The 56,450-nt window shown below is 60.2% G+C and carries 52 protein-coding genes and 1 pseudogene (2 of these 53 cut by a window edge); 31 read left to right on the top strand and 22 right to left on the bottom strand.

The window, feature by feature from the left end; translation table 11 throughout:
- On the top strand, positions 1–169 hold the final stretch of the coding sequence (locus tag ASC90_RS25295) for a glycosyltransferase family 2 protein (RefSeq protein ID WP_056546732.1). Its footprint begins 641 nt before the window's first position; 169 of the gene's 810 nt are visible here — the last part of the coding sequence; the start codon falls outside the window, past its left edge; the stop codon is at positions 167–169.
- 17 nt (positions 170–186) lie between these two features.
- Positions 187–1,209, top strand: coding sequence for a glycosyltransferase (locus ASC90_RS25290; protein ID WP_056546729.1), 1,023 nt, complete (start codon positions 187–189; stop codon positions 1,207–1,209).
- Between the two features lie 6 nt (positions 1,210–1,215).
- On the opposite strand, the gene ASC90_RS25285 is transcribed toward ASC90_RS25290, so the two are convergent.
- Together ASC90_RS25285 and greA are read right to left on the bottom strand one after the other, a co-directional pair.
- Complete coding sequence (locus ASC90_RS25285) at positions 1,216–2,265, bottom strand: glycosyltransferase family 4 protein (protein ID WP_056547243.1); 1,050 nt, start codon at positions 2,263–2,265, stop codon at positions 1,216–1,218.
- A gap of 30 nt (positions 2,266–2,295) precedes the next feature.
- Positions 2,296–2,772 (bottom strand): transcription elongation factor GreA, encoded by a 477-nt coding sequence (gene greA, locus ASC90_RS25280; RefSeq protein WP_056546725.1) that lies wholly within the window; start codon positions 2,770–2,772, stop codon positions 2,296–2,298.
- A 247-nt stretch (positions 2,773–3,019) separates the two neighbouring features.
- Between greA and ASC90_RS25275 the strand changes: the two genes are divergently transcribed.
- Positions 3,020–4,252, top strand: coding sequence for a putative DNA modification/repair radical SAM protein (locus ASC90_RS25275; RefSeq protein WP_056546722.1), 1,233 nt, complete (start codon positions 3,020–3,022; stop codon positions 4,250–4,252).
- Entirely contained in the window at positions 4,252–5,703 is a 1,452-nt protein-coding gene (locus ASC90_RS25270) for a UdgX family uracil-DNA binding protein (protein WP_056546720.1), read from the top strand. Before ASC90_RS25275 ends, ASC90_RS25270 begins: the two co-directional genes overlap by 1 nt.
- Before the next feature lie 93 nt (positions 5,704–5,796).
- Here ASC90_RS25270 and carB read toward each other — a convergent pair whose 3' ends face one another.
- Together carB and ASC90_RS25260 are read right to left on the bottom strand one after the other, a co-directional pair.
- A complete protein-coding gene (gene carB / locus ASC90_RS25265; protein WP_056546718.1) occupies positions 5,797–9,285 on the bottom strand; it encodes a carbamoyl-phosphate synthase large subunit in 3,489 nt (1,162 codons plus the stop codon).
- Between the two features lie 169 nt (positions 9,286–9,454).
- The gene (locus ASC90_RS25260; protein WP_056546715.1) at positions 9,455–10,483 is read right to left on the bottom strand and encodes a zinc-dependent alcohol dehydrogenase family protein; all 1,029 of its coding nucleotides are present in this window, start codon (positions 10,481–10,483) and stop codon (positions 9,455–9,457) included.
- A 201-nt stretch (positions 10,484–10,684) separates the two neighbouring features.
- On the opposite strand from ASC90_RS25260, the gene ASC90_RS25255 reads away from it, so the two are divergent.
- The gene (locus ASC90_RS25255) at positions 10,685–11,602 is read left to right on the top strand and encodes a neutral zinc metallopeptidase (RefSeq protein WP_056546712.1); all 918 of its coding nucleotides are present in this window, start codon (positions 10,685–10,687) and stop codon (positions 11,600–11,602) included.
- Positions 11,603–11,641: 39 nt separating this feature from the next.
- Here the strand turns inward: ASC90_RS25255 and ASC90_RS25250 are convergent, their stop codons facing one another.
- The gene (locus ASC90_RS25250; RefSeq protein WP_056546709.1) at positions 11,642–12,637 is read right to left on the bottom strand and encodes an aldo/keto reductase; all 996 of its coding nucleotides are present in this window, start codon (positions 12,635–12,637) and stop codon (positions 11,642–11,644) included.
- Positions 12,638–12,746: 109 nt separating this feature from the next.
- Between ASC90_RS25250 and ASC90_RS25245 the strand changes: the two are divergent.
- The 3 genes and pseudogenes from ASC90_RS25245 to ASC90_RS25235 all read left to right on the top strand — a co-directional run bounded on the left by ASC90_RS25245 (position 12,747) and on the right by ASC90_RS25235 (position 16,602).
- Positions 12,747–13,653, top strand: a pseudogene (locus ASC90_RS25245) (LysR family transcriptional regulator).
- A gap of 156 nt (positions 13,654–13,809) precedes the next feature.
- Positions 13,810–15,057, top strand: coding sequence for a TCR/Tet family MFS transporter (locus ASC90_RS25240; protein ID WP_056546706.1), 1,248 nt, complete (start codon positions 13,810–13,812; stop codon positions 15,055–15,057).
- Positions 15,058–15,198: 141 nt separating this feature from the next.
- Positions 15,199–16,602, top strand: coding sequence for an MATE family efflux transporter (locus ASC90_RS25235; protein ID WP_056546704.1), 1,404 nt, complete (start codon positions 15,199–15,201; stop codon positions 16,600–16,602).
- Positions 16,603–16,629: 27 nt separating this feature from the next.
- Here ASC90_RS25235 and ASC90_RS30170 read toward each other — a convergent pair whose 3' ends face one another.
- Positions 16,630–16,923 carry a hypothetical protein gene (locus ASC90_RS30170; protein WP_056546700.1) on the bottom strand — a complete coding sequence of 98 codons (294 nt, stop codon included), beginning with the start codon at positions 16,921–16,923 and terminating at the stop codon, positions 16,630–16,632.
- 146 nt (positions 16,924–17,069) lie between these two features.
- Positions 17,070–18,275 carry a glutamine-hydrolyzing carbamoyl-phosphate synthase small subunit gene (gene carA, locus ASC90_RS25225; protein WP_056547239.1) on the bottom strand — a complete coding sequence of 402 codons (1,206 nt, stop codon included), beginning with the start codon at positions 18,273–18,275 and terminating at the stop codon, positions 17,070–17,072.
- A gap of 272 nt (positions 18,276–18,547) precedes the next feature.
- On the opposite strand from carA, the gene ASC90_RS25220 reads away from it, so the two are divergent.
- On the top strand, positions 18,548–19,000 hold the full coding sequence (locus ASC90_RS25220) for a GatB/YqeY domain-containing protein (RefSeq protein ID WP_056547236.1): 453 nt from the start codon (positions 18,548–18,550) through the stop codon (positions 18,998–19,000).
- On the opposite strand, the gene ASC90_RS25215 is transcribed toward ASC90_RS25220, so the two are convergent.
- Complete coding sequence (locus ASC90_RS25215) at positions 19,001–19,879, bottom strand: hypothetical protein (protein ID WP_056546698.1); 879 nt, start codon at positions 19,877–19,879, stop codon at positions 19,001–19,003.
- 667 nt (positions 19,880–20,546) lie between these two features.
- Here ASC90_RS25215 and dnaG point away from each other — a divergent pair.
- The 10 genes from dnaG to ASC90_RS25175 all read left to right on the top strand — a co-directional run bounded on the left by dnaG (position 20,547) and on the right by ASC90_RS25175 (position 32,458).
- Positions 20,547–22,532, top strand: a complete 1,986-nt coding sequence (gene dnaG / locus ASC90_RS25210) for a DNA primase (RefSeq protein WP_056546695.1) — start codon at positions 20,547–20,549, stop codon at positions 22,530–22,532.
- Entirely contained in the window at positions 22,532–24,388 is a 1,857-nt protein-coding gene (gene recQ, locus ASC90_RS25205; RefSeq protein WP_056546692.1) for a DNA helicase RecQ, read from the top strand. Before dnaG ends, recQ begins: the two co-directional genes overlap by 1 nt.
- 9 nt (positions 24,389–24,397) lie before the next feature.
- Entirely contained in the window at positions 24,398–24,649 is a 252-nt protein-coding gene (locus ASC90_RS30165) for a hypothetical protein (RefSeq protein ID WP_244480450.1), read from the top strand.
- 278 nt (positions 24,650–24,927) lie between these two features.
- A complete protein-coding gene (locus ASC90_RS25200; protein ID WP_056546688.1) occupies positions 24,928–26,115 on the top strand; it encodes a glycine C-acetyltransferase in 1,188 nt (395 codons plus the stop codon).
- A gap of 21 nt (positions 26,116–26,136) precedes the next feature.
- On the top strand, positions 26,137–27,171 hold the full coding sequence (gene tdh / locus ASC90_RS25195) for an L-threonine 3-dehydrogenase (RefSeq protein WP_056546685.1): 1,035 nt from the start codon (positions 26,137–26,139) through the stop codon (positions 27,169–27,171).
- 433 nt (positions 27,172–27,604) lie between these two features.
- Positions 27,605–29,659 (top strand): RNA polymerase sigma factor RpoD, encoded by a 2,055-nt coding sequence (gene rpoD, locus ASC90_RS25190; RefSeq protein WP_056546682.1) that lies wholly within the window; start codon positions 27,605–27,607, stop codon positions 29,657–29,659.
- Positions 29,660–29,875: 216 nt separating this feature from the next.
- Positions 29,876–30,169, top strand: coding sequence for a GYD domain-containing protein (locus ASC90_RS25185; protein ID WP_056546679.1), 294 nt, complete (start codon positions 29,876–29,878; stop codon positions 30,167–30,169).
- Positions 30,170–30,461: 292 nt separating this feature from the next.
- On the top strand, positions 30,462–31,646 hold the full coding sequence (locus tag ASC90_RS25180) for a DUF930 domain-containing protein (RefSeq protein ID WP_056546675.1): 1,185 nt from the start codon (positions 30,462–30,464) through the stop codon (positions 31,644–31,646).
- Between the two features lie 185 nt (positions 31,647–31,831).
- A complete protein-coding gene (locus ASC90_RS29500) occupies positions 31,832–31,993 on the top strand; it encodes a hypothetical protein (protein WP_200950950.1) in 162 nt (53 codons plus the stop codon).
- A gap of 84 nt (positions 31,994–32,077) precedes the next feature.
- Positions 32,078–32,458, top strand: a complete 381-nt coding sequence (locus ASC90_RS25175) for a DUF427 domain-containing protein (protein ID WP_056546671.1) — start codon at positions 32,078–32,080, stop codon at positions 32,456–32,458.
- Here the strand turns inward: ASC90_RS25175 and ASC90_RS25170 are convergent.
- Together ASC90_RS25170 and ASC90_RS25165 are read right to left on the bottom strand one after the other, a co-directional pair.
- Positions 32,455–32,838 (bottom strand): GNAT family N-acetyltransferase, encoded by a 384-nt coding sequence (locus ASC90_RS25170; RefSeq protein ID WP_056546668.1) that lies wholly within the window; start codon positions 32,836–32,838, stop codon positions 32,455–32,457. The two genes, ASC90_RS25175 and ASC90_RS25170, sit on opposite strands and share 4 nt — an antisense overlap.
- A gap of 259 nt (positions 32,839–33,097) precedes the next feature.
- On the bottom strand, positions 33,098–34,102 hold the full coding sequence (locus ASC90_RS25165) for a porin (protein ID WP_056547233.1): 1,005 nt from the start codon (positions 34,100–34,102) through the stop codon (positions 33,098–33,100).
- A 525-nt stretch (positions 34,103–34,627) separates the two neighbouring features.
- Here ASC90_RS25165 and ASC90_RS25160 point away from each other — a divergent pair.
- The 5 genes from ASC90_RS25160 (at position 34,628) to ASC90_RS25140 (ending at position 37,526) form a co-directional block, all read left to right on the top strand.
- Entirely contained in the window at positions 34,628–35,554 is a 927-nt protein-coding gene (locus ASC90_RS25160) for a LysR substrate-binding domain-containing protein (protein WP_056547230.1), read from the top strand.
- A 189-nt stretch (positions 35,555–35,743) separates the two neighbouring features.
- Entirely contained in the window at positions 35,744–36,097 is a 354-nt protein-coding gene (locus ASC90_RS25155; RefSeq protein WP_056546665.1) for a DUF1428 family protein, read from the top strand.
- 81 nt (positions 36,098–36,178) lie between these two features.
- Positions 36,179–36,601 (top strand): secondary thiamine-phosphate synthase enzyme YjbQ, encoded by a 423-nt coding sequence (locus tag ASC90_RS25150; protein WP_056546660.1) that lies wholly within the window; start codon positions 36,179–36,181, stop codon positions 36,599–36,601.
- A gap of 104 nt (positions 36,602–36,705) precedes the next feature.
- Positions 36,706–37,011 (top strand): hypothetical protein, encoded by a 306-nt coding sequence (locus ASC90_RS25145; protein WP_056546657.1) that lies wholly within the window; start codon positions 36,706–36,708, stop codon positions 37,009–37,011.
- Positions 37,012–37,175: 164 nt separating this feature from the next.
- Positions 37,176–37,526 (top strand): hypothetical protein, encoded by a 351-nt coding sequence (locus ASC90_RS25140; protein WP_056546654.1) that lies wholly within the window; start codon positions 37,176–37,178, stop codon positions 37,524–37,526.
- An 88-nt stretch (positions 37,527–37,614) separates the two neighbouring features.
- Here ASC90_RS25140 and ASC90_RS25135 read toward each other — a convergent pair whose 3' ends face one another.
- The 3 genes from ASC90_RS25135 to ASC90_RS25125 form a co-directional block, all read right to left on the bottom strand.
- On the bottom strand, positions 37,615–38,562 hold the full coding sequence (locus ASC90_RS25135; protein ID WP_056546650.1) for a DMT family transporter: 948 nt from the start codon (positions 38,560–38,562) through the stop codon (positions 37,615–37,617).
- A 107-nt stretch (positions 38,563–38,669) separates the two neighbouring features.
- Positions 38,670–39,152 carry an NUDIX domain-containing protein gene (locus ASC90_RS25130; protein WP_056546646.1) on the bottom strand — a complete coding sequence of 161 codons (483 nt, stop codon included), beginning with the start codon at positions 39,150–39,152 and terminating at the stop codon, positions 38,670–38,672.
- A 52-nt stretch (positions 39,153–39,204) separates the two neighbouring features.
- A complete protein-coding gene (locus tag ASC90_RS25125) occupies positions 39,205–39,462 on the bottom strand; it encodes a hypothetical protein (protein WP_056546644.1) in 258 nt (85 codons plus the stop codon).
- 386 nt (positions 39,463–39,848) lie between these two features.
- On the opposite strand from ASC90_RS25125, the gene ASC90_RS25120 reads away from it, so the two are divergent.
- Complete coding sequence (locus ASC90_RS25120; protein WP_056547227.1) at positions 39,849–40,337, top strand: GAF domain-containing protein; 489 nt, start codon at positions 39,849–39,851, stop codon at positions 40,335–40,337.
- A gap of 109 nt (positions 40,338–40,446) precedes the next feature.
- Here the strand turns inward: ASC90_RS25120 and cydX are convergent, their stop codons facing one another.
- The 7 genes from cydX to hemN form a co-directional block, all read right to left on the bottom strand.
- On the bottom strand, positions 40,447–40,557 hold the full coding sequence (gene cydX / locus ASC90_RS25115; protein WP_056546642.1) for a cytochrome bd-I oxidase subunit CydX: 111 nt from the start codon (positions 40,555–40,557) through the stop codon (positions 40,447–40,449).
- 12 nt (positions 40,558–40,569) lie between these two features.
- Positions 40,570–41,724 (bottom strand): cytochrome d ubiquinol oxidase subunit II, encoded by a 1,155-nt coding sequence (gene cydB / locus ASC90_RS25110; RefSeq protein WP_056546639.1) that lies wholly within the window; start codon positions 41,722–41,724, stop codon positions 40,570–40,572.
- Between the two features lie 5 nt (positions 41,725–41,729).
- Entirely contained in the window at positions 41,730–43,310 is a 1,581-nt protein-coding gene (locus tag ASC90_RS25105; RefSeq protein ID WP_056546636.1) for a cytochrome ubiquinol oxidase subunit I, read from the bottom strand.
- 76 nt (positions 43,311–43,386) lie between these two features.
- Complete coding sequence (cydC, locus tag ASC90_RS25100) at positions 43,387–45,078, bottom strand: thiol reductant ABC exporter subunit CydC (protein ID WP_056546633.1); 1,692 nt, start codon at positions 45,076–45,078, stop codon at positions 43,387–43,389.
- Entirely contained in the window at positions 45,075–46,766 is a 1,692-nt protein-coding gene (gene cydD, locus ASC90_RS25095) for a thiol reductant ABC exporter subunit CydD (protein WP_056546630.1), read from the bottom strand. Before cydD ends, cydC begins: the two co-directional genes overlap by 4 nt.
- 4 nt (positions 46,767–46,770) lie before the next feature.
- Complete coding sequence (locus ASC90_RS25090; RefSeq protein ID WP_056546627.1) at positions 46,771–47,349, bottom strand: GbsR/MarR family transcriptional regulator; 579 nt, start codon at positions 47,347–47,349, stop codon at positions 46,771–46,773.
- Positions 47,350–47,496: 147 nt separating this feature from the next.
- A complete protein-coding gene (gene hemN, locus ASC90_RS25085; protein WP_056546624.1) occupies positions 47,497–48,843 on the bottom strand; it encodes an oxygen-independent coproporphyrinogen III oxidase in 1,347 nt (448 codons plus the stop codon).
- A gap of 116 nt (positions 48,844–48,959) precedes the next feature.
- Here hemN and ASC90_RS25080 point away from each other — a divergent pair, with 116 nt between their 5' ends.
- Together ASC90_RS25080 and ASC90_RS25075 are read left to right on the top strand one after the other, a co-directional pair.
- Positions 48,960–49,676, top strand: a complete 717-nt coding sequence (locus tag ASC90_RS25080; protein ID WP_056546621.1) for a Crp/Fnr family transcriptional regulator — start codon at positions 48,960–48,962, stop codon at positions 49,674–49,676.
- Between the two features lie 100 nt (positions 49,677–49,776).
- Positions 49,777–50,940 carry an aminotransferase gene (locus tag ASC90_RS25075; protein ID WP_056547223.1) on the top strand — a complete coding sequence of 388 codons (1,164 nt, stop codon included), beginning with the start codon at positions 49,777–49,779 and terminating at the stop codon, positions 50,938–50,940.
- 63 nt (positions 50,941–51,003) lie between these two features.
- Here the strand turns inward: ASC90_RS25075 and ASC90_RS25070 are convergent, their stop codons facing one another.
- Both ASC90_RS25070 and ASC90_RS25065 read right to left on the bottom strand, forming a co-directional pair.
- Complete coding sequence (locus ASC90_RS25070) at positions 51,004–52,110, bottom strand: Gfo/Idh/MocA family oxidoreductase (RefSeq protein ID WP_056546618.1); 1,107 nt, start codon at positions 52,108–52,110, stop codon at positions 51,004–51,006.
- An 11-nt stretch (positions 52,111–52,121) separates the two neighbouring features.
- Positions 52,122–52,907, bottom strand: coding sequence for a ThuA domain-containing protein (locus tag ASC90_RS25065; protein ID WP_056546615.1), 786 nt, complete (start codon positions 52,905–52,907; stop codon positions 52,122–52,124).
- Between the two features lie 297 nt (positions 52,908–53,204).
- Here ASC90_RS25065 and ASC90_RS29550 point away from each other — a divergent pair, with 297 nt between their 5' ends.
- From ASC90_RS29550 to ligD, 4 genes are all read left to right on the top strand, one after another.
- Positions 53,205–53,354: a hypothetical protein gene (locus tag ASC90_RS29550; protein ID WP_156393133.1), complete on the top strand. Its 150-nt coding sequence runs from the start codon at positions 53,205–53,207 to the stop codon at positions 53,352–53,354.
- A gap of 518 nt (positions 53,355–53,872) precedes the next feature.
- Positions 53,873–54,142: a hypothetical protein gene (locus ASC90_RS25060; protein ID WP_056546613.1), complete on the top strand. Its 270-nt coding sequence runs from the start codon at positions 53,873–53,875 to the stop codon at positions 54,140–54,142.
- Positions 54,143–54,154: 12 nt separating this feature from the next.
- On the top strand, positions 54,155–54,991 hold the full coding sequence (locus ASC90_RS25055; protein ID WP_056546610.1) for a Ku protein: 837 nt from the start codon (positions 54,155–54,157) through the stop codon (positions 54,989–54,991).
- Between the two features lie 2 nt (positions 54,992–54,993).
- Positions 54,994–56,450, top strand: partial view of a DNA ligase D gene (gene ligD / locus ASC90_RS25050; RefSeq protein WP_056546607.1) — the 5' portion only. Its footprint extends 1,057 nt past the window's final position; 1,457 of the gene's 2,514 nt are visible here — the first part of the coding sequence; it begins with the start codon at positions 54,994–54,996; the stop codon falls past the right edge of the window.

The raw sequence follows: 56,450 nt of genomic DNA, 5'->3' as shown, positions 1-56,450 counted from the left end.
GCTCTATTTCATGCGGCTGTATTTCCATCACAGTCTATGGCGTTGCGGGCCGTCAGGCTTTATCGAGGCGATGACCGGTGCTGTCTATGCCTTCCTTACCCAGGCCAAGATCTATCAGCGCCACGCGTTAAAACAGCGTCCGAACGTCGACGACGCGCAGAACAGATAGGTCCGGCGGGCTCAAACATGAAAGTCATGCATTATCATTTCGGCAAGGATGGCGGTGCTGAGCGGTTCTTTGTTCACCTCGTCAATGCCCTGGGGCGGCGCGGAATCGAGCAGACGGCCGTGATCCGGCCAAACCGGCTTTGGCGCAAAGACATAGAGAACTCGACGCGGATCATCGAGAGCGACTTCCGGAATCTCTCACCCGATCGGATTCTCTTGCCGTTGAGGGTGAAGCACATGGCTCGGGTACAGAAGCCAAACGCGCTATTTTCCTGGGCAACGCGTGCGAGCCGTCTGATGCCGAACTACAAAGGTTGCGTCAAGATCTCGCGCCTCGGCGACTATCCGACCAACCTCAGCTATTTCAGGAATACCGATATCCTGGTCTGCAATACACCCGGCATCGGCGAACATGTGCGTAGGATCGGCTGGACGCGCGGCGTCGAAGTGATATCGAACTTCACCAATACGGAACGTGTCGCACCTGTCGATCGCGCCTTGCTCGACACACCGGAGAACGCGCCGGTCGTGATGTCGATGGGGCGATTTGTGCCGCGCAAGCAGTTTGCACTGCTGACTGCAGCGGTCGCCAAGCTGCCTGGTGTGTACCTCTGGCTCGCGGGCGACGGCGAGGAAAGGGAGAATGTCGAAAAGGCTGCGGCGGATCTCGGCGTCACCAACCGTGTTCGCTTTCTCGGCTGGCAGAAGGATACCCGGCCCTATGTGGCGGCAGCCGACGTTTTCGTCATGCCTTCCAATCACGAGCCATTGGGCAACGTAATCCTGGAGGCCTGGGCGCAGGGAAAACCGGTCGTCTCCAGCCGGTCGGAAGGGCCGACCTGGTTTATGCGCGAGGGCGAAAACGGGCTCTTTGCCGAGATCGGCGATACGGACAGCTTTTCGAATGCGATCGAGCGTTTGATCAACGATCCGGTGCTTGCGGCGAAGGTTGCGGCCGGTGGCCATGAAACGCTGATGGGTCAGTTTTCGGAGGATGCCATCGCAAGCGCCTATATCGAACTCTTCAAGCGAAAACCTTAGCTTCTGTCACAGCGATCGGTAGATTGCGCCGAGCCGCTGTGCTTCACCTTCAATGCTGAAGTTGTCGACCGCGTGGGCGCGCGCGCTGGCAGAAGCTTGGCGGCGCCTCGCGTGGTCGTCCATGAACGCAGCACAGGCCTCGATCATCGCGTCGAGATTGTCGCGAGGAATGATGACGCCGGTCTCGTTTTCGCCTGTCACCAGCAGTTCCGGAAACGCGCCGACGTCGGTGGCAACGACAGGTACGGCCGTCGCCATGGCTTCGAGCGGCGTCAGCCCGAAGCCTTCCCAACGTTGCGGTGCGACGAAGAGATCGAGGGCCTGGTACCAGTCGTTGATATTGGTATGCTCGCCGACGAAGAGGATCCGATCCGCTAGGCCGGCGGCCGCGATGCGCCCTTTCAAGCCGCTTTCGAAATCGAGATGCTGCGAGGTGGCGCGACCGGCGACGATAGCGATCCACTCCGACCGGGCCGGCAACAAGCGGATCATGCTGTCGACGAAGAGATCGGTGCCCTTCTGATGGCGAACACGGCCAAAGCAACCCGCGATCTTCTTCGTTAGATCGAGGTTTCGGGCCTGTTTCGCGGCTGCCATGTCGGCGGGTGGCGCAAAGCGCCGGGTGTCGATGCCATGCAGAGCGACGCTGTTTGGGACTTCGAGATAGTCGGCCGTCTTGCCGCTGGTTGCGATCACGGCATCCATCTTCGAAATCAGCCATTTCGTCCAGCCGGTGTGGCGGCGTTGTGAGGCTGATGTGAAGACGATCCTCAGCGGCATACGCAGCACATCGCGCATGACGATAGCCGGCAGCATTTCGATATTGCGGCGCGCATGCCAGATACGGAACGGCTTGGTGCGCGGCGGATGCCACAGCTTTCGGAGGTCGCGAAGCCGGATGTGCGGCAATGTGTCGGGCAACCCCGGGCCAAGCGCCGCGACCTTCTGGCCAAGGCTGCGCTGAACCGGGATCAGTTGAATGATGGTGGAGGTGACGCCGGAAAGCCGCTTCTTGAAGTTCGGCGCAATGATCTCGACGTCACGAATGTCGATGATGGCCTTTTGGCCGTTATCTGCCACAGGCTATCAACCCCAGGAGATGGACAGAACTTCGTAGGCCTTGGCGCCGCCGGGCGCGTTGACTTCGATCGAATCGCCGACTTCCTTGCCGATCAGGGCGCGGGCGATCGGCGAGGAAATCGAAATGCGGCCGGCCTTCACGTCGGCTTCCTGATCGCCGACGATCTGGTAAGTCTTCTCTTCCTCGGTATCCTCGTCAACCAGCTTAACCCTGGCGCCGAACTTGATCTTGGCACCGGACATCTTGGAAAGGTCGATAACTTCGGCGCGCGCCGTCAGGTCTTCAAGCTCGCCGATGCGGCCCTCGTTGTGACTCTGTGCTTCCTTGGCAGCATGATACTCGGCGTTTTCCGACAGGTCGCCATGGGCGCGCGCTTCGGCAATTGCCTCGATGATGCGCGGGCGCTCTTCCTGCTGACGCCAGCGCAGTTCTTCCTGCAGCTTGACGAAACCACCCTGTGTCATCGGTACCTTATCAACCATTTTTTTGTCCTTCACTCCCCGCGCGCCCGCCTAGCGGCAGACACAAAAGAAAACAGGTCCCGAAGGCAAGCTCCGGAACCGTGCAACATCATTGATTTGCGTTATAGCAGATCGAGGCTGCGGATTTCCAGATAATTCGAATGCGGCGGCGTGCAAAGCTTTTTCGGTTTCCCGTAAAATTTGAAATGCCTGCGTCTCGTTCTCCATATATTGCTTTCTATTTTCAGAACATATAGTGAACATAAGGATGAAGAAGTCTTTAGAAGAGCGATTGGCCATTCTCTCTGATGCGGCCAAGTATGACGCCTCCTGCGCCTCGAGCGGTACGACCAAGCGCGATTCCGCAGTCAGCGGCGGTTTGGGATCGACGGAAGGCTCGGGTATCTGCCATGCTTATGCACCGGATGGTCGGTGCATCTCGCTGCTGAAAATCCTGCTCACCAATTTCTGCATCTACGACTGTGCCTATTGCATCAACCGGTCGTCCAGCAATGTCGAACGGGCGCGTTTCACCCCTGACGAAGTTATCTGGTTGACGCTCGAGTTCTATCGCCGAAACTATATCGAGGGCCTGTTCCTCTCCTCGGGAATTATCCGCTCCTCGGACCACACGATGGAGGAGATGGTGCGCATCGTTCGCGAACTTCGGTCCACGCATAATTTCCGGGGCTATATCCATCTGAAGTCCATTCCGGAGGCGTCGCCGCATCTGATCGAGGAGGCGGGGCTCTATGCCGACCGGCTTTCGCTCAATATCGAACTGCCGACCGATCGTGGTATTGCCGAACTGGCACCGGAGAAGAAGCCGGCCAGTATTCGGCGGTCGATGGGCGAGCTGAGACTGATGATTGAGGCGGCTGCCGACCCGACGCTGAAGACCAAGCGTCGCAAGCGCTTCGTGCCGGGCGGGCAGAGCACGCAGATGATCGTCGGTGCCGATGGTGCCAATGACGCAACGATCCTTGGCAGCAGCGCGCAGCTTTATGGCAGTTATTGCCTGAAGCGCGTCTACTACTCCGCCTTCAGCCCGATCCCGGATTCGTCGAAGAACCTGCCGCTGATCAAGCCGCCTCTGATGCGCGAGCATCGGCTCTATCAGGCCGACTGGCTTTATCGCTTCTATGGTTTCGGCATCGACGAGATCACTTCGTCGCAGGCGGGCGGCATGCTCGATCTCAATCTCGATCCGAAACTCGCCTGGGCGCTAGGTAATCGCAATGGCTTCCCCGTCGATATCAACCGGGCGCCGCGCGAGACGTTGCTGCGCGTTCCTGGGCTGGGGACCAAGACGGTAAAATCGATCCTATCGGCCCGCCGTTTCCGGCGTCTTAGGATCGAGGACCTGACGCGGCTCGGCGTATCGATCAAGAAGGTCCAGGCGTTCATCTCGGCAGAGGGATGGTCGCCACGGCGGCTGGCCGACAGGCAGGATTTACGGGCGATGTTCGAGCCCAAACCCGAACAGCTTTCGTTGCTTTGATGAGCCGGGTGCTGCTGGAGGGCCGTGGAGATTTTGCCGAGTGGCGGAATGCCGCCCGCTCCCTTGCGGCGACCGGCATCCCGCCTGAAGAGATAGATTGGCGGGAGAGGGATGGTGGGACGGATCTGTTTGCCGAGCCGGAGGCGTTGCCGCCATCGCCGGCCAGCGGCAAGGCTCCGATGACGGTGCCGCCGGCCTTTATCGCGTTGGCGGAAGCGGTCATCTGTCATTCCGATCCGATACGGTTCATGCTGCTCTACCGGCTGTTGTGGCGGCTGCAGGAAGATCGGACACTGCTCGACGTCGCCTCAGACGAGGATGTGTCTCGCCTGCGGATGATGGAAAAAAGTGTGCGGCGCGATGCCCACAAGATGTCGGCCTTCGTCCGTTTCAAGGAGGTGGGAACGGGTTTATCCGTCAACGGTCGAAGGAAGTTTCTCGCCTGGTTCGAGCCTGATCATCACATCCTTGCCCGCAAGGCGCCGTTCTTCCAGAAGCGTTTCAACGACATGGACTGGATCATCGCGACACCACGGGGATCGGCGGCTTGGGACGGGGTGACGCTGACGCTCAGCAGCGACCCGTGCGAGAAGCCGGACCTGACGGATCCGGCGGATCAGCTCTGGCGCACCTATTATGCGAATATCTTCAATCCGGCGCGGCTGAAGGTGAAGGCGATGCAGGCCGAAATGCCGAAGAAATACTGGAAGAACCTGCCCGAGGCCGATCTCATCCCCGGTCTCATCGCCGCTGCCGAAGGCAAGGTGCTGGCAATGGCGGCTCGTCAGGCAAGTGAGCCGCTGCCGTTTCACGGTCGTTTGCAGCAGGCCGCTCGCAATGTTCCTGCCGCGCCGAAGTTGCCGGCCGGGACGCTGGCGGCGCTGCGCGAGGAGGCGTCGGTGTGTACGCGCTGTCCGCTGCACCAGACGGCGACACAGACTGTGTTCGGCGAGGGGCCGCAGGACGCGCAGGTGATGTTCGTGGGCGAGCAGCCCGGCGATCAGGAGGACCTGGCGGGACATCCGTTCGTCGGGCCTGCAGGCAAGGTGTTCGATCAGGTCATCGGCGACGCCGGCATCGACCGGCGGGCAATTTACGTCACCAATGCCGTCAAGCACTTCAAATACGAGCCGCGCGGCAGGCGTCGTATCCATCAGCGGCCGAATCTGGGCGAGGTGGCGCATTGTCGCTGGTGGCTCAATCTGGAGATCGATCTGATTAAGCCGAAGCTGATCGTGGCGATGGGGGCGACGGCACTCGCATCGCTGACTGATGCGAAACGCAAGCTTTCGGATGTAAGAGGTCAGGCGATCCCGTTATCCGGGGCGCGAACGCTATTCGTGACGGTGCACCCGTCCTATCTGCTGCGTATTCCCGATCCGCGGTTGAAGGCGGAGGAGATGGTTCGGTTTCAAGACGATATGTTGCAGGTCCGGGGCCTCATGGGCTGAATCCTTCGATAGCTATCGCCTCGAAATGTGCCGGAAGGTAACCAGCTGCTGCATGCCGAAACGCCCGGCAGTGCCGGGCGTTTGATTGTCGTATCAGGCGAAGTAGCTCTGCAGCGGACGAACTTCCAGGTTGCCGGCTCTCAGCGCCTTGATTGCCTGAGCGGCAGCTTCGGCGCCCGCCATTGTCGTGTAGTACGGCACTTTCTGCATCAGCGTTGCACGGCGAAGTGACTTGGAATCCGAGATCGCCTTGTTGCTGTCCGTGGTGTTGATGACCAGTTGGACCTGCCGGTTGCGGATCGCGTCCTCGATGTGCGGGCGCCCTTCGAGCACCTTGTTGATCTTTGCGGCGCTGATGCCGTTTTCGCCAAGGAAGCGGGCCGTCCCGCCGGTTGCCAGAACCTTGAAGCCTTGTTCGACCAGCAGTCTGATTGCCGGCAGCACGCGTGGCTTGTCCTCGTCGCGAACGGAGACGAAGACCGTTCCGTCCCGTGGCAGTTCGACGCTGGCGCCCAGCTGCGACTTGGCGAAAGCCAGGGCAAAGTCGGTATCGAGCCCCATGACTTCGCCGGTCGAACGCATTTCCGGGCCAAGCAGGATGTCGACGCCGGGGAAGCGGGCGAAGGGAAAGACGGCTTCCTTGACGGCGATGTGCTTGAGGTTGCGCGGATCGGGCTTTTCGCCGTAGGCGGCAAAGGTCGCGTCGAGCTTTTCGCCCGCCATGGCGCGGGCAGCGATCTTGGCTATCGGTGCGCCAATGGTCTTGGCGACAAAGGGAACCGTACGCGAAGCGCGCGGATTGACTTCGAGCACGTAGACAGTGCCGTCCTTGATGGCGAACTGCACGTTCATCAGGCCGACGACATTGAGCGCCTTGGCCATGGCTTTTGCCTGGCGCTCGAGTTCATCAAGCATTTCGTTCGACAGCGTGCGCGGCGGCAGAGAGCAGGCGCTATCGCCGGAATGGATGCCGGCTTCCTCGATGTGCTCCATGATGCCGGCGACATAGGAGTCGGTGCCGTCGGAGAGGCAATCGACGTCGACTTCGATGGCGTTGCTGAGATAGCTGTCAAACAGCAGCGGGTTCTTGCCGAGCAGGGTGTTGATCTGGCCGGTCTTGTCGTTGGGGTAACGCTGCTTGATGTCTTCGGGTACCAGTTCCGGAACCGTATCCAGCAGATAGGTCTGCAGCATCGATTCCGAGTGGATGATCTGCATGGCGCGGCCGCCGAGAACGTAGGACGGGCGCACGACCAGCGGGAAGCCGATTTCGGTGGCGACCAGGCGAGCCTGCTCGACCGAGTAGGCGATACCGTTGTTCGGCTGCGTCAGGTCGAGCTTGACCAGCAGCTTCTGGAAGCGGTCGCGGTCTTCGGCAAGGTCGATCATGTCGGGCGCGGTGCCGAGGATCGGGATGCCGTTCTTTTCGAGTGCTTCTGCAAGCTTCAGCGGGGTCTGGCCGCCGAACTGTACGATGACGCCGACGACTTCGCCCTTTTCCTGCTCTGCGCGCAGGATCTCGATCACGTCTTCGGCCGTAAGCGGCTCGAAGTAGAGGCGATCGGAGGTGTCGTAGTCGGTAGAGACCGTTTCCGGGTTGCAGTTGATCATGATGGCTTCATAGCCGGCATCGCGGAGAGCAAATGCGGCATGGCAGCAGCAATAGTCGAATTCGATGCCCTGGCCGATGCGGTTCGGACCTCCGCCGAGGATGACGACCTTCTTGCGATCGGAAACGTCTGCCTCGGAGCGCGCCGCGCCCACGAACGGCGTCTCATAGGTCGAGTACATGTAGGCGGTCGGCGAAGCGAACTCGGCAGCGCAGGTGTCGATGCGTTTGAACACCGGGCGAACATTCAGGCTGTTGCGCAGTTCGGCCACTTCCTTCGGACGCTTGCGAGACAGCGTGGCGAGGCGGGCGTCGGAGAAGCCCATCGACTTAAGCGCGCGCAGGTTGATGGCGTCGGTGGGCAGGCCGTGTTCGCGGATGCGGGCTTCCATGTCGACGATCGTCTTGAGCTGAGCGATAAACCACGGGTCGATCTTGCAGCCTTCGTGCACTTCCTCGGGGCTCATACCCATGCGCAGTGCCTGAGCGACCATGCGCAGGCGATCCGGCGTCGGCGTGCCGATGGCGGCGCGGATGGCGTTCTGGCTGCCTTCGCCTTCTTCGACGCCGGGGATCTCGATCTCGTCGAGACCGGTCAGGCCGGTTTCGAGGCCACGCAGGGCCTTCTGCAGCGATTCCGCGAAGGTGCGGCCGATCGCCATGACTTCACCGACCGACTTCATGGCGGTGGTCAGGACAGGCGAGGCGCCCGGGAACTTCTCGAAGGCGAAGCGCGGGATCTTGGTGACGACGTAGTCGATCGACGGCTCGAACGAGGCTGGCGTTGCGCCGCCGGTGATGTCGTTGTCGAGTTCGTCGAGCGTGTAGCCGATGGCGAGCTTGGCGGCGACCTTGGCGATCGGGAAGCCGGTGGCCTTTGATGCCAGCGCAGACGAGCGCGAGACGCGCGGGTTCATTTCGATGACGACGAGGCGACCATCTGCCGGGTTGACGGCGAACTGCACGTTCGAGCCGCCCGTTTCGACGCCAATCTCGCGTAGGACAGCGATCGAGGCGTTGCGCATCATCTGGTATTCCTTGTCCGTCAAGGTCAAGGCAGGGGCGACGGTGATCGAATCGCCGGTATGGACGCCCATCGGGTCGATGTTCTCTATCGAGCAGATGATGATGCAATTGTCCGCCTTGTCGCGGACGACTTCCATTTCATATTCCTTCCAGCCGAGAACCGATTCTTCGATCAGGACTTCCGTCGTCGGCGAGGCATCGAGGCCGCCGCCGATGATTTCGAAGAACTCCGAGCGGTTGTAGGCAATGCCACCGCCGGTGCCGCCCATGGTGAAGGAGGGGCGGATGATGGCGGGCAGGCCGACGACGTCGATCGCCTGGGCCGCAATCGCCATGGCATGGCTGATATAGCGCTGCTTGCGGTCGGTCTCGCCGAGGTTCCATTGGTTTTCGAGTGCGTCGAGCGCTGTGTCGAGTTCGGGACCGGAGAGGCTTTCCTTGAGCTTGTTGCGTTCGGCCTCATGCGTCTTCCGGTCGAGATCCTTGATGTCGGTGGCGTTTGCCAGCATCGAGCGCGGCGTTTCCAGGCCGATGCGCTCCATCGCCTCCCGGAAGAGGGCGCGGTCTTCGGCCATATCGATTGCGGCGGGCTTGGCACCGATCATTTCCACATTGTAGCGGTCCAGCACGCCCATGCGCTTCAGGGAGAGGGCGGTATTCAGGGCCGTCTGCCCGCCCATGGTCGGCAGCAGCGCGTCGGGTCGTTCCTTGGCAATGATTTTTGCGACGACCTCGGGGGTGATCGGCTCGATGTAGGTGGCATCCGCCAGACCCGGATCGGTCATGATCGTCGCCGGGTTGGAGTTGACGAGGATGACGCGGTAGCCCTCCTCCTTCAACGCCTTGCAGGCTTGAGTGCCGGAGTAATCGAATTCGCATGCCTGGCCAATGACGATCGGTCCTGCACCGATGATGAGGATCGATTTGATGTCTTGGCGCTTCGGCATGGTTTTTTCCGTTTCCTAGCTGCACAGAAAGCCGGCCAGGGTGGGAGGCACCGGCCGGTTCGCGCATATGATGGTCTTTTCAGGCTAGAAGCGGCTTATAGGCAAATGTATTTGCAAACGGAACCCCATAATTTGCGGAATCGACAGGAATTCGAAGGCTTGCCCCAGCCTAAGGCAGGCTCGGCACGACAATTGCCCTGATCTCTCCCTGGCGAGCTGGATTACCGATCGCCTCCACCGCCTCGCCCAAGCTGATGCGCCGGGAGATCAACGGTTCAATCCGAATCTCATTCGATGCGATCAGGGCGGCGGCGCGCCCATGCGTGAAGGGATTGAGGAAGGAATTGACCAGCTTGATTTCGCGGAAGAGCAGGTCGAAGGGTTCGATGGTAATTTTCGCTCCCTGAGGCATGACGCCGAGGATGACGACGGTGCCGCCGCGACGTGCAAGGCGTGGCGCTTGCTCGATCGTTTCGGCAACGCCGGCGCACTCGATGACGACCTCCGCGCCACCGGGCAATAGGCCGCCCTCGGCGGTCAATCGGACGGCGATATCGCCGGAGGAGGGATCGGCCGTCGCTGTTGCGCCGAGCTGTATGGCCAGCCGCCGCTTCTCCTCGCTGCGGGTTACGAGAACGACCCGAGTGGCGCCGGCGAGCCGGGCAAGCTGCACCACAAGAAGGCCCATGACGCCGCCGCCCAGCACGATCACGGATGAGCCTGCCTTGATGTCGGCCAAGTCGATGCCGTGGAGGCAGCAGGCCAGGGGTTCGCAAAATGCGCCATGGAGGGGATCGAGCGCTGCGGGCAGTTCAAACGCCTGCTCCTGCGGAATGCAGACATATTCGGCAAAACCACCGTCACGGTGGATGCCGATCGCCTGCAGGTTCCCACATAGATTGACGCGCCCCCGCTGGCACTCGGCGCAGCGGCCACAGACGATATTGGGATCGCCGGTTACCCGCATGCCCACACGAAAACCGGAAACGCCGCTGGCCAGTTCTTCGACGATGCCCGCAAACTCATGACCGATGGTGACGGGTGTCTTGGATGGAAACTCGCCATGGTATAGGTGCCGATCGGTACCGCAGATGCCACAAGCCTCGATCCTCACAAGCAATTCGCCAGGTGCGGGCACAGGTCTCTCGACCTCTCGCAAAAACAGTTTTCCCGTTGCCTCGAGGCGGACAGCTTTCATTCTTTTGATCCTCCACCATTCCTCCCGATGGTAGAAAGGTCAAAAGCCAGATGCAGGTCAAGCGATTTACCGCTCTTCCCTCTGGGATCGGCCTGCGTGAGACGAGGGGCATGCAAGGCCAGCGGATTGGTCTGGAATATTCCGGTCGCCGGGATATATAAATATGCGAAGGGTGCCAAAGGGCCTGTCGGGGAGATTGTCATGGAGTGGAAAGGCCGGCGTCAGTCGGACAACATCGAGGATCGCCGCGGTGATCCATCCATGGGACGATTGGGCCGAGGCGGGGGCTTCAGCTTTCCATCGGGCGGCGGCATGGGCCGACGCGGCGGCGGCCTCAGCATCGGAACGATCATCTTTCTGGTGGTCATATATTTCATCTTGAAGGCGATGGGCATCGACCTGATGCAGGTCGTGGATGGTGGCAGCTCAACCGGCGGGTCGGGTTACGAGCAGGGTCAGTCCAGCGGACAGACCCCTGCCAATGACGAGATGACAGCATTCGTGCGAACGGTCCTTGCCGAAACGGAAGACACATGGAACGGTATTTTCCAATCCATGGGGCGTGAGTACGAAGAGCCGCGCCTGGTGCTTTTTTCGGGCCAGACCCAGTCGGCTTGTGGCTTTGCTTCCGCGGCAACCGGGCCGTTCTATTGCCCGAGCGACCACAAGGTCTACCTCGATACCGCTTTCTTCCAACAACTCAGCCGCCAGTTCGGGGCTTCCGGGGATTTCGCTGAGGCCTATGTGGTTTCGCACGAGGTCGGCCATCATGTGCAGAACCTCCTTGGAATTCTGCCCAAGTTCAACGAGGCGCGCCAACGCATGAGTGAAGCCGACGCCAACAAGATGTCAGTGCGTGTCGAACTTCAGGCCGATTGTTTTGCCGGCATCTGGGGCAAGTTCACGCAGCAGAAGGGCATTCTCGAAGCCGGCGACCTCGAGGAGGCTCTGAACGCCGCACAGCAGATCGGCGACGACACGCTGCAAAAACGCAGCCAAGGCTATGTGGTCCCGGAGAGCTTCAACCACGGGACATCGGCTCAACGCGCCAAATGGTTCAAGCGCGGCTTCGACAGTGGCAGGCTGTCCGATTGCGACACGTTCTCCGGTCCGGTCTGATCGAAGCAATCGGCCTCCTTGCGGAGGCCGATGGGCGTCTCACTTTTCACTGTCCATGTGCCTTAGCATTGCCGTGGGATAGCGATCGCCTGCGGCCGCGCCTTTCGGTATTGCTCGTTCGATTGCAGCCATGTCGCCGGACGATAGGTTGACGGCGCGCGATCCGAGCGCCTCGGTCAGCCGGTTGCGGCTGCGTGCGCCGATCAGGGGAACAATGTCGGCTCCCTGTGCAGCGACCCAGGCAATCGCAATCTGAGCGACGGAAACCCGCTTTTCCGCGGCAATCTTGCGAAGTTCTTCCACCAGAGCGAGGTTCTGATCGACATTTCCGTCCTGGAAGCGCGGGCTTGCGCCGCGGAAATCGCCGGCGCTGGTTCCGTGGCCTTTCTGCCAATGGCCGCTAATGAGGCCGCGTGACAGAACGCCATATGCGGTGATGGAGATGCCAAGTTCGCGGCAGGCCGGCAGGATGGCATCCTCGATGCCACGCGAGATCAACGAATACTCTATCTGCAGATCGCAGATCGGGTGGGTTGCCGCCGCTTTTCGGATCGTCTCCGCCCCCACCTCGGACAAGCCGACATGCCTGACGTATCCGGCGCTGATCATATCGCCGATGGCACCGACAGTCTCTTCGATCGGCACACCGGGATCGAGCCGTGCAGGGCGATAGATGTCGATGTAATCGAGGTCGAGCCGCTTCAGCGTGTAGGCAAGAAAGTTCTTGATCGCTGCGGGTCGGGAATCGTAACCGACCCAGCTGCCGGCGGGGTCGCGCAGCGCGCCGAACTTGACGCTGATCACAACGTCATCCCTGCGGCGGCCCTTCAACGCCTCTCCGATCAGCATTTCATTGTGGCCCATGCCATAGAAGTCGCCGGTGTCGAGTAGGTTGATACCGTCGTCGAGGGCTGCGTGAATGGTTGCGATGCTTTCGGCGCGATCCGACGGGCCGTACATGCCTGACATTCCCATGCAACCGAGGCCGAGGGCCGAAACTTCCGGGCCGGTCTTTCCCAAACGATAAGTGTGCATTTCGTTCTCCTTGATCGACGCTGAACGGCGCCAGGACACGGGTTTTATCGTAAATCGCTTTGTGCGATAATCCGAACTTATGTGTACAAGCTGTACGGAAAAATGTACAATGGACGATCTCCCACTGACTGAACTGGATGCCTTCACGGCGATTGCAAGGGAGCGCAGTTTTCGCGCGGCAGCGCGTAAGCGCGGCGTCTCCGCTTCCTCGCTCAGTGACTCGCTGCGGCGTCTGGAGGAACGTCTTGGCGTTCGCCTCCTCAACCGCACCACCCGCAGCGTGACGCCGACAGAGGCTGGCGCGCGGTTGCTGGAGCGCCTGGCTCCGGCGCTGGGTGAAGTGTCGTCCGCACTCGAACAACTGGACAGCTTCCGCGACAGCCCCGGCGGCACCCTGCGGCTCAATGTTCCGACGATTGCCGCGCGACTGTTCCTGCCCGATCTCGCCGCTCGCTTTCTGGCGCTCCATTCCCCAGATCACCCTGGAAATCGTCGGCGAGGATACGTTCATCGACGTTCTTGCTGGGGGGTACGACGCAGGCATTCGGTATGATGAGCGTCTCGAACGCGATATGATCGCGGTGCCGATCGGCCCACGCCGGCAGCGCTATATAACGGCGGCGGCGCCGGAATACCTCGATCGTCACGGCATGCCGAAGCACCCGAAGGACCTGCTCGACCACAATTGCATCCGCCATCGTTTCCTCAGTGGCTCTGTGCTGCCTTGGGAATTCGAACGAGACGGGGAGGTTCTTTCCATTACCCCCACCGGCCCCATCGTTGCCAACGTGATCGAGATGGAACGCGGCGCGGCCGTTGCCGGGCTAGGCGTTATCCGTACATTCGAAGAGTTGCTGTTGCCCGCGATCAAAGCTGGAATGTTGCTGCCGATCCTGGATGAATGGGCGACCGAGTTTTCCGGTCCGTTTCTCTACTACGCAAGCCGCAGGCATATGCCGCCAGCGCTTCGCGCGTTCGTGGATTTCGTAAAGGCGGAGCAACGAAAGTCAGCTTAGGTGCCCCTTTTGTTCCGTTTAGCAATCAACATAACTGGTAAGCCCATCAAAAGAATTGAAATGTTCACGTATTGTTTCATTTTTCCGCTTGGGATATGTAACATCTTCGGCGACGAGATCGTCTTTCCACAAAGCTAACGCCTGTAGAGATATCTCATGCTCGACCCGAAATTCGTTCGCCGCGGTCTTTTCCTGGTCTTCATGATCCTCTTCCTGGACGTGATCGGCATCGCCATCATCATGCCTGTGCTGCCAGCCTATCTGGAGCAGTTGACGGGTGGCTCGGTCAGCGATGCTGCGCTCGATGGCGGATGGCTGCTGGTCGTCTATGCCGTGATGCAATTTCTGTTCGCGCCGCTGCTCGGCAACCTCAGCGACCGTTTCGGGCGGCGCCCGATCCTGCTTCTGTCGGTGCTGACGTTCGCGATCGACAATTTCATCTGCGCGGTTGCAACCAGCTTCTGGATGCTGTTCGTCGGACGGATGCTTGCGGGCATCAGCGGCGGCAGCTTTGCAACGTGTTCGGCTTATATCGCCGACATCAGCAATGACGAAAATCGAGCAAAGAATTTCGGCCTGATCGGCATCGCCTTCGGGGTTGGGTTCACGATCGGCCCTGTCATCGGCGGTTTTCTGGGCGAATTTGGACCGCGAGTACCATTCTACGGCGCGGCCGCGCTCTCATTCATCAATTTCATCGCAGCCTGTTTCATGCTGCCGGAAACGCTCGATGCAAAACACCGTCGGAGGTTCGAGTGGAAACGAGCAAACCCGCTCGGTGCACTGAAGCAGATGCGAAACTATCCGGGTATCGGCTGGATCTGTGCCGTGATGTTCCTGTTCTGGCTGGCCCATGCGGTCTATCCGGCGGTCTGGTCGTTTGTGTCGACCTACCGCTACGGCTGGAGCGAGGGACAGATCGGACTGTCGCTTGGAATATACGGTATCGGCGCCGCACTCGTCATGGGTGTCGTGCTGCCAAGGATCGTACCGGTGCTCGGGGAATGGAAGACGGCCGTCCTCGGCTTGTGTTTCTCGGTTGCAGGCCTGACTGGCTATGCCTTTGCATGGGAAGGCTGGGTGGTCTATGCGGTAATCGTGTTCACGGTGATGGAGAACGTCGCGGACCCGCCGCTGCGAAGCATCGCTGCCGGCAAGGTGCCGCCATCCGCGCAGGGTGAGCTGCAGGGGGCCATGACCAGCCTCAGTAGCCTCACGACGATCATCGGTCCGCTGATCTTCACGCAGATGTTCGGCTACTTCACGAAAGCCGATGCGCCGATCACGTTTGCCGGGGCGCCATACCTGACCGCTGCGTTCTTCATCCTGATCGCGACCGTCGTGCTTTTGGTCAAAGTCAGTCGGGACAAAACTGCGGCGGCCACCGAACAGCCGGCGGAGTGAACCATAAGATTTCGTGATGCGATGATGAATTTTTGATCATCTGCACGTTTTCAGATGGTTCTTTGCCGGGCTTTGATCTAAGCCCTGCATGATACTCGCCGCCCTAGCGGCCTTTACCGATTCAACCACAGGATTAGTGTCATGGACACGCCGATCGACGCGCGCAAGCTTGCGCCGAAAACCGATAACCGTTGGGCTGCGCATTTCCGCGCCACGCTGGCGCTCGGAATTCCTCTGATCGGCGCGCAGCTTGCCCAGTTGGGCATCAACACGACCGACGTAATGATCGTTGGACGTCTCGGTGCCGAGCATTTGGCCGCCATGGTTCTGTCGGCGCAGTTCCTGTTTACGATCCTCGTGTTCGGTTCGGGATTTGCGATCGCCGTTATCCCGATGGTGGCGCAGGCATATGGCCGCGGCGACATCGTCAGCGTTCGCCGGTCGCTGCGCATGGGGCTGTGGGTCGTGCTGGCCTATTGGGTGATCATGCTGCCGGCTTTCTTCAATTCGGAGCGGATTCTCCTGGCCGCAGGACAGAAGCCGGAGGTCGCCTCGCTGGCGCATGGCTATATCCTGATCGGCCAGTTCGCCGTGCTTCCAGGTCTGCTGTTCAACGTGATGCGGGCCCTGGTGAGTGCGATCGGCAGAGCGGCCGTGGTTCTGAACGTGACGATTGCGATGCTGGTGCTCAACGCCTTCTTCGCCTATGCGCTGGTGCTCGGTCACTTCGGCTTTCCGGCCATGGGGCTCGAGGGCGCTGCAATCGTTTCGGTGGTCGTGCAGACCGCTGGCTTCTTCTTCATCCTCGGCTACGTCCAGACCAGGGAGGAGACGCGGCGCTATGAGATCTTCGTGCGTTTCTGGCGTCCCGACTGGAAAGCCTTCTGGGAGGTCATCCGTCTTGGATTGCCGATCAGCGTAACGATACTCGCCGAGGTGAGCTTGTTCACGGCCGCATCGCTTTTGATGGGATACATTGGGACGATCGAGCTCGCAGCCCACGGCATCGCGCTTCAGTGGGCATCGATCGCCTTCATGATCCCACTTGGTCTGTCGCAGGCGGCGACGGTTCGGGTCGGCGTCGCGCACGGGCAACGCGATCATCTGGCGGTGGTCCGGGCATCCATCGCGGTGCTTGTGATCGCCTGTGCGATCTCCGCGGCAGGCGGCATACTCTTTGCCTTGCTGCCGGAATTCCTCGGCAGCTGGTTCCTCGACACGAGTTCGGCCGAAGCGCCGCAGGTGCTCGCTTACGCCGGGCCGTTGATCGTGGTCGCCGGTCTGTTCCAACTGGTGGATGGCCTGCAAGCGATCGCCAACGGACTGCTGCGCGGCCTAAAGGATGCTCGCGTGCCGATGATCATGGCTCTGGTGGCGTACTGGCCGATCGGCTTCTTCCTTGCCTGGGTTTTTGCCTTCCCGATGGGATTCGGTGGCGTGGGTATCTGGTTCGGCTTTCTGGTCGGGTTGGCCGCCGCCGCGGTGATGCTGTGCGGACGCTTCTATGTGCTTCTCAAGCGCGAAAACGAAATGGCCGACGCCTAGTCGGCCATCTCCTTCCTTGCATTGCCGCTAGTAATTATACATCGACATAGGGTCGTTCACGCAGGCGTAGTCCAGGAGGCAGCGCTGGCCGGTGCGATCGCGCAAACTCGCCGTACTCAGCTTGTCCCCAGGCCCGCACTGGGCAGGCGGATAGCGGAAGTTTCGGCCTCCGAAGCCCAGGCGCACGTACACCTTTTTGGATTGCCGAATGATCTGTGCAAGCTGACTGCAGCTGTAGTCTTTTGCGTCAACCTTCACAGGCCCGGCGGCAAGAGTTGCCGTTGGGAGCAGACACACAACCGCCAAAACCAAGTATCTCATGGTCGCCTCCCTGATTGGCGTTCAATAGATCAGCACTCCCAGCGCGATTCAAACGAATATTGATGAACGCCGCGATTGAAGCCCACGGCCCAAAAGCAAAAAGCCCGCTCGGAAGCGGGCTCTCGAACTGGCCGAATGGAGGCGTCTCAGCGCTCGGCGAGGGCTTCCTCACCCTTCTTCGCGCGCACCAGGTTGATGAAGCGGCGGAAGAGGTAGTGGCTGTCCTGCGGGCCGGGAGAGGCTTCCGGGTGGTGTTGGACGGAGAAGATGGACTTGCCGGCGACGCGCAGGCCGCAGTTGGTGCCGTCGAACAGCGAAACGTGAGTCTCCTCAACACCTTCCGGCAGCGACTTCGTGTCGACTGCGAAGCCGTGGTTCATCGACACGATCTCCACCTTGCCGGTCGTATGGTCCTTGACCGGGTGGTTGGCGCCGTGGTGGCCTTGGTGCATTTTTTCGGTCTTGGCACCAAGCGCGAGGCCCAGCATCTGGTGGCCGAGGCAGATGCCGAAGACCGGGATGTCGGTCTTGATCAGTTTCTGGATGACGGGAACGGCATATTCGCCGGTGGCGGCGGGGTCGCCCGGGCCGTTCGACAGGAAAATACCGTCCGGCTGCATGGCCAGCACGTCTTCTGCGCTTGCGGTTGCCGGCATCACCGTGACTTTGCAGTCGAGACCGGCAAACAGGCGCAGGATGTTGCGCTTGACGCCGTAGTCGAGGCAGACGACGTGATATTTGGCGTCCCCGGATTTCAGCTCGCCATAGCCTTCGTTCCAGATCCACGGGGTCTGAGACCACTGCGACGATTGGCCGGAGGAGGCGATCTTGGCAAGATCGAGACCTTCGAGGCCGCTCCAGCCTTTGGCTTCGGCCTTCAGCGTTTCGATGTCGAAGACGCCGCTCGGATCGTGGGCGATGACGGCGTTCGGCGAACCGTTCTCGCGGATCCAGGCCGTCAGCGCGCGCGTATCGATACCGCAGAGGCCGATAATGCCGCGAGCCTTCAGCCAACTATCGAGATGCTTGGCAGCCCGGTAGTTCGATGGCTCGGTGATGTCGGCCTTGAAGATGACGCCGACCGCGCCGTGGCGTGCTGCCGGCGTCAGGTCCTCGATGTCTTCTTCGTTGGTGCCGATATTGCCGATGTGGGGAAATGTGAAGGTGACGATCTGGCCAAGGTAGGAGGGGTCGGTCATGATCTCCTCGTAGCCGGTCAGCGCCGTGTTGAACACCACCTCAGCCTGGACCTTGCCGATCGCGCCGATCCCCTTGCCTTCGATCACGGTACCGTCTGCCAGGACGAGCAGGGCGGTCGGCTTTTCGGTTGTCCAGGGTGCTGTCGAGGTCATCTTCATCCCGTTTCCGGCAGCCACACGTCCTTGGGCAACGTTGGCCGGCCATTTGGTTCGCAAGCGTGTGGACGCGGCAGGGCGCGCGCTGTCAGGCCTGATCACGAATTTTGGTGCAGGTGGCGGTAAATACGCACGCTATTTCCCGAGGTCAATCTTTGAACCGCAGGGAGAGCCGCTTTTCTTGCGCTTTTTATGGCGTTACTCGCAATTTATTTGATCCGAAGCAGTCGCCTGGTTTATGAAGCGCCATTCAAACAGGAGTGATTATGATGTTGCGCGATCAGCTCGCCGCCGCCCTCAAAGATGCGATGAAGTCCAGGAATGCCGAGCGGCTTTCCACGGTCCGGCTGATTCAGGCGGCGATCAAGGATCGCGACATCGCCAATCGCGGCGCGGCCAAGGACGAGGCGAGCGACGACGAGATTCTGCAGATCCTTGCCAAGATGGTGAAACAGCGCGACGAATCGGCGAAGATCTACGAAGAGAACGCTCGTCCGGAACTGGCAGCCAAGGAGCGCGCCGAGATAACCGTCCTCCAGGATTTCCTGCCGAAGCAGCTTTCGGACGCAGACGTCCGAGCCAATATCGCTTCGATCATCAAGGAGACAGGTGCTGCAGGTCCGAAGGATATGGGCAAGGTCATGGCTGTTCTCAAGGAACGCTATGCCGGCCAGATGGACTTCTCCAAGGCTTCCGGCGCGGTGAAAGAACAGCTGAACTGATCAACCGCGGCCCGCGGTCCTGACGGCTGCGGGCCCGAGAATCGCCTCGGCGGCTGCGTCGATGACGGTGAATTTCGCCGCCTGATAGCGCCAGTATTCCATGACGAAGCTGCGGGAAAGCCAGGCGTCGCCCTTGAACGAAGGTTCTGCCCAGCCGATGCTGCCGAGCTCCGATGCCTGCGTCAGCAGTCGCTTCAGGTGCGTGTTGGAGATCATGAACTGCTCGCGGATTTCCTTGAGCGAGAGCCGGCCGATATCGACGCGCTGCGCAGATCCGTCGAAGGCGGCGATGCGGCTCATCAGGTAATCCATGACTAGACCGCCGGAATTAGCCCAGTTGAAGAGGTTGTAGGTAACCCCCGGGTTGCGTACCGCGTCCGTCTCGATGATCGACCTGGCGATGAGGGGTTGAATACGGGCAAACGCCAGAGGATCCGCCAGCGCCTGATCCAGGCGGCTGCCGCCGTCGAGGTTGTCGAGGATCAGCAGATGCGTGGCCAACCATTTGAAAAAATGCTCATGGGCGGTTTGGGTCGGTTCCAGCAAGCGGGTGCGCTTGTCGGAGGGACTGTCAACGGCGCGAAGGAAGCGATACGCGAGCATCTCCTGCATGAAGGCGGCGGCCGTATTGCGACTCGCAATCTGGTGGTTGACGGCAAACGCTATGAAACGGCCGGAATAGAGCCCGAGCTTCGGCTCGCCAGGATAGCCGAAATGGAGTGCGAACCCGGCGTGGGCCATCAACCAGCGCTGCTGCGCGGCGAAGATCGACGCAATCCGCGGGCTTTCGCGATAGATTGCCAGCATTTCGCGCGCGCAATGAAGCACAGCAGCGAAGAACGCTTTGTTGTCTAAGAAATCTTCAACTCTGTGGAGCATTCGACCATCCCGGTTGGCCGCTTTAATTGGGCAAACGTGAGGCAGTGTCAACGTTTTATTAGACGTTCGACTTGCCGAACAAAGAGGAAGTTAAAACCTTTGGCTGAATTTAAGAAGGCAGGAGCTGGGGGAGCTCCTGCCTTCTTGCTCTTTGCTTCCGGTTGACAACGCAGGACCTGAAATCCATGTCGACCGGATATTTGCAAAGGCACCCTTGCGAGGCGGCGCCGGGGGTAGGGATGGTGCCTCGCTCGGGGATCGCTTTGTTGAGAATGAAGTTATTGCGATGCGGCAAGTGATTCAAATTACAAAAAAATAATGATTGGCCTGCGCACCTGCCTTAAACCCGCCACGGGTCACTGTGCCCACTCGCCGTCGGCGCTTTCTTGACGCCGCTACACCGTCGCGAACGTGTTGTTTTGCAATCACTTTCGTCGAGAAACACGACAATCGTCAAAATGGCGGAGGCCCCATCGGGCGCAAGAAATTGGAGGTTGCGGTTGTCGTTGTCGCACCCCCTGTCGCAGGGGTGGTAACGCATTGTTGAATAGAGGGTTGAAGGAAACCGCAATCGTCTCGCGGAGCCTGTGAATAGCGCGCCTTTCCGGTAAAGGTCGTGGCGCGGGCTGGCGAAGTTGCTTATATGGAGGCTAGCCAAGAGGTTTAGATGCGCTTTTCAAACTCCTTTCTCGACGAGATACGCGACCGCGTGCCGATTTCGGACGTGATTGGGCGGCGCGTGAGCTGGGACAAGCGCAAGACCAACGTGCCGCGTGGCGACTATTGGGCCTGCTGCCCGTTCCACGGCGAGAAATCGCCGAGCTTCCACTGCGAGGACCGCAAGGGCCGGTATCACTGCTTCGGCTGCGGCGTGACGGGGGATCATTTCCGCTTCCTGACCGACCTGGAAGGATTGAATTTCCCGGAGGCGGTGCAACAGATCGCAGACATGGCGGGCGTTGCCATGCCGATCGCCGACCCTGTTATGGAAAAGCGCGAAAAGGAGCGGACGTCGCTTCTCGACGTGATGGAGCTTGCGACCCAATTCTTCCAGGACCAGTTGCAGACGGCGAATGGTGCAAGGGCACGCGCCTATCTGCGGGACCGCGGACTGACGGGGCGCACCATCGAAACCTTCCGGCTCGGCTTTGCGCCGGACAGCCGCAATGCGCTCAAGGAATTCTTGGCAGGCAAGGGGATTCCCAAGGAACAGATCGAAGCCTGCGGGCTCGTCGTGCATGGACCCGAAATTCCGGTCTCGTACGACCGCTTCCGCGACCGCATCATGTTTCCGATCCCGTCGTCGCGCGAGAAGGTGATTGCCTTCGGTGGTCGTGCCATGTCGCCGGATGCGCCGGCCAAGTATCTCAATTCCAATGAGACCGAGCTCTTCCACAAGGGCAACGTGCTCTACAATTTTGCCCGCGCACGCCGCGCGACGCAGGGGGCGAACGGCGAGAGCACGATCATCGCCGTCGAAGGCTATATGGATGTCATTGCCCTGCATCAGGCCGGCATCGAGAACGCGGTTGCACCACTCGGCACGGCGCTCACCGAAAATCAGCTCGAATTGCTCTGGAAGATGACGCCGCAGCCCGTGCTCTGCTTCGATGGCGATGGCGCCGGCATGCGTGCCGCCAATCGTGGCGCCGATCTGGCACTGCCCCATATCAAGCCCGGCCGCACCGTGCGTTTTGCGCTGCTGCCTGATGGCAAGGACCCGGACGATCTCGTCCGCAACGAGGGGCGTGCGCCGTTCGACAAGGTCATGACCCAGGCCAAGCCACTCGCCGAGATGATCTGGAGCCGCGAGATCAACACCGGAAGGTTCGATACGCCGGAGGCCAAGGCCGAGCTCGAGTCGCGGCTGAAACAGTTGGTGGCTGTTATCGCGGATGAAAATGTGCGGCGGCACTATCAACAGGACATGCGTGACCGGCTGAATGGCTTCTTCCAGCCGCAATTTCAGAACCGCGGCAATGACAGGCGCAATTTCGAGCGTGGCGGGGGGCAAAACAAGGGCCGCGGTAACGAAGGTCCTCGCGGCGCGCGGGTCTCGGGTGGCGGCATTTCGGAGCGGCTTGCGCGGTCAGGGCTGGTGCGTGGCCATCAGGAGACGCCGGCTTTGCGCGAAAGCGTGCTTGCGCTCACGGTCGTCAATCATCCGGCTCTGATGCAGGACGAGTACGACGAGATTGCGTCGATCGACTACGACAGCCGGGAGCTCCAGCGGCTCTGGTCGGGCATGTTGGGCGCGGCGGCCGCCGTCGCGGGTCCGCATCTCACGAGGGAATACCTGATCGAGCGCCTGGAGGAGCAAGGGTTTGCCGGGCTTATCCAAGGGTTGGAGCAACAGATTCGCAATGCCCGTCTGTGGATCGCCACCGAAGAGGCGGCGATGGAGGATGCCCGCGAGGGATATCGCCAGGCACTGGCCTTTCACAAACGTGCCAAGGCGCTGCGCTGGCAGAAGATCGAGCTTGAGCGCGAGATTGCCGAGGCGACCGAGGCAGGCAACGGAGAGGTCATTGACCAGCTGATGCGGGCGCTGCAGGAGGTCCATTTCGAGGGCCTTCGCCTTGAAAACCAGGAAGCCATCATCGATGGCTTCGGCGTCCTTTCGGGTCGCGTCAAAGGGGCGGCGAGCCACTGATGGACGCAGGCGGTACGGCATTTTCGACAGGAGATGCGCTGTTCGGCGCGGAGCGTTCGCCGCTTGGAATCCTGAACCGTGTCTATGGCTATCCGGCCTTTCGCGGCAAGCAGCAGCAGGTGGTCGAGCATGTGGTGGCCGGCGGCGATGCGTTGGTGTTGTTTCCGACCGGCGCCGGCAAATCTGTGTGCTTCCAGATCCCGGCGCTCTGCCGCGATGGCGTCGGTATCGTCGTTTCGCCGCTGATTGCGCTGATGCGCGATCAGGTGGAGGCGATGACGCAGCTCGGCATCCGGGCGGCCGCACTGAACTCGTCTCTGACGCGTGAAGAGTATGTCGAGGTCCGGCGGGCGATTTCATCAGGCAATCTCGACCTGCTCTACGTGACGCCAGAGCGTATCCTGATGGAGGGCTTCCGCGACATCATTGGCAATTCGAAGATTGCGCTGTTCGCAATTGACGAAGCCCACTGCGTATCTCAATGGGGCCACGACTTCCGGCCGGAATATCGCGAACTTGGCAAGCTTGCAGAACACTATCCCGGCGTTCCACGCATCGCGCTGACGGCGACGGCCGATCCGCATACGCGCGACGACATCGCAGCTAGACTGGGGCTGAACAATGCCGAGATATTTACCACCAGCTTCGACCGGCCGAATATCTCCTACGAAATCGTCGAGCGCGACCAGCCGCGCCAACAGTTGCTGCGGTTCCTTGCCGGCCACAAGGGCAACAGCGGCATCGTCTATTGCCTGTCTCGCGCCAAGGTCGAGGACACGGCCGAATGGCTGAACGGGCAGGGCATCCGCGCACTGCCTTATCATGCCGGCATGGACCGCGCGCGTCGGGATGCGAACCAGGATGCTTTCCTGAAAGAGGAGGAACTTTGCCTCGTCGCCACCGTCGCCTTCGGCATGGGGATCGACAAGCCGAACGTGCGATATGTCGCGCATCTCGACCTGCCGGGCTCGGTCGAAGCCTACTATCAGGAGACGGGGCGTGCCGGGCGTGACGGGCTGCCGTCCGAAGTCTGGATGGTTTACGGGATGGCCGATGTCATCCAGCGGCGGCGAATGATCGACGAGGGCAGTGCAGCCGAGGAGATCAAGCGCGTGGAGCGCTCGAAGCTCAATGCGCTGCTTGCCATCTGCGAAACGGCATCATGCCGTCGCCAGGCAATCCTTGCGCATTTCGGCGAGGCGCACGCAGGTGGTTGCGGTGGCTGTGATACCTGCTTGAAGCCTGTCGAGACCTGGGATGGGACGGATGCGGCAATCAAGGCTCTGGCTGCGATCTACCGAACCGGAGAGCGTTTCGGAACCGGCCATGTGGTCGATGTGCTCCTCGGCAACGTCAACGAGAAGACCGAGCGGTTCGGTCATACGACCATTCCGGTGTTTGGCGCCGGAAGCGATATTCCATCGCGGACATGGCAGTCGGTCTTCCGTCAGTTGCTTGCCATGGGTCTTGTCCGTGTCGATCACGGAGCCTTCGGCGCATTGAAGCTGGAGCCCGAGGCGCGCGTCGTGTTTAAGCGTGAGCGTGAGGTATTTTTCCGCAAGGATCGCCCGGCTGCCGAGCGCCGGACCAAGAAGGCGGCGCAAACCGAGCGGCGTTCGGTTTTGTCGGGTGCGGATGGAGTCCTGTTCGAGGCATTGCGGGCCGAACGCACTGCGATTGCGCGGTCGCTTGGCGTGCCGCCCTATGTCGTATTTCCCGATACGACGCTTATTGCATTCGCGACTGAGCGCCCACGTACGCATAAGGAACTGCTTGGAGTTTCGGGCGTCGGGCAATCAAAACTCGAACGCTATGGCGATGCGTTTCTCGATGTAATTTTAGGTCACGATGACTAGACACGCCCCTTGAGCTGTGTAGTCGGTCGCGGCTCGGACGAGATTTCCCAGAGCACGCTCATTCATCTTGTCACCTTCGAAGAAATCAAACGCCCGTCGGCGTTGCCGTCGAGGCCAGCGTTGAAGAGCTTCTGGGGGTCTATGGGGGTTGTGACACCCGGTGGCTTCGAAGGCGTCTTCGCAGAGCTCGAACGTCGCGGCGCCGATACTCCGGAAAGCATTCTTGCCATCCAGAAGCGCTTCGGCCTTATCGAACGTTGATCGGCGCCCCATTTAGATGGAATGTGCCCCTCGTTGACGTGGACGATGATCAAGAGTGGTGGATCTGGCCGCATGGTGACTACGCGAAGGGTCCGCGCCACCCGATTGTTGTCGTCTTTGCGGTGCGCATGTCCAATTCGCTGGCATCCGGAATGAAGTAGAAAATGGACAGGCCGATGTTTCTGTTGATCGTTGCGCGATACTGAGCACGAGCAAGACAAGCCGGTGGCGATGTGCTAGTCCGGCGACATCGGGAAGCACCATGAGAAGGGCCATCAATGACCTCGCAATTCCTCTCCCATCTGCGTACTGAACTAGCAGCGCTGAAGGATGGCGGCCTCTACAAGGCTGAGCGCGTCATCACCTCGAAGCAGGCCGGCGAGATCGCAATCGCCTCCGGCGAGCGTGTCCTGAACTTCTGCGCCAACAACTATCTCGGTCTTGCCAATAACGACGAGCTCGCCGAAGCTGGCAAGAAGGCGCTCGACCGTTATGGATACGGCATGGCCTCCGTGCGTTTCATCTGTGGAACGCAGGAGGAGCACAAGCAACTCGAGGCGCGTATCTCCTCCTTCCTCGGCATGGAAGATAGCATCCTCTATTCGTCCTGCTTCGATGCCAATGGCGGCCTGTTTGAAACACTGCTCGGCGAAGAGGATGCCATCATCTCCGATGCCTTGAACCATGCCTCCATCATCGATGGTGTGCGCCTCTCCAAGGCAAAGCGCTTCCGCTATGCAAACAATGATATGTCGGCGTTGGAAGAAGAACTGAAGAAAGCGGAAGGCAGCCGATTCAAGCTGATCGCGACCGATGGCGTGTTCTCGATGGATGGCATCATCGCCAATCTGCAGGGGGTTTGCGATCTCGCCGAGAAATACGGCGCGATGGTCATGGTCGATGACAGCCACGCAGTCGGCTTCGTTGGCAGGCACGGGCGCGGATCGGCCGAGTATTGCGGAGTCGAGGGCCGCGTCGACATCATCACCGGTACGCTCGGCAAGGCCTTGGGCGGGGCCTCCGGTGGCTATACGTCCGCCAAGGCTGAGGTCGTCGACTGGTTGCGCCAGCGTTCGCGTCCTTATCTGTTTTCGAACACACTCGCCCCTGTCATCGCGGCCGCCTCGCTGAAGGTCTTCGATCTGATCGACAACGGCGACGCTTTGCGCGATCGGCTTTCCGCGAACGCCGACCTGTTCCGATCGGAAATGACCAAGCTTGGCTTCACGCTGGCCGGTGAGGGGCATCCGATCATTCCCGTCATGCTGGGCGACGCCAAGCTGGCGCAGGACGTGGCCGCTCTGATGCTGAAAAAGGGTGTCTACGTCATCGGTTTTTCCTTCCCGGTCGTCCCGAAGGGGCAGGCGCGTATCCGCACACAGATGTCAGCGGCGCATTCGCGCGCCGATGTCGAGCGGGCGATCTCGGCTTTCGCAGAAGCGGGCCGCGAACTCGGAATCATTTGAAGAGTTTGGGAGAGTAAGATCATGTCGAACATGATGAAGGCGCTGGTCAAGGCGAAGCCTGAGGTCGGGCTGTGGATGGAGCATGTGCCGGTGCCGGAAGTCGGCCCCAACGACGTGCTGATCAAGGTCAAGAAATCCGCGATCTGCGGTACGGATGTGCATATCTGGAACTGGGACCAGTGGGCGCAGAAGACCATTCCAGTGCCGATGGTCGTCGGCCACGAGTTCTGTGGCGAGATCGCCGAAATCGGTTCCGCGGTCACGAAGTATCACGTCGGCGAGCGCGTCTCGGGCGAAGGCCACATCGTCTGCGGCAAATGCCGCAACTGCCGGGCGGGACGAGGGCACCTTTGCCGCAACACGCTCGGCGTTGGCGTCAATCGTCCGGGATCCTTCGGCGAGTTCGTCTGCATTCCGGCGGCCAATGTCGTCCCGATCCCGGATGACATTCCCGACGAGATTGCCGCGATCTTCGACCCGTTCGGCAATGCAGTACATACTGCACTGTCTTTCGATCTCGTCGGTGAAGACGTGCTTGTCACCGGTGCGGGTCCGATCGGTATCATGGGCGCCATGGTCGCCAAGCGTTCGGGCGCCCGCAAGGTCGTTATCACCGACATCAATCCGCATAGGCTGGAACTGGCCCGCAAGGTTGGCATCGATCACGTCGTCGATGCATCCAAGGAAAATCTTGCCGATGTGATGAAGTCGATCGGCATGACGGAAGGCTTCGATGTCGGCCTGGAAATGTCTGGCGCGGCCCCGGCCTTTCGCGACATGATCGACAAGATGAACAATGGAGGCAAGATCGCCATCCTCGGGATTGCGCCGGCCGGTTTCGAGATCGACTGGAACAAGGTTATTTTCAAGATGCTGAACCTGAAGGGCATCTATGGCCGCGAGATGTTCGAGACCTGGTACAAGATGATCGCCTTTGTCCAGGGCGGACTCGATCTGGCGCCAGTCATCACGCATCGCATCGGGATCGATGATTTCCGTGAGGGGTTCGAGGCCATGCGATCGGGTAACTCCGGCAAGGTCGTCATGGACTGGTGATATCGAGCTGGATCTGGATCGGCTTTGGTCGTTCGAACTGGCTCGCTTTCTGAGTGCTCTTGTCTTCCCGTGGTGACCTCCTATCTATGGATGGCAATCGCTTGAGCTGACCTGAGCCTGTGGATAAGGCGTTTTCCGGGTTTTCTGGGGCTTTTTTACTGGAAAAGCTTGACGAGAACAAAAAATGTGGGAATCACCGTTCATCCTAGATAGCGGTGAACTGGGTCAAGGGCGAGTTGCACAACCATGGCCGGGCATTTGAAGACAATGAAGCTCTGTCGTTCGGCGCCGGCAATCGTGGTTAATCAGGCATTAAATCTCATCCCGTTAGTTGGGGATTAGGTGATTCGAGACGGTCGTTTGCGGCGATCCGGCCTTGATATGGCCGTTTACCGCAGCGAGTTTGAATAGCGTCAGGAAGGCGACGATATACATGGCAACCAAGGTCAAAGAGAACGAAGAAGCGGAAGTCGAACGCGACGGCGGGACCGACGGCCCTCTTCTCGATCTTTCCGATGACGCGGTCAAGAAAATGATCAAGGCCGCGAAAAAGCGCGGCTATGTGACGATGGACGAGCTGAATGCCGTTCTTCCGTCCGAAGAAGTGACATCCGAACAGATCGAAGACACGATGTCGATGCTCTCCGACATGGGCATCAACGTTATCGAGGACGAGGAAGCGGAAGAAGCCGGCGCCAGCGGCGGCGACGACGATGATTCCAGCTCCGACGAGGAAGGCGAAGGTGGCGAGCTTGCTCCTTCCGGCGGCACCGCGCTTGCGACCGCCAAGAAGAAGGAGCCGACCGACCGTACCGACGACCCGGTGCGCATGTACCTGCGCGAAATGGGTTCGGTGGAGCTATTGTCGCGCGAAGGCGAAATTGCCATCGCCAAGCGCATCGAGGCTGGCCGCGAAACGATGATCGGCGGCCTCTGCGAGAGCCCGCTGACCTTCCAGGCGATCATTATCTGGCGCGACGAACTCAACGAAGGCACGACGCTGCTTCGCGAGATCATCGATCTCGAGACCACCTATTCCGGTCCCGAGGCAAAGGCTGCTCCGCAGTTCCAGAGTCCCGAAAAGATCGAGGCTGACCGCAAGGCCGCCGAAGAAAAGGAAAAGACGCGCCGGGTGCGCATCGGCGACGACGACATCACCAATGTCGGCGGCGAGGGCCTTCCGGGCGAGGAAGAGGAAGAGGACGAAGACGAGTCCAATCTTTCGCTGGCCGCCATGGAAGCCGAACTGCGTCCGCAGGTCATGGAAACGCTCGACACCATCGCCGAGACCTACAAGAAGCTGCGCAAGCTGCAGGATCAGCAGGTCGAGCAGCGCCTTGCTGCGACGGGCACGCTCTCGTCCGCTCAGGAGCGTCGCTACAAGGAACTCAAGGACGAGCTCATCAAGGCCGTCAAGTCACTGTCGCTGAACCAGAACCGCGTCGACGCCCTCGTCGAGCAGCTCTATGACATTTCCAAGCGACTGATGCAGAACGAAGGCCGTCTGCTGCGTCTGGCCGAATCCTATGGCGTTAAGCGCGACAGCTTTCTCGAGCAGTATCAGGGTGCCGAACTTGATCCGAACTGGATGAAGTCGATCGGCAATCTGGCGGCGCGCGGCTGGAAGGAATTCGCCAAGGGCGAAAACACGACGATCCGCGATATCCGTCAGGAAATTCAGAATCTGGCGACCGAAACCGGCATCTCGATCGCGGAATTCCGTCGCATCGTGTCGATGGTGCAGAAGGGTGAGCGCGAAGCGCGTATCGCCAAGAAGGAAATGGTCGAAGCCAACCTTCGCCTCGTTATCTCCATCGCCAAGAAGTACACGAACCGCGGCCTGCAGTTCCTCGACCTCATTCAGGAAGGCAATATCGGCCTGATGAAGGCGGTCGACAAGTTCGAATACCGCCGTGGTTACAAGTTCTCGACCTATGCGACGTGGTGGATCCGTCAGGCGATCACCCGCTCGATCGCCGACCAGGCCCGCACGATCCGTATCCCGGTGCACATGATCGAAACGATCAACAAGATCGTTCGTACATCGCGCCAGATGCTGCACGAAATCGGTCGCGAGCCGACGCCGGAAGAGCTCGCCGAAAAGCTGGCGATGCCGCTCGAAAAGGTCCGCAAGGTCCTGAAGATTGCCAAGGAGCCGATCTCGCTCGAAACCCCTGTTGGTGACGAAGAGGATTCGCACCTCGGCGATTTCATCGAGGACAAGAACGCGCTTCTGCCGATCGACGCCGCCATTCAGGCGAACCTGCGTGAAACGACGACCCGCGTTCTGGCATCGTTGACGCCGCGCGAAGAGCGCGTCCTGCGCATGCGCTTCGGCATCGGCATGAACACCGACCACACGCTCGAAGAAGTCGGCCAGCAGTTCTCGGTGACCCGGGAACGTATCCGTCAGATCGAAGCCAAGGCGCTGCGCAAGCTGAAGCATCCGAGCCGCTCCAGGAAGCTTCGGAGCTTCCTCGACAGCTAACGTCGGTGGTCAAGCGATCGCTGGCTTCACAATCCGAAAGCCGGGCGCAGTGCCCGGCTTTTTGGTTTTCCGGGTGCGTTTGACGATGTCGCTTTTGTTGTCTCCCCGGTGCGACAGGAGTAGAATGCCGGTCACGGGGGAAGGGACCGACCGCAGCGCGCAAGCGATGGTCGCCACATGCCTGCGTGGACCGAACCCTCCGTCGGGAGGTGTGCAATGACCACATACATCGTGCTCATGAATTGGACCGATCAAGGTATTCGCAATGTACGCGACTCGGCAAAGCGCCTGGACGCGGCAAAGAAGGCGCTCGGCGAGGTGGGCGGCTCCTTCCAGAATTTCTTTCTCACCATGGGCGACTATGATCTCGTTGCCATCTGCGATGCGCCGGATGATGCTGTGATGGCACGGTTCGGCCTGTCGCTCGGAATGGCTGGAAATATCCGGACGCGCACGCTCAAGGCCTTCCCGGAGGCTGCCTATCGGGAAATTATAGGGTCGCTGGGATAGTTCCGATCGTCGGATGGTGTTGCAAAGTTGCGTTGCCGCGAGAGTGGTGTTCGGCGGCTACGCAGCTTTGGCTTGGTGGGAGCGCTGGCGGCGCGAAGGCTGTCCGCAAGGATAGACTTGGCGGCCTGGCCGGCAAGCCACCCCGTTACTTGCAGTCAGATCGATCGTGGGCCTGTATGACTGCTTGTTCCACAAGCGGATGTTGCCGAATGCCTTTTTTTTGTTTTAAGGCTTGATGATGCCTTTTTAAAAGGCCACATCGGCAGCTTGTGGTAGAGCATCGTACGTGGGCATGGCCAAGATTCTGGAAAAGCGCTGGGGAGTATTCGGCTGGGGCGTCGCCGCCTCGGTACTGCTGCATCTTACCGTCGCGGGCCTGTTTTTCCTGAAGCTGCCGGAACAGCAGCAGAAGCCCGAAGATGAAGCGGTCAGCGTTGAACTGGTGCCGCCGCCGGAGGAGCAGAAGGCCGAGGAGAAGAAGCCCGAGGAAAAGCCGCCCGAGCTGAAGATGCCGGAGGAGCCGAAACCCGAGGAAAAGAAGGCGGAGGAAAAGCCGGCTGAGAAGCCGCCCGAAACGCCGAAGGAAGAAGCCAAGGCCGAGGAGCCGCCACCGCCTCCGCCGCCACCACCGCCGCCAGAAAAGCCGAAGCCGCCGGAGGAAAAACCGCCGGAGCAGAAGCCCCCAGAGCAGCCAAAGGCGGAGCAACAGAAACCAGAGGAGCCGACCAAGCAAGCGGCTGACGGCGGGCAACCACAACCTATACAGCCGCTGCGGCCGGTCTTCGAATTCGGCGACAAAGACAGCGGCCCGCGGAAATCGGACACCGGAGACGCTTCGGCTGACAGTGCCAAGCCGATAGCCAAACCGCCGACAGAGGAGCTGGAACCAAAACCGGCGCAAACAGCGGCAGCCAAGCCGCCCACGGAAGACAAGCCGCCCGCAAACCCGGTGCCGGACGACGTCGATCTGCCGCAAGTCGACGCGGGTGCCACGCATGCGGAAAAGAACGGACCGCCGGCAGAACCCACGGGCGAGGCCAAGACCGCCTTCGAGCAAGCAAAACCGACCGAAGTGGCCAAGGCCGAGACGACTGATGCCACCAAGTCGGCGCCCGATGCCCTGACCGAGGCGAAGACATTGTTCTCGCGGAATGCCACGGATGATCCCGTTGCCAAGACCGCCATGAACGACCTTTCGCGAGGTATGCGTGTGGCTGAGCTCTGCACAACCGAGTTGCGTGAACAACTGCTGCATTCGCCGTCAGGCTATCGTCCCGAGTTGCTGCCGTCCTACCGGCTGTCCAGCGGTACTGTCCTTGAGGTGAAGCGTGGCGCGTTCAGGGGCAGTGGCCGCTGGTACGATATGAGCTACCGTTGCGAGGTCGACGCCGATGCTACGAAGGTCATGTCCTTTGCCTTCGACGTCGGAGATCCTGTCCCCAAAAGCCAATGGAGAAGCCGCGGGTTCCCGCAGTAGAACTGCAGTCGTCGCCAGCCAAACAAGGAAGTGCGGGCCGACACCTGGAAGCCGCGCATAGCTGCACTAGGTTGGTCGTGTCGGACGACGGAACACGGCGCATCACAGCTCCAGTTCGGCACAAGAAAGATCGCCTAGCTTTTGTCCAATTGCCGGAGATTCGCGGCACACGAAAGGACAATGGAATGTCGACAGATATCGAGCGCTTTTTCGAGTTGCTGGACGAGGCCACCAAGGTGGCGTTTATCGAAAACCGTGGCGATGAGCTGACCGATATTCTGGTAGCCTCGCTGGAGGAGACATTCTCGATCCTGACCGGCGAAGCGCACCCGGAAACCGTCCACTGATCACTGTCGTGCAAGCGACGACGATTTGCCTGCAAATCTTGCTCTTGGGTTCCTATATCCGGTTATCGTCAAAAGGAGCCGCCGATGTCAGTCCAGTCGATGAAGATACCCGGGCCCGACCATCCGATCACGGTCACGCACAACGCCGGACGCATCGTCGTCAAGCTCGGCGGGCACGTGGTCGCCGATAGTCGCCATGTGTTGACGCTCAAGGAAGCCAGCTATCCGGCGGTTTACTATATACCGCGTACGGACGTCGACATGACGCTCGTCGAGCGGACCGATCATAAAAGCCATTGTCCCTACAAGGGCGAGGCTTCCTATTTCAGCATTCCGGTCGGTGGAGAACGCTCCCGTAACGCAATATGGACTTACGAGGAGCCTTATGCTGCCGTCAGCGAGATCAAGATGCATTTCGCCTTCTACCCCGATCGCGTCGACTCGATCGAAGAACTGCCCGTCTAAGCCAGGCGCATGATGCCGGCGCTCGTCGGCACGAAGCCGCATCCGCGATAGAATTCGGTGAGGCGGGTTTCGAAGTCGACATGCAACCATTTCGCGCCCCGCGCACTGGCAAGATTCTTCGCGGCTCCGACAAGAGCCGTTGCTATCCCTCGACGACGAAACTCGGGATGCACGCATGTGTCAAGGACGAACGCATGCATTCCACCATCCCAGGCCACATTCACAAAGCCAGTCAAGCGTTCGCCGTCGTATGCGCCTACATGGGTCAGACTTCGCGACAGGACCGGCATGAAATCTCTCTCGCCGGTTTCGTCCCATGCTGCCTGCCAAAGCGCGTTCAGTTCGCTATTCGGAGGATAAGGGTCGGTGCGCAGTTCCATTTCGCTCTCGCAATTGGGGGGATCAATGCAGCGAGGATGGAGATGCCTTGAAAAAATGACAAGTGCGCCTGCGGCAGCGAGTTGCCCGGCTCCGGTCGGGAGGAGGCGAACTGGCAGGTCACGGGACAGGAAGATCGGGGGCAAGGATGGTCCGGCAGGGAAGCCGGACCAATCCCCGTAACTGATCGGAGGTCAATCGGATCAGAAAGTGTAGTACTTGGCGGCGCCCAGTGTTGATCCAGGGCGCCGGGATTTCAGATTAGAACGCGCGCTGCAGACGGAAGAAGCCCGTCGTTACGTCGTTGGCGTCATCCGGATTCGTGTAGGTAGCTGTCGCCTTGGCGTAGAAGTTGTCGACGATCTGGTAGTCGACCGTCAGGCCAACCGCCCATGCATCACCATTGCCGAAGTCGGTGTTGGTCGCGTTGTGATCGTAGTTGACGAAGTACTGAGCGGCAGGCGTGATCGTCAGCTTGTCGGTCGCCTTGAGAGCGTATTCGGCAGCGACCGTCCATTCGGACTGATCGTAGTAGCTGTTGATGCCGCTAGCCCAGGCTGCAGCGAGACCGACTGTGCCGGGGCCGATATCAGCGTAGCCCATTGCGCGGATCGCACCTTCTTCGGTGTCGGTGTCGTAACCGCCGATGACCTGGTAGGAGAATGCTCCAGCCTTGCCACCAACACCCAGCGCGATGCCGACGTCGTTCGGCTCGATCGATGCACCGTCTTCGAGTTCATCAACCGAAATGCCGGCGTAGAAGTCGCCGCTTTCGTACTGATAGCGGATCGAGTTGTGCAGCGTCTGATAGCTGGACAGTACGTCCGTTTCGCCGCTCAAATCGTCATCCCACCAGCTATAGAACAGACCGGCGCGGAAGCCGGCGACGTCGATGTAGGCCGAATCTAGAATGGTGGAGGTCGAGGTGTTGTCGCCGTTGTTGCGGAAAACAATCACGCCGGTGAGCGGACCGTATTCAGTGTCGCTCTTGGCCGTAAACTGAACCTGTGCGCGTGTTTTTGCGTTCCAGTCGCTCGTGCCCTTGGCATCCGGAGCTCCGTCAACCTGGAAGCGGATGTAACCGTTGATCTTCAGGCAGGTCTCGGTTCCTGGAATGTAAAAGTAACCCGTGCCGTACGCGTCGCAGACGCGGACGTATTCTACCGGTTCCGGGTCAGCTGCAACGATGGCGTCAGCAGCGAAGACCGGCGACGAGGCGGCAGCAAAGGCTGCTGCCGACGTCAACAAAACCATCCGTATGTTCATTTTAAAATCCATTTCCTTTTCGAAGGAACGCCGCTTTCACGCAAGAGCGCATTGGCGGTGGTTCCGGTAATTGCCTTTCGGCGCGCGGATCAGCGAACCGCTGGCGCCGTAATCTCATTTCAAAGTAAATCTATCAATTCTCATGTGAAAGAAACCCGACTGAATTGCATCGTTTGGCGGTATTTGTGATTTTTATGCAACAATATCAAATGGTTAGACGAATTTTTCCGCTGCGCCGTCGGCAACGGCGCATCAAAAAATGGAAACTATCGTTGAGGCTCGAAACGAGCGCTGTGACAACATCGACGGAGCGATATCGAGGAGATTTGCAGCCGGGAGATAATACTGCGCCGCAGCAAACTGAAGACTGCCAATTGGAACGCAATGTTCCAAATTTGGAACGAAAGGCTCATTGCGGCGGGTTGGCATCCACTGTCAGGAGGCGTAAGCCACCCGCACGGAGGGCTTGACTGTGTACATAAACGAGGTGCCTGGGTGAATGCGGCAGAACTGACATTTCCGGATATGAACGACTTCGCCTACTTTGCAGCGGTCGTTCGTCATGGCGGCTTTTCTGCTGCAGCGCGTATTTTGGGATTACCGAAATCGAAGCTGAGCCGACATATATCGGCGCTGGAAGAGCGGCTGGGAGTGAGGCTGATCGAGCGCACCGTGCATCGTTTTCGGGTGACGGAAATCGGTCAGTCCTTATATGGCTACTGCGAGAACATGCTGCGCGAGGTCGATCGTGCTGCAAAGGCCGTCAACGAAGCCAGCGGCGAACCACAAGGTTCGGTCAGAATCAGCGTTCCTACCGGATTGCTGGAAGGCTCGTTGAGCGCCATGCTTCCGGAATTCCTGATCCGGTACCCCAAGGTCCAGCTGAAGGTTCTCGCCACCGACCAGCGCGTCGATATCATCAACGACCGTCTGGACCTTGCCGTGCGCGCGCAGTTGGCGGAGGAGACTGATTCCGAATTGACCATGCGGGTTCTCAGCAAGGTGGATCTCATTCTGGTAGCCAACAAAGACCTTGCGCGAACGCTCTCGCCAAGCCGCGGTATCGAATGCCTGGCCGACGTGCCGACGGTGTCATTCACCAGTGCGATGGGCGAATGCAAAGACACGGATGTGTGGGAGTTCAAGGGGCCCGACGGAATGCCTTACAGGCATGAGCACAGACCTCGTATGAGTTGTCGTAGCGTTCCCGCAGTGCTTGAAGCCATCTATGCCGGGGTCGGGGTGGGGCTGCTGCCAGACCACGTCTGCGCCGAAGGCCTCAGGGCAGGAACGCTCGTGCATTTGCTTCCCGACTATCAGATGTCGCAGGCGACAATATATCTTGTCTTTACCGCCTCGCGCGGCCTGCCCAGCGCTGTTCGAGCGCTTGTCGACTTCCTTGTGGAGCAATTTCGGACCCTTCGCGCAACGACGATTGCAACCGGGGCGTAGCCCGCGATCCGGTTTGCCCCGCCAGAGCTCTTGAATGCTGCGCCACAAGTGGTGACGACTTCGTAAATTGGTTGCAACGGCGGCCTTGTCTGTCAGCCATTGCGCCTATTCTCACTTGACTAGCAGGGATGTCGGTTCCGGTCTGGTTCGTTCGTCCTTGACGTGTGCAACAACGCAAGGGAGAAAAACATGTCCTATGTCGATGGGTTCATCTTAGCCGTTCCAAAGAAGAACATCGAGGCCTACAAGGCATTTTCGGCGACAACCGGCGCGATCTGGAAGTCTCATGGCGCCATAGAATATGTCGAGTGCATCGGGGATGACGTACCTTACGGCGAGCTGACGTCCTTTCCACGCGCCGTGCAGGCGGCGGAAGATGAGGTCGTGATCTTCTCCTGGATCATCTATAATTCACGTCAGGAGCGCGACGCGATCATGCCAAAAGTGATGTCGGACTCCCGAATGCAAGGTGACGACTGGAAGGCGATTTTCGACGGAAAGCGGATGATTTTTGGAGGTTTCGTGCCGTTCCTGCGCCTTTGAGCAAGTGATGTCGCAATCACATTGACATGAGGCGGAGCGAGAGGCACCTCTCGGCAAACAAGCTTTGCGGGAGTTCTGCCCATGCCCCACACGATTCTCACCCTTTCCACCTGTGGACAAGGCCTCTACGAATTTACCGCGGATGCGATGAACTTCGTCCGCGCCAGCGGCGTGGGCGAGGGGCTCCTGACGGTGTTCGTGCGCCATACCTCGTGCTCGCTGCTCGTTCAGGAGAACGCCGACCCCGACGTCCGCACGGATCTAAACGCGTTTTTCCGACGACTTGTGTCGCCTTCCTCCGATCCTGCGATGTGCTGGATCGTGCACACGACGGAGGGGCCTGACGATATGCCGGCGCATATCAAGGCAGCGCTTACGCAAGTCTCGATCGGCATTCCGGTATTGAACGGACGACTTGCTCTGGGTACATGGCAGGGAATTTATCTCTTCGAGCATCGTGACATGCCGCATCGGCGCGAAATCGTGCTGCATCTCGGTGGCTGAACGGAAAGTGAATAACCGGTTCGAACATCGTTCATTTTCATAGGCTTATCGTCTTGGCAATCCCTCAGGGGGAGGTGGATGCAACCAGACCGGAAGGTATTGCCATGACCCATTTTCTTGCCAAGGCCTCGCTTGCCGCTCTTCTCGCAATTGGCTCGATTTCCGCGCTGGCGCCGGCCGCTGCCGCTTCGGGCCGGGATCGTGCACCTGTCATCGATGTCCAATACCGCCCGATCGTCCGTGGTTGCTCGCCCGTACAGGCGGTTCAGAAGGCGCGGTGGACCGGGCTGCGCAATGCGCGCATCACCGATCTTACGCCGCGCCGGGTCGTGGTCTCGGGACGCAGCTATCACGGCTGGGACCGGATGACTTTCGCCAACGTTCGCGGTTGCCCGGTGATCCGCCGATAGTCGGTGGAGTTCACAACGGCGCGGCCCGCTTGCCTTGGCCGTGCCATTTTCGGCCTGCTTTGTGCGAATCGCATAGAGGTATGCATGTCCGGGAAGGTTGATCCCCACCGGTATTAGTGAATCGAAGTGGCTGCGGCACCAGCCGAGCCTAATTGGAGATCTCAATGATGCAATTTCTGGCCAAGGCGGGCCTTGCGACGTTGCTCGCCGCTGGCACGCTTGCCGGGGCGGTTGCACCGGCTTCCGCTCAAGTAGACGTTTATATTGGCAACGGCCGTCCGCCACCGCCTCCCGGCTATTATCGCCCGCCACCGCCTGACTACGGTCGCCCGCCACCGCGTCCGCGTGGCTGTGATCCGCGGCTCGCCGAAGACATTGCCCGTGATTACGGCTTCCGCCGCGCGCACGTCGTTGACGTCACACCTCGCCGCGTGATCGTTCAGGGCTGGTCGCGTCGTGGCGCAGATGAGATCAGCTTCGGCAACGTCCGCGGTTGCCCGGTCTTGCGCCGCTAGCAGCGCAGTTTCGGATATGAATGGAAGCCGCCATTGCCAGTGTCTCAGACATCGGCAATGGCGGCCTTCTTTTTTTGGGGCGGCAGTGTCAGGGCTGCTCAACGCGGTTGTCTGCCGATGTGGCAAGCGGCGCCTGGTTGTCAGCCGAAACAACGGCGCGTGGCAGCGGCGTCCCGCGCTTCTTCTCCCGCGCCAGCGTCAGCAGGCCGGAGAAGATGATCAGCACTATGCCGGCAGCCATCGGCAGGTCGATCGTGTCATCGAAGACGAGATAGCCGAAAGCAATCGCCCATAGCATCTGGCTGTATTGCGGCGGCGCCACAAGATTGGCCGGTGCCAGCCGTGCAGCTGTCATCAGCAATACGTTGCCGGCCGCGCCGAGCACGCCATAACTCGCAATGAAGACCCATTGACGGGGCGTCGGTACGACCACTTCCGAGAGCATCAGCAAGCCGCTGACGATCAATGTACCCAGCAGAGCCGCGCCGTAGAGCGACAAGCGCTTTTCCGCAGGGCCCATTTTTCGGAGGATGACGATCGATATCGCTGCGACAAGCCCGCCAATTGCTGCAGCAAGGTGGCCGACCGACAATTCGCGGAAACCCGGCCGCAGCACAACCAGTACGCCGACAAAGCCGACGATCACGGCGGCCCAGCGTTGCCAGCGCACATCCTCTTTGAGGAAGACGACAGAGAGGATGGTCACAAACGATGGCAACAGGAAGAGCAGACAGAAGGCTTCAGCCATTGGCAGCTTTGTGAAGGTGATGATCGAGGCGATGGCGCCAACCGCACCGCAGACGAAGCGAAGCATCCAAAGCGTGCGGTTCGAGCTCCTGACGATGTCGAGCCACGAGTCGTCCCGGCCCTTGATGAAGGGGAGGGCGACGCAGCCAAACAGGGAGCCGATGAAGGCGATCTCATATGCTGGAATGCCGCCGTGCAGAATCTTGATGGAGGCGTCGCTGAAAGCGAACACCGCATAGGCGGCAAACGCGATGACAACACCGCGCAACGGTGAGTTTATTGCTGTCATGAGATCAGAATCGTTAGAGGAGGGCTCACTCCGTCATACCCAGACGCGAGTGCAATGCGAGAGCCGATTGCGAATAGCTGCCATGCACAATCGTACGTATAGTGGCGCTAGTCCGCGCGGGGCGCCAGGCTGCCAGACCGATATTTCACGAAGTCGGCAATCAGCGGGTGTTGTCCCTTCAGGATTTTTCGTTCAGCGTCCACAAGGGTAAACCATCGCGGCTTGTCCACCTCGGGAAATTCGGCGACGACGCCGGAGTGCGGCGGCCACTCCATTTGGAAGCTGTTGCTCGCTATCGCCTCGGCATCAAGATCGGCCTCGACAGCCCAGGCGGCAACAACCTTGCCGCTGGGTTGCCTGTATTCTCCAAGATGATCGAAGTTGCCTTCGACATTGACGCCAAGTTCCTCCCTGGCTTCACGCCGTGCCGCGACAAGCCCGTCTTCCGCCCCATCAACCAGGCCCTTGGGGATCGACCAGGAGCCCTCATCCTTTTTCGCCCAGTAAGGCCCACCCGGATGAACAAGCAGAATCTCGCAGGCGCCCTCATGGATGCGGTAGATCAACAGACCGGCACTTCGCTTCGCCATTCGACCACGTCCTCTGCTACGTGAATCTGTCGGTTTGGTTGCTACGGCACGCTCAGTTTGCCTGGCGGAGCGCTGCCGCATAGTCGCGGTACACGCTCAGGCAGTCGGTGTAGCTGAGTGAACCTTTCTCGCCGTAGATGACATGGGCGCTGGACGCGCTGGTCGCCGCCTCTTCCGATACGAAGAGTATCGCTTCGCCAAGCGACTTGCCTGTGATCGGCGGTTCGCTGCCATCCTCCTGGGCTATACCCTCGATAACTGCTGCGATCTGGCGGTGGCTAAATACCGTCCGTCTGTCTTCCGGTGTCATCGTGCTTACCTCAATTTGAAATCAATGGCTCTATCTATCCGGCTGGAACAATGCATTGCGTCTTCTCACGCGCCTGGCCGAGAAGCAGCTGCTCCGTCCGTTCATCGGAATGCCCCTGTGAAACCGCCACTTGGTCGGTCGGCTTTCGCCCGGCACCGCATGCGGATCGCCGCTTCCAGCAGGCGATCGGCCCGATTCCGCGATCCTCAATCGGTCGCGACAGACAAAGTAGATATGGCCGGATTACCTGCTGGCAAGGTAGAAATTGCTTGCTATCACCACTTAGTGACAGGGGGTGCGTCGCGTCGCCAAGCTGAGAGCCAATTGGCAAGGCCAGCTGCGGCCACTATATGGAGCGCTCAAACAGAACAGAAGCGATGGCCGACATGTTTCAGACTGCAACGATCAATCTCGCGGACAAGAAAGAATTCTACAGGGAGCTCGCTCAGCAACTGAAGGGCCTGCTGGAGGGGGAGCGTGATGCGATCGCCAACGCCGCGAACGCGTCGGCCCTGATGTTCCAGATGATGCCGGATCTGAATTGGGCGGGCTTCTACTTTCTGAAGGAGGGGGATGAACTCGTCCTCGGGCCGTTCCAGGGGAAGCCCGCATGCGTTCGCATCCCTGTCGGCCGCGGTGTCTGCGGAGCCGCGGTACAGAAAGGCGTATCGATGCTTGTCGAGGATGTGCACGCGTTTCCCGGCCACATTGCCTGCGACGCAGCGTCTAGGTCGGAACTGGTTGTGCCGCTTCATCACCAAGGCGGCATCCTGGGTGTCATTGATTTGGACAGTCCGCTTGCATCACGCTTCGATACTGATGATCAGGCCGGTATCGAAGCGTTGGCAAGAATCTGGGTCGAAGCTAGCTACTGAGCCGGAGTGGTTGCGCGGTCGACGCGTGATAGGGCACATGACCAGCTGGCGACGTTGACGATACAAGCCAGCACGGGATGCGCCAGAATTCCGGCGCATCCCGCAGGTTTCACTGCTTTTTCTTCTTGGCGCCATCATCCATCAGCTCGTACCACATGGCGTTGAGGACGGCGAAGGCGGCTGCCAGCGGCAGGCCAAGGATCCATGCGAAATACCACATCGTTTTTCTCCTTCAGTAAGCGTGGCCGCTCTTGTCGTTGACTGTATCCGCGTCGACCTTGCCCCAGAGAACCTTGTAGACCCAAGCGGTGTAAGCGACGATGATGGGCAGGAAGATCGCCGACACCACCAGCATGATGAACAGGGTCATGTGGCTTGAAGAAGCATCCCAGGCCGTCAGGCTTGAGTTCGGATCGAGCGAGGAGGGCAGGATGAACGGGAACATCGAGAGACCGACGGTCGAGATGATCCCAAGGATGGCGATCTTGCTGAAAAGCAGCGTCGCTATTTCCCACCCTGCTCGAATGCCGATGAATGCTGCCGCAGCGCCCACGAACCCGAGGATAGGTGCGATCATCATCCAGGGATGGGCGCCATAGTTTGCCAACCATGAGCCTTCGTGCACCGCGGTCTTCAACAGCGGGTTGGACGGGCCCATCGAATTGATCTCGCTGGTGATGGTGTAGCCGCTCACGCCGAACATCAGAAAGATTCCACCCAGCGCGAAAAGAACGATGACCGCGAGGGCGGCAACGCTGCCGTAGCCCCTTGCCCGCTCGGCGACAGGGCCGCTTGCCTTCAGGACAAGCCAGGAGGCGCCGTGCATGACGAGCATGGCGACCGAAAGCAGGCCGCAAAGCAGTGCATACGGATTGAGCAATCCGAAGAACGTACCTTCGTAGAAGATACGCATGTCAGCAGGATCGAAGCGGAAGGGTACGCCTTGCAGGACGTTGCCGACCGCGACACCGAAGATCAGCGACGGAACGAAGCCGCCGACGAAGAGCGCCCAGTCCCAGTTATTCCGCCAACGGGCGCTCTCGCGCTTCGAGCGGTATTTGAAGGCGACCGGCCGCAGAATGAGTGCGAACAGGATCGCGAACATCGCCAGATAAAAGCCGGAGAAGGAGACCGCGTAGAGCGGCGGCCAGGCGGCGAAGATCGCGCCGCCGCCGAGGATCAGCCAAACCTGGTTGCCTTCCCAGACAGGGCCGACGGTGTTGATTGCGACGCGACGCTCGGTATCCGTCTTCGCCACGAAGGGAAGTAGCGTGCCGACGCCGAGGTCGAAGCCGTCGGTAGTGGCAAAGGCGATCAGCAGTACGCCGAGAAGCAGCCACCAGATCAAGCGCAGGGTTTGGTAGTCGATGAGTTCGTGCAGGATCATGTCGGTCACTCCGCAGCGGGAACGAGGGTTTCTGAGATAAGTTTGGCTTCCGGCTGATCGTCCGGTTCCGGCCCTTTTCGGATCGCCCGGATCATCAAGGTCATTTCGATGATGATCAGCACGGTGTAGAGCGCTGCAAAGCCGATGATCGTCAGCAGGACGGTGCTTGCGCCGAGACTGGAGACGGCCATTGCCGTCGGCAACACACCTTCGATCACCCAAGGCTGGCGGCCGATCTCTGCCACGATCCAGCCTGCCTCGATGGCGATGAATGGAAGCGGTATGGCAAGCACGGCGATTTTCAGGAGCAACGGATACTTATCCAGATGCCGGCGCGCGGACAGCCAGAAGAAGGTTGCCGTCAGCGCAATGAAGAGCATGCCGAGGCCGACCATGATCCGGAACGACCAGAACAGCGTCGGCACATGCGGGAGCGTATCCCTGGCTGCCTGGGTGATCTGTTCCGGCGTCGCCTGACGCGGATCGTCGATGTACCTCTTCAGCAGAAGAGCATAGCCGAGCTGGTGGCCAAGGTCTTCGAACGAGGTGCGAACCGACGCCGACACACCATCCTGCGCCGGCGCGGCACGGATCTGCATCAGCGCATCGTAGGCTTTGATGCCTTCGCGAATTCGGACTTCCGCTTGCCGCTCAAGCTGGTCGATGCCCGGGATCACGGTGGTCAGCGAACGCGTTCCAATCAGACCCATGACCCATGGGATGTGGACCGCGAAGTGGGTTTCGCGCGCCTGCTGATCGGGGAAACCGAAGGCGGTGAACGCGGCGGGTGCGGGCTCCGTCGTCCACATCGCCTCGATTGCGGCGAGCTTCATCTTCTGGTTTTCCGTGGCGAGGTAGCCGCTTTCGTCACCGAGCACGACGACGGAGAGCGCCGAGGCAAGGCCGAAGGAAGCGGCAACGGTCATCGAGCGCTTGGCGATTTCGATGTGGCGGCCCTTCAGCAGGTACCAGGCCGAGACGCCGAGAACGAAGATGGACGCGCAGACATAGCCGGCCGACACTGTATGGACGAATTTCGCCTGGGCCACCGGATTGAAGACCACGTCGAAGAAGCTGGTGATCTCCATGCGCATCGTCTGCGGGTTGAGCGCTGAGCCAACGGGGTTCTGCATCCAGCCGTTGGCTATCAGGATCCACAGCGCAGAGAAGTTGGAGCCCAGTGCCACGCACCATGTCGCCACAAGGTGACCGACCTTGGAGAGCTTGTCCCATCCGAAGAAGAACAGGCCGACGAAAGTCGCCTCGAGGAAGAAGGCCATGAGGCCTTCGATCGCCAGCGGTGCGCCGAAGATGTCTCCGACATAGTAGCTGTAGTAGCTCCAGTTCATCCCGAACTGGAACTCCATGACGACGCCGGTGGCCACGCCGATGGCGAAATTGATACCGAAGAGTACGCCCCAGAATTTTGTCATCTGCCGCCAGATTTGGCGACCAGTCATGACGTAGACGGTTTCCATGATGGCGAGCAGCACGGAAAGCCCGAGCGTCAGCGGCACGAACAGAAAGTGATAAAGCGCGGTCAGCGCGAATTGGAAGCGCGATAGCGCGACGATGTCTAGTTCCATTGTCTTTCTCCCACGGCCCCACGGGGTACGAAGAGTTTCCGCCATGCCGGATTGCGTGGCGGTTAGGCGCGGCAGCTCAGTCCGGTCTCAGCCGGTTCAGAGCCTTTTGAAACGCCGCCTCTCCGCGGCGTGAAACTTCAATGATGCACCCGCCTTCGAGGACGGCGATCACATCGGCGATCGCGGCTTCCCGGCGGATATGCGTGGCGACGACGAGCGACCGGCCATCGGCCTCGTCCGAAAGACAGGTCATGACGTCGCGAGCAGTTGTGGCGTCGAGCCCTTCTGTCGGCTCGTCCAGCAGCCAAAGCGGCGTGTCGCGGAGAAAAAGGCGCGCGAGCGCAAGGCGGCGCGATTGTCCGCCGGAAAGACCCATGCCGCCTTCGCCGAGCAACGTGTCCAGGCCGCGGGGGAGTGCAACAACGTCGGCAAGCAGGCCGGCCGCGCTGAGTGCCTGCCGGAGCTGATCGTCAGTCGCGGTTGGATTGGCGAGCTTGAGGTTACCTCGCAGCGTATCCTGAAAGAGTTCGGTCCGTTGCGTCAGCAACGTCACCCCAAGGCTGGCGACACTGCCTTGGTCGGCCCGCATCTCAGACGCGAGAAGTGCGAGAAGCGTCGATTTTCCTGCCCCGCTTGGGCCTACCAAGGCAAGCCTCTCGCCGCACCCCAGCGTCAGCGTGACGGTTTTCAACACTGTCGCTTCGGATGGACCATACCGGGTACAGACATCGGAAAGCTGGAACGCCAGGCCGGGTATTGGCGCGGTATTCCGGAATGGCGCGTCGTCGACTGACAGGCGTGGCGCGATGCGGCTGGCCGCCAGCAGCGTGCGGCCGAGCTCCATTGCGCCGCGACGCAGGGCACCGAACGGCTCGACGGCGGCAAATGCAATCAGGATGCCGAGTGCTGCCACCGGGGCCGTGATCGCGCCTGTTCCGGCAAGGGCCGCGACGGCAAGCAGGGAGCCGCTCAGCAGTAGCGTCGAGGCTAAGCCGAGGCCGAGCGCGACGCCGGCTTCCATGCGGTTCAGGCGGTCGTCGGCATGCGCGGCGTATCGGTTGGCGTCCGCGATGGCCGCGCTCTGCGCGTGCAATCGGCCGGCCATCAGCAGGTCCGTCTGGCCGGCGACGAAGTCGATCGTACGCGCGCGGATAGCCTCGACACCATAAGCTCGGCGTCGTGCGTGTTTTGTCGCTAGACGCCCGGCAAACATGGGAATGCCGAGACCGGCCGTCAGCAGCAGCGTGCCCGCCAGCAAGCCGAAGAGGGGATGCATGAGACCAAGTGCACCGCCCGTTGCGATGGCGGCAATGACCGCGACACCTGCCGGTACGATCACCCGCAGATAGAGCGAATCAAGCGCATCGATGTCGCCGGTCAGGCGAAAAAGCAGCTTCGCGGGACGACGCGCCAGTTCCCTCGCGGCGCCGGCCTGCGCCCAGCCGCGGAAAAGCCGTTCGCGCAGGGCGGCCAAGACGCTGAGCGTGGCGTCATGTGTTGTGAGCCGCTCGCCGTACCGCGCGAATGTGCGGCCGATGGCGAGGAAGCGGATGCTGGCGGAGGGGGCGAACACATCGAAGGTGACAGCTGTCGCCATGGAAAGCCCGGCGATTGCCGTTGCGGTGATGAACCATCCGGAGAGGCCGAGCAACGTGATCCCGGCCGCAACCGTGGTCGCAGACAGCGCAACACCGATGAGCAGGCCGCGCCGTTGTTCGGATATGAACAGCTTGAGGATCGGCTTGAGATACCGGAGGGATGTATTCATTCCGCAGCCTCCCGCGCCGCTTCGGCGCCGATTTCAATCGTGCGGTCCATACGTGCGGCGAGGCGCGGATCGTGTGTTGCGACCACAAGCGTCCGATGTCTCGCTAGAGCAAGCAGGCTGTCGGTGATGTCGTCAGCCGTTGCGGCATCAAGATGGGCCGTCGGTTCGTCGGCAAGCACGATACAGGCATCGGAGCTGGCGGCAGCGCGCGCGATGGCGAGCCTGAGCGCTTCGCCGCCGGAGAGGCCGGTGCCGCCGTCACCGAGCGGGCGGCATGCATAGGTGGAGGCGAGACTACCGAGCTTGGCGACGTCGAGTGCCTCGGCCGCCTGTTGCGGTGATACGCCTGGCCGACCGAGAGCGACATTGTGCGTGATCGTGCCTGCAAAGATGTGCGGCTTCTGACCGATCCAGGCAATCCTGCCTTGCGCGGCCGAGCCGGCAGGCTGCCCACCGATCCTGATCTCGCCGCTTTCGCTAGTGGCCAGCCCCGCAATCAATGCCAGCAGGGTCGACTTGCCCGAGCCGCTGGCGCCGAGAAGGGCGACATGTTCACCTGCGCGGATGTGCAGGTCGAATGCTTCGATCGCTAGCGATGCGCCCTCGCCATAACGGAAGCTGACATTTTCGAGGTGGATGTCGCCATCGCTTAGGCGTGGCGTCGTGCTTTCGGCCAGCGCGAGCGTCATGCCGTCGGCACTCAAGGCATCCAAAGCCTTGATGGCGGCTTCGCCGGAGGCGCGATCGTGCCAGACGGAGGAAAGCTCGCGCAGCGGCTCGAAGAAGGCCGGTGCGAGGAGCAGGACGAACAGGCCGCTTGCCAGATCAAGACCGCTTGTCCAGGAACCGAAGCGGATCTCTCCCAGCAACGAAAAGCCGACGAAGACGGCGACCATTGCGACGCCGAGTGCTGCAAAGAGTTCGAGAACCGCCGACGAGAGGAAGGCGATCTTCAGCACTGCCATCGTCCGGCTCTTCAGCGATTCCGCGTCTGCTCGCAGTTTGTCGGCGGTTCTGTCGACGGCATCGAGCGAGCGGATGGTGGCGAGGCCGCGCAGGCGGTCGAGCAGAAAGCCATTCAGTCCGCCGGTGGCAGCCAACTGCTTCTCGCTGGCCTCTTGCGCGCGCCAGCCGATCAGCGCCATGAAAATCGGGATCAGTGGCATCGCGACCAGTAGAATGAGTGCTGCGACCCAGGAAATCGGAAAGACGCAGCCGAGGATGACCAGTGGCACGCTCGTCGCCTTGAAGCGGGCCGGCTGAAACCGTGACAGGTACGGGACAATCAGCTCCGCCTGTTCACCGATGACGCTTGCAGCTTCACCGGAGGCCGCCCGGGTGCTGTCGAGGGGCGAGCGCTGGGCCAGCGCTGCAATGGCCATCGAGCGTCGCCCGGTCAGTTCCGCCCGCGCCGCGTGAAAAGCCATGCGGCCGCCAGCCGCGTCGAGACAGCTTTTTCCTGTCCCAAGAAGGGCAATGAAGATTGCGGGCCAGAGGACATCAGGGACGCCGCCGCCTTGGGCAATCCGGCCGACTGCCGTGGAAAGGAGCGCAGCCTGCGGGATCCATAGGAGCGTGGCGATGGTTTGGATTGCTGCCGCCGTGTGCAGCCCTGCGACTTTCGGCGCAGAACTTCCCGGCTTTCCGGAAGCCTGCTTCGCAGTTGCGTCGAAGTAAGCACTCCCCATGGCGCTAACTCTTGTTCGCAGGATTGGGCCGGCGGCTGCGGCCGAGCGAAACGACTCGGTCCTTGGCCTCCAACAGCTTCGTCACTTTCGCTCCCAGCGAGAGTAGCGTTGCAAGCCGCTCTGTTTCAAGTTGTTTTACGTCTTCGTACCAGTGCGTTAGCTGTTCGATCAGGCCATGCATCTCGCTCATGCGTTCCTGCGCATGCCGTTCGGCATCACTGGCCGGCCTCTGCATCAGGATTTCCCGCAAGACGGATAGCGTTGGGTCGACCTCACGCTTCTTGCGCTCCTCGGCAAGCGTTCGCAGGATCAGCCAGACATCGTCAGGCGTGGTGAAGAAGTCGCGGCGGTCGTCGGGCTTGTGCTTGAGCAGAACCAGGTTCCAGGCCTGCAGCTCGCGCAGGCTCATCGATACGTTGGAGCGCGAAATGCCGAGCGAATCGGCGATCTCTTCGGCGCAGAGCGCCGAGGGTGAGACGTAGAGCAACGCATAGATCTGGCCGACGGTGCGGTTGATGCCCCAACGCGAACCCATTTCACCGAAGTGCAGAACAAAGGATTGAACAAGCGGCGGAAGGTTCATTTTGATTTCCGTTATATCTGTGATTTCAGAAATTTCTGAAATTACTATAACTGGGTGGGTGGCGGGAACAATCGGCAAGTGGAGACTGCGGCAATTTGGTGTCGCTGTCAGTCATAGGCAGATTCACTTGATGCAATTTGATCTGGATCAAACAGCCAATGAATGTTTCGCCGCGCCCTGATGAAGATATCGATCGAATTTCGAAGCGAAGGCGCGGGTAAAAGGACGGCCTTCCGGCTTTATCGCAAACGTATCGCCGTCGAAGCTTGTAAGGCCGTCGTCGTCGAGAAAATGAGTTCGCATCGCATCATTGCAAGCGCTGTCCGCCGCCCGCCGGAAGCGGGCGCGCAGGTCGGCCAGGGAGAAGGCATGGCGGCACATCAGATTTTCGATCGCCAATGCCGATGCGCGGTCGGAGTCCGACAGTGCGAAGCCGCGCACAACCGGCAGGCGGCCTTCCGAAACCGCGCGGCAGTATTGACCCGTGGCGACGATGTTCTGGATATAGCCTTGAGGGAGCCTGCCAATGGAGGACGCACCCAACCCTATCAAGATGTTGGCAACGTCCGTCGTGTAGCCTTGAAAATTCCGTCGCAGCGCGCCGTCGGCGAGCTTTCGTGCCATGCTGTCGTGCGGCTTGGCGAAGTGATCGATGCCGATCGCTACCAAACCGGCGTCAAGAAGGAGTTCTGTACCGGTCGCAGCCATCTCGAACCGTTCGACGGGGCTCGCGAGCGTTGCGGTGTCGATCCGCGACTGGTGCTTCTTCACCCAGGGAACATGCGCATAGCCGAACATGGCGATGCGGTCGGGTGTCATCGCCAGGCACAGTTCAATGGTGTTGAGCAGCATCTGGCGATCCTGATGCGGCAGACCATAGACGATGTCGAGATTGATTGAGCCGATGCCAAGCTCACGGAGCATTCCCACGACGGCCGCTGTCTGTTCGAAACTCTGCGGACGATTGATGGCGGCCTGCACGATTGGCTCGAAATCCTGCACGCCGACACTCGCCCGAGTCATCCCGAACGATTTCCAGGCGCTTAGCCGCTCGGCGTCGACATGCGTCGGGTCTATTTCGACACTGATCTCACAATCCGGCTGGATATCGAAGTGCCGATCGAGGGTGACGCGCAGTCGTTGCAGGTCGACCGGGCTCACGATCGTCGGCGAGCCGCCGCCGAAGTGGATGGCGCTGACCTTCCTGCGACCGGCGAGGCATTCGGCGACGAGCTCGATTTCGATGTTCAGTGCATCAAGATAGGCTGCAATCGGATCGTAGCGGCGAACTTGTTTGGTGTGACAGCCACAGTAGAAACAGAGCCGGTCGCAGAACGGGATGTGGAGGTACAGCGAGAGCGGACCATCGGTATTTTCGCCGAGCCACTGCCGATAGTGCGTTTCGTCGATACCGTCGTGAAAATACGGGGCAGTTGGATAGCTGGTGTAACGCGGCACGGGAGCTGCGTAGCGGGCGATGAGATCGGCATTCATGACTGGTCCTTTTCGACAACAAGTAGCGGCGTGCCGATGCCAGTGCTTTGATCTCGATCAAGAAAAGACTGTTCTCTTCGCGTTGCGGTAGTCTATGCTCCGCGAGGAGCCAATTGATGCGCAGAGACATACATAATTCAAATATACCAGTACGTTGCCTCAGCTGCGAGGTGCGTCACAAGGGCATGTGCGGCGCGCTGAGCGAAGACGAGCTGGTTGCGCTTTCGGCCCACACGCGGCTGGTCAACCACGAAGCCGGTGACGAACTGGCGGGTGAGAAGATGCCGGCCGAATCCTATGCCACGGTCATTCGCGGCGTCGTGAAGCTGACGAAAACCCTCGAAGACGGACGCCAGCAAATCGTCGGCCTGCAGTTCGCTCCCGATTTTATCGGGCGGCTAAATGCGGTCGAGAATGCGGTCTCGGCCGAGGCTGCCTCCGATGTCAATCTGTGTCGGGTGCCTAAGGCGGCGCTGGAACGCATCGTCAAGACCAACCCGACGCTCGCCGGCCGACTGATGACACAGACGTTGCGTGAGCTGGACGAGGCGCGCGATTGGATGCTGACGCTCGGGCGGAAGACCGCCGCCGAAAAGGTCGCAAGTTTCCTTATGCTGATCGCCACTCATCTCGACCCCGAGGCGCAAGGCGACAGTCGCCGCTTCGATCTGCCGTTGTCGCGCGCCGACATCGCCGACTTTCTCGGGCTGACGATCGAAACGGTGTCGCGCCAGATGTCGCGGCTCAAGGCTGACGGCATAATCTTGATCGTTGCCAACCGGCATATCGAGATACCGCGCCTTTCGAGGTTGAAGGCTTGCTGCGGCTCCTGACGGAACGCGTCGGGTAGGAAATCCAATGCGTGTTGCCCAGCACATCGATTCTGTGCAGGAGTGCAGATCCCTGTCGCGCCTCTACCACCTGGGAGCATTCATGCCCGCCGCCCAAGCCAATCCGCTCGTTGCCCGACTGTCGCCACCGCCGATCCCTTCCGTTCTTGCCTGGGCTCGCGAATACCGCGGTGGAAAGGGGCCGCTGGTCGATCTTTCTCAGGCTGTGCCGGGCTACCCCGCCCATCCCGAGATGCTGCGGCTGCTCGGAGAAGCGGCTGCGTCGCCGAAGACAACCGGTTACGGGCCGATCGAAGGCGAGGGCGTTTTGCGCGACGCCTATGCGCGGCATATGTCTTCGGTTTACGATGCATCGGTCTCATCCGATAATATTCACATCACCGCAGGCTGCAATCAGGCCTTTATGTCTGCGGCGATTGCACTTGCCGGTGCCGGCGATACGGTTGCCCTGACCAATCCCTTCTACTTCAATCAGGAAACGACGCTTGCGATGCTCGGCATCAAGCGCGTGCTGGTCGAGTGCGACGCCGAGCACGGCTTTCTGCCGAAGCTGCAATCCGCCGAGAAGGCTTTGGCGGGCGGTGCAAAAGTCCTTGCGATCGTCACGCCGAACAATCCGACGGGGGCCATCTATCCGCCGGCGTTGCTGCTTGACCTTTTCCTGCTTTGCCAGAGACATGGGGCATGGCTGATCGTCGATGAAACCTACCGCGACTTTCTGCCTGATGCCCACGGGGCGCCACACCCACTGCTGACAATCCCGGGCTGGGACGAGACGCTGGTCCTGCTTTACAGCTTTTCGAAGTCCTTCTGTATTCCCGGGCACCGCCTCGGAGCGATCACCGCCGGTGCGAACGTCATCGCCGAGATCACCAAGGTGATGGACAACATGCAAATCTGCGCTCCGCGGGCGGCACAGGTTGCTGCAGCCCAGGCGATGCCGCTCCTTTCGGACTGGCGCGCCGGCAACCGCGTCGAGATCGCGCGGCGCGCGAATGCCCTGCGAATCGTCATGGCGCAACTGCCCGGCTGGGAGATCGGCGCGCTTGGCGCCTATTTCGCGTTTATCCGGCATCCGTTCGAAGGCCTGAGCTCGTCAGCCGTCGCGGAACGCCTGGCCAAGGAAGCCGGTGTCGTTTGCCTGCCCGGAAGCTATTTCGGGGAGGGGCAGGAGCATTACCTCCGATTGGCGTTCGCGAACGCCGACGCGGCATCGATCGGGCTGCTAGCGGATCGGTTGGCTTAACGCTGCTCCGCAACGACAAAGGCCCTCCGAGGCGGGCCTTTGGTGGTGCAGATTTTTGATGAGTTATACGACGATTGTCAGCGGCGGTGTACGCTTGTCTGCCGGGGTTTCTTGTTCAGAGGCAGCCAGGAGATTGACCTCCCGCCGCTCCTTCTCCGAGACGATCGCAAGGTCGATGACCTTCTGCAGGTTTGCGGCGTGGCGGAAGGTCGGGTCGTCCTGCTTTCCGGTTCTGACCGCTTCGGCAAAGCGCTGGTAGTTTGTCAGTACCTCCGGGACCTCGATATCCCGCCAGACGGCGTTCTCGATGTCGTCACCGAGGCAGCCTCGCAGTTCGGAACCGTCCGGGCGATGGGTTACCTCCAGGCTGCCCTTTTCGCCGTAGATGCGAAGCTTCAGTTCGTTGAGGTGGCCGGTAGCCCAACGCGTTGCGTGGATGACGCCAAGCGCCCCGTTGGTGAAATCGACCGACATGGTGAAGCTGTCGTTGGCGTCGAGCAGGTATTCGCCGATCTGGCCGCCAGGTGCCTTGTTGAAGGTCTTCAGGCGAGCGAAGACGTGGTCGATATCGGTCGCTGCGCCATAGGCAGCGAAATCGAGGATGTGGATGCCGACATCACCGAGCACGCCGTTCGAACCGTGACCAGTCGACAAACGCCAAAGCCAGCGAGATTCCGTGCGCCAATCACCCCAGGCGCGAGATACCAGCCAGCTCTGGAGGTATGAGGCCTCGACGTGACGGATCGTGCCCAGTTCGCCGGCCAGCACCATTTCGCGCGCTCGCTGCAGCGGTGCGACGTTGCGATAGGTGAGGTTGACCATGTTGATGACACCAGCAGCTTCCGCGGCCTCCGTCATCTCCAGCGCTCCGGCATAGTGCTCCGCCAGAGGTTTTTCGCAGAACACATGCTTGCCAGCGGCAATCAGCGCCAGGCTGGTCGGGTGGTGGATGCGGTCGGGGGTTACGTTGGTAGCGCTGTCGAAATCCCCCCAGGCGATCGCTTCGTCCAGCGAGCGGAACCGCTTTTCGATGCTGAAATGATCGGCGAATTCGTCGAGCCGGGCCTGATCCGTGTCGACGGCGCCGACGACCTCGACACCATCGATGGCGAGGAAATTGGAAACCTGGTTTTTGGCCATAACGCCTGTGCCAAGAACGAGTAGACGCATCGCTATTCTCCTCAGCGGTAACCGGCTTCGCCGGCCTGGTGCAATCTCGGACCACGCTCGACGATCGGCTCGTGGGCCTCCTCGACCGGAACGTTCGGGGCATCTGTGATGCTTTTCAGGTCGCCCTGCGGGTTGTACGCCCATTTCACGCCGTTGGTGAGTACCTTCTGGACGTTGGCGTCATGATAGGTCGGATAGGTCTCGTGGCCGGGGCGGAAGTAGAAGATGTTGCCGGCGCCGCGGCGCCAGGTCAGGCCTGAGCGGAACACTTCGCCGCCCTGGAACCAGGAGATGAAGACCGTCTCCAGCGGTTCCGGCACGGAGAACTGTTCGCCATACATCTCTTCGTTTTCCAAAACAAAATTCTCGCCGATACCGGCGGCGATCGGGTGGCGCTGGTTGATTGTCCACAAACGCTCGCGTTCGCCGGCCTCGCGCCATTTAAGCGCGCAGGGGGTGCCCATCAGCCGCTTGAAGATCTTCGAGAAGTGGCCGGAATGGAGCACGAGCAGGCCCATGCCCTCCCAGACCCGCTTGGCGACGCGCTCGACGACTTCATCGGATACGGCGCCGTGGTCCTTGTGGCCCCACCACGTCAGGACATCGGTCTCGGCAAGGCGGGCTTCGGCGAGGCCATGCTCCGGTTCCTGTAGCGTCGCGGTCGTGGCGCTGATCGCTGGGTCGGTGTTAAGCGCATTGGCGATGGTTGTGTGCATGCCTTCGGGATAGATGCCCCGAACGATGTCATTGGTGGTCTCGTGGATGTTTTCACCCCAGACAATCGTGCGAATAGCCAAGTCAATACTCCTTCGTTCGAATGGTGGACGGGACCGATGGGAAAGCGGTCAGCCCTTGGTTGGTCGATGTGCCGGGCTGCGCTTGCGCCCTTGTGGATACTATCGAGTTGAATCTGTGCAATCTCCTGCTTTCTTCAACCGTAGGCGCGCCGTCGGCGGTGCGCCAATCGGAGCCGGGAAAGAACCGTCACCTGTCGTTGAGCATGTGAGCGTCCTACTTTCGAGCGCCTCCGGATCTGGTGAAACCGTAAGGGAGCCCCGACCTGAGCGACCCACGTTGTCTGCGGTATTGCTGGCATGGCTGAGCGACTGGTTACGGAAGATATCGATATTCTCGTCATTCCGATGGCGGACCCTGAGCACGAAAATAAAATACAGCCTGATCGACGGCTCGTGGAAAGCCAGCGCTTCGATTCAAACGTGGTGCATCTGCAACAGCCCAGCTAGCAGCGGATTGCGTGCCGCACAAGTTGCGCAGCCACGGGATTCAGCCTGGCTCGCAGCTGATTTTCGTCCTGTATTGCGTTGATGTCTGAAGCAGCGGCACCCGCCGACACCCGACAGTGGCCTTGCACCACCGGATGCGGGGCCTGGTAGAATATCGCGCGTTTCCGCCAAACCTTGGAAAGAAGATCTCCATGGGGTCGGCATTTCAGCCGTCGGTTGGTTGAGCGAACTGGGTGCGGCCGTCATAGTTGAGGCAGTTGCTCATACTGTCGGTTAGTCCTCCCGGTCGATGGTGCAGCTGTTCCCCTCTGGAGGTTTCGACCTTTATGACTCGGCCACCGTTCAGAGCGGTGGCTATTTTTTTGGGATTTGGCTTAGGGGACGGTCAGAGCAAGGCGGCAAGACCACATGCTTTGATCGGATGTGAGGGGTGAAATCGGCATTATTTCGGTGACTTACGGAACTTTTCCGGCTTTGAGCAGTTGATTCGGCTGTTTAGGAACATCGGCAGGGTCGCAATGCCTCACGTGCGGAAAGTGGACAGCAAGAGCAGCGCCATGGATGCGCGCGACCGGCTGATCGTCGCACTCTATGCGCAGCTGAAGGCCGAGCGGAATACGCGGGAAACCCTGGAGTGGATGATCCGAAACGGCGCGATTTCCAAGGAGGTGCTGGAGGCTATTGCCGCCGATCCTGTCCCGGTGGTTGCCAGCGACGATATCGCATCCGTGGAAAAGATCATTGCAATAGGTGAACGACGCGGGCGCGGGCAGCGCGCCAAAAGCTGAGAGGGGATTATCATGGCGGCTCGGGCAAGCTGGAAGGGCCATCTGAAGGTGGGCGATCTTGTTTGCGCGGTGGGGTTATACACGGCGGTCTCAGCGTCCGATCGCATCTCCTTCAACATCATTAACCGCAAGACCGGTCACCGTGTCGAACGCCAGTTCGTTGACAGCGAGACCGGCAAGCCTGTTGAACGCGACGATCAGGTGAAGGGATATCGTCTGGAAAACGGTGATTATATCATGATCGAGGGTGATGAGCTCGCGGGGCTCGTGCCCGACAGCGACAAGGTTCTGAGCGTGCAGAACTTTGTTCCCTATGACGAAATCAACAAGCTCTATTTCGACAAGCCCTACTATCTCGCGCCTGTAAGCGACGACGACGAGGAAGCGCTTGTTCTCATTACCCGGGCGATGCGCGAACGCAAGGTTGCGGCCATCGCCGAGGCGGTGCTTTTCCGCCGGAACAGGACGGTGCTGATCCGACCACAGCACGACTACGTCGTGGCAACGACGCTGAGCTTCGACTACGAGGTTCGCAATGCAGAGTCCGTCTTCAAGGATATTCCGGAGATGAAGTTCGACAAGGAAATGCTTGAACTGGCCGGCCATATCATCGGTACCAAGAAGGGTTTCTTCAATCCACAGGAGTACGAGGATCGATATGAAGCGGCGCTGGCCGAGCTGGTGAAGGCGAAGATAGAGGGCAGGGAACTGCCCAAGAGAAAGCCAAAGCCGGAAGGTAAGGTCATAGACCTGATGGAGGCACTACGTCAAAGTGCGAAGGCCAGCGCAAAGGCGCCCTCCGGCAAGGTGCGCCGGCGCGCCGACAACGGACAGACTAAGGCGAGCTGACAATGGCTCTCGAAACCTATCAGGCGAAGCGGAATTTCAAGATCACGCCCGAGCCTCGCGGCGCTCGGCGCGGCGCCAAGGAGGCAGGCAGCAATGCTCTCACATTCGTCATTCAGAAGCATGATGCCACACGGCTTCACTACGACTTCAGGCTGGAACTGGACGGGGTACTGAAAAGCTGGGCAGTGACGCGCGGACCAAGCCTCAATCCCGACGACAAGAGACTTGCCGTGCACGTAGAGGATCATCCGCTCGCCTACGGAGATTTCGAAGGCATCATCCCGAAGGGGCAATATGGTGGCGGCACGGTGATCGTGTGGGATCGCGGTACATGGACGCCGCATGGAGATGCGCACAAGGCCTATAAGAAAGGCCACATGGAGTTCGACCTGGATGGCGAAAAGCTGAAAGGGCGATGGCATCTTGTGCGGATGCACGGCAAACCCGATGAGAAGCAGGAGAACTGGCTGCTGATCAAGGCCGAGGACGAGGAGGTGCAACGCAAGGGTGACATTCTCAAGCAGCGCCCGGAATCGGCCAAGACCGGACGCAAGATCGCGGAGGTAGCCAGGCACCCTGACGCAACATGGAACTCCAGACCAAAAGGCAACGCCAAGGTCGCCACGCAGGCTGAATCACGTGCGCCCAAACCGGCTCGCCACGATTGGCCAAAGGGTGCAGAGAAGGCGGCGCTGCACGAATTCATCGAGCCTGCGCTCGCCAAACTCAAGCCCAAGCCTCCTGCCAGCGAGGGCTGGATTCACGAAATCAAGTTCGATGGCTACAGGCTGCAGGTTCGCATAACGGGCGGCAAGGTCACGATGCTGACGCGTAGCGGGCTGGATTGGACGGAAAAGTTCGGCAAGGAGATTGCCAATGCATTTTCCACGCTGCCTGTCCGGTCTGCTGTGATCGATGGCGAACTCGCAGTCGAGCGCGAAACCGGCGCCTCGGATTTCTCGTCGCTTCAGAGCGATTTGAGCGAAGGACGCGACGATCGTTTTGTCTTCTACGCCTTCGACCTGCTCTATCTCGACGGATACGATCTGAGGAAGGCGGCATTGGTCGAGCGCAAACGCCTCTTGCAGAACGTGCTTGCCGACGCGGCGCAAAAGCTTCGCTACAGCGTTCACTTCGCGGAGAATGGTGGCGTGGTGCTGAGTCATGCCTGCCATCTTGGTCTTGAAGGTGTGATCTCAAAGCGGGCAGACAGCGAGTATGCTTCGGGCCGCAGCGGCGACTGGATCAAGTCCAAATGCTCCAAGCGGCAGGAGTTCGTAGTTGGTGGTTATGTACCTTCCACATCGATGAAAAACGCCATCGGATCGCTTGCCATGGGCTACTACAGCGAAGGCAAGCTGAAACATATCGGCCGAGTGGGGACCGGTTACACGGCGGCCACCGCCGAGATGCTCTACAAACGCTTGTCGGAGATCGAACAGAAGGCGAGCCCCTTTGG

The organism is Rhizobium sp. Root1220 (genome assembly GCF_001426265.1).
GTDB lineage: Bacteria > Pseudomonadota > Alphaproteobacteria > Rhizobiales > Rhizobiaceae > Rhizobium.
This window is presented reverse-complemented; position numbering and strand designations above follow the sequence as displayed.

What these genes read in the sequence shown, in the direction of transcription:
- ASC90_RS25290 (WP_056546729.1), top strand. Translation starts at nt 187, where the DNA reads ATGAAAGTCATGCATTATCATTTCGGCAAGGATGGCGGTGCTGAGCGG.
- greA (WP_056546725.1), bottom strand. Translation starts at nt 2,772, where the DNA reads ATGGTTGATAAGGTACCGATGACACAGGGTGGTTTCGTCAAGCTGCAG.
- ASC90_RS25275 (WP_056546722.1), top strand. Translation starts at nt 3,020, where the DNA reads ATGAAGAAGTCTTTAGAAGAGCGATTGGCCATTCTCTCTGATGCGGCC.
- ASC90_RS25270 (WP_056546720.1), top strand. Translation starts at nt 4,252, where the DNA reads ATGAGCCGGGTGCTGCTGGAGGGCCGTGGAGATTTTGCCGAGTGGCGG.
- carB (WP_056546718.1), bottom strand. Translation starts at nt 9,285, where the DNA reads ATGCCGAAGCGCCAAGACATCAAATCGATCCTCATCATCGGTGCAGGA.
- ASC90_RS25260 (WP_056546715.1), bottom strand. Translation starts at nt 10,483, where the DNA reads ATGAAAGCTGTCCGCCTCGAGGCAACGGGAAAACTGTTTTTGCGAGAG.
- ASC90_RS25255 (WP_056546712.1), top strand. Translation starts at nt 10,685, where the DNA reads ATGGAGTGGAAAGGCCGGCGTCAGTCGGACAACATCGAGGATCGCCGC.
- ASC90_RS25250 (WP_056546709.1), bottom strand. Translation starts at nt 12,637, where the DNA reads ATGCACACTTATCGTTTGGGAAAGACCGGCCCGGAAGTTTCGGCCCTC.
- ASC90_RS25240 (WP_056546706.1), top strand. Translation starts at nt 13,810, where the DNA reads ATGCTCGACCCGAAATTCGTTCGCCGCGGTCTTTTCCTGGTCTTCATG.
- ASC90_RS25235 (WP_056546704.1), top strand. Translation starts at nt 15,199, where the DNA reads ATGGACACGCCGATCGACGCGCGCAAGCTTGCGCCGAAAACCGATAAC.
- ASC90_RS30170 (WP_056546700.1), bottom strand. Translation starts at nt 16,923, where the DNA reads ATGAGATACTTGGTTTTGGCGGTTGTGTGTCTGCTCCCAACGGCAACT.
- carA (WP_056547239.1), bottom strand. Translation starts at nt 18,275, where the DNA reads ATGACCTCGACAGCACCCTGGACAACCGAAAAGCCGACCGCCCTGCTC.
- ASC90_RS25220 (WP_056547236.1), top strand. Translation starts at nt 18,548, where the DNA reads ATGTTGCGCGATCAGCTCGCCGCCGCCCTCAAAGATGCGATGAAGTCC.
- ASC90_RS25215 (WP_056546698.1), bottom strand. Translation starts at nt 19,879, where the DNA reads ATGCTCCACAGAGTTGAAGATTTCTTAGACAACAAAGCGTTCTTCGCT.
- dnaG (WP_056546695.1), top strand. Translation starts at nt 20,547, where the DNA reads ATGCGCTTTTCAAACTCCTTTCTCGACGAGATACGCGACCGCGTGCCG.
- recQ (WP_056546692.1), top strand. Translation starts at nt 22,532, where the DNA reads ATGGACGCAGGCGGTACGGCATTTTCGACAGGAGATGCGCTGTTCGGC.
- ASC90_RS25200 (WP_056546688.1), top strand. Translation starts at nt 24,928, where the DNA reads ATGACCTCGCAATTCCTCTCCCATCTGCGTACTGAACTAGCAGCGCTG.
- tdh (WP_056546685.1), top strand. Translation starts at nt 26,137, where the DNA reads ATGTCGAACATGATGAAGGCGCTGGTCAAGGCGAAGCCTGAGGTCGGG.
- rpoD (WP_056546682.1), top strand. Translation starts at nt 27,605, where the DNA reads ATGGCAACCAAGGTCAAAGAGAACGAAGAAGCGGAAGTCGAACGCGAC.
- ASC90_RS25185 (WP_056546679.1), top strand. Translation starts at nt 29,876, where the DNA reads ATGACCACATACATCGTGCTCATGAATTGGACCGATCAAGGTATTCGC.
- ASC90_RS25180 (WP_056546675.1), top strand. Translation starts at nt 30,462, where the DNA reads ATGGCCAAGATTCTGGAAAAGCGCTGGGGAGTATTCGGCTGGGGCGTC.
- ASC90_RS29500 (WP_200950950.1), top strand. Translation starts at nt 31,832, where the DNA reads ATGTCGACAGATATCGAGCGCTTTTTCGAGTTGCTGGACGAGGCCACC.
- ASC90_RS25175 (WP_056546671.1), top strand. Translation starts at nt 32,078, where the DNA reads ATGTCAGTCCAGTCGATGAAGATACCCGGGCCCGACCATCCGATCACG.
- ASC90_RS25170 (WP_056546668.1), bottom strand. Translation starts at nt 32,838, where the DNA reads ATGGAACTGCGCACCGACCCTTATCCTCCGAATAGCGAACTGAACGCG.
- ASC90_RS25165 (WP_056547233.1), bottom strand. Translation starts at nt 34,102, where the DNA reads ATGAACATACGGATGGTTTTGTTGACGTCGGCAGCAGCCTTTGCTGCC.
- ASC90_RS25160 (WP_056547230.1), top strand. Translation starts at nt 34,628, where the DNA reads ATGAACGACTTCGCCTACTTTGCAGCGGTCGTTCGTCATGGCGGCTTT.
- ASC90_RS25155 (WP_056546665.1), top strand. Translation starts at nt 35,744, where the DNA reads ATGTCCTATGTCGATGGGTTCATCTTAGCCGTTCCAAAGAAGAACATC.
- ASC90_RS25150 (WP_056546660.1), top strand. Translation starts at nt 36,179, where the DNA reads ATGCCCCACACGATTCTCACCCTTTCCACCTGTGGACAAGGCCTCTAC.
- ASC90_RS25145 (WP_056546657.1), top strand. Translation starts at nt 36,706, where the DNA reads ATGACCCATTTTCTTGCCAAGGCCTCGCTTGCCGCTCTTCTCGCAATT.
- ASC90_RS25140 (WP_056546654.1), top strand. Translation starts at nt 37,176, where the DNA reads ATGATGCAATTTCTGGCCAAGGCGGGCCTTGCGACGTTGCTCGCCGCT.
- ASC90_RS25135 (WP_056546650.1), bottom strand. Translation starts at nt 38,562, where the DNA reads ATGACAGCAATAAACTCACCGTTGCGCGGTGTTGTCATCGCGTTTGCC.
- ASC90_RS25130 (WP_056546646.1), bottom strand. Translation starts at nt 39,152, where the DNA reads ATGGCGAAGCGAAGTGCCGGTCTGTTGATCTACCGCATCCATGAGGGC.
- ASC90_RS25125 (WP_056546644.1), bottom strand. Translation starts at nt 39,462, where the DNA reads ATGACACCGGAAGACAGACGGACGGTATTTAGCCACCGCCAGATCGCA.
- ASC90_RS25120 (WP_056547227.1), top strand. Translation starts at nt 39,849, where the DNA reads ATGTTTCAGACTGCAACGATCAATCTCGCGGACAAGAAAGAATTCTAC.
- cydX (WP_056546642.1), bottom strand. Translation starts at nt 40,557, where the DNA reads ATGTGGTATTTCGCATGGATCCTTGGCCTGCCGCTGGCAGCCGCCTTC.
- cydB (WP_056546639.1), bottom strand. Translation starts at nt 41,724, where the DNA reads ATGATCCTGCACGAACTCATCGACTACCAAACCCTGCGCTTGATCTGG.
- ASC90_RS25105 (WP_056546636.1), bottom strand. Translation starts at nt 43,310, where the DNA reads ATGGAACTAGACATCGTCGCGCTATCGCGCTTCCAATTCGCGCTGACC.
- cydC (WP_056546633.1), bottom strand. Translation starts at nt 45,078, where the DNA reads ATGAATACATCCCTCCGGTATCTCAAGCCGATCCTCAAGCTGTTCATA.
- cydD (WP_056546630.1), bottom strand. Translation starts at nt 46,766, where the DNA reads ATGGGGAGTGCTTACTTCGACGCAACTGCGAAGCAGGCTTCCGGAAAG.
- ASC90_RS25090 (WP_056546627.1), bottom strand. Translation starts at nt 47,349, where the DNA reads ATGAACCTTCCGCCGCTTGTTCAATCCTTTGTTCTGCACTTCGGTGAA.
- hemN (WP_056546624.1), bottom strand. Translation starts at nt 48,843, where the DNA reads ATGAATGCCGATCTCATCGCCCGCTACGCAGCTCCCGTGCCGCGTTAC.
- ASC90_RS25080 (WP_056546621.1), top strand. Translation starts at nt 48,960, where the DNA reads ATGCGCAGAGACATACATAATTCAAATATACCAGTACGTTGCCTCAGC.
- ASC90_RS25075 (WP_056547223.1), top strand. Translation starts at nt 49,777, where the DNA reads ATGCCCGCCGCCCAAGCCAATCCGCTCGTTGCCCGACTGTCGCCACCG.
- ASC90_RS25070 (WP_056546618.1), bottom strand. Translation starts at nt 52,110, where the DNA reads ATGCGTCTACTCGTTCTTGGCACAGGCGTTATGGCCAAAAACCAGGTT.
- ASC90_RS29550 (WP_156393133.1), top strand. Translation starts at nt 53,205, where the DNA reads ATGGCTGAGCGACTGGTTACGGAAGATATCGATATTCTCGTCATTCCG.
- ASC90_RS25060 (WP_056546613.1), top strand. Translation starts at nt 53,873, where the DNA reads ATGCCTCACGTGCGGAAAGTGGACAGCAAGAGCAGCGCCATGGATGCG.
- ASC90_RS25055 (WP_056546610.1), top strand. Translation starts at nt 54,155, where the DNA reads ATGGCGGCTCGGGCAAGCTGGAAGGGCCATCTGAAGGTGGGCGATCTT.